The following is a 55,964-nucleotide window of genomic DNA, read 5'->3' as shown; positions in this document are numbered from 1 at the left end:
GCTGGCGAGATCGACGCTCACCGCCGCATCGGGGAGCGCGCTTTCGCCCTGCTGGCCGGCACGGGCATCGGCTTATACGACGGCTTCTTCGGCCCCGGCACGGGGACCTTCTTCGCCATCGCCTTCGTCTCGCTTCTGGGATTCAACCTGCGCAAGGCCACCGCCCACACGAAGGTGCTGAACTTCACCAGCAACATCGCCGCCCTGCTGTTCTTCCTGATGGGCGGCCACATCCTGTGGGCGGCCGGCCTGCTGATGGGGGTCGGGCAGTATCTGGGGGCGCAGCTCGGCGCCCACATGGTCATCCGCAACGGGGCTGCCATCGTGCGGCCGATGCTGGTCGTCGCGTCGCTCGCCATCACGGCGAAGCTGGTGTGGACGGACGAGCAAGGCTACGTCCGCGCCGCCGTTGCCTACGTCTTCGGCCTGTTCACCTGAGCTTGGCCAAGGCGTACCGCCCCCCGAGTCGCCCCCGCAGGTTCTCCCACACGATAATTCCAACAATTCAGCGGTGTGGGGGCGAATCAAAGCCCCCGACTCCTCGCCCTTTTTGACGCCGCCCCCAAGAATGAGTGGCCAACGGCGCCCGCCGTTCAGTCACCGCACGCGCAACAATATTCCGCACCGCAGATCATCTTGCTGCGGAATTCGTATATCCGGCCCTTTCCATTGTCAGGGTCCTACTCTGAGTGGCATAAGCGGACCATGCATCGCCAGCGCGGCGAGGGACTTTACGTTAACGTCAATATGTGTATCATTGCGTTAACAAACGAATTCGGGGAGACGCGTATGCCCAAAAGGAATCACACCACATCCAATCTGAAGGCGCACCTGCTTGCCGCGGTGGCCGTTGCCGCCGTCTCGGCGCCGCTGCCGACGATGGCCGCCGGCTACTTCCTGAAGGAGCAGAGCGCGTCCGGCCAGGGAACGTCTTTCGCCGGTTCGGCCACGAACGCGGCGGGCGACGCCAGCGCCATGTTCTTCAACCCGGCTGCTCTGGGCGTGGTGAACGACAACGAAGTCGTCGGTGTGCTGTCGGGCATCTTCCCGACGTCCCAGACCACCAACGCACGCGGCACGCGCACCGCCCGGCTCGGCGGCAGCACCATTTCCGGGACCGCCAATTCGGACGACATCGGCGTCGATGCGGTGCTTCCGACCGGCTATGCCGCCTACGCGGTCTCGCCCGACGTGAAGCTCGGCCTGTCGATCAACATGCCGTGGGGTCTGTCCACCGACTATCCGGAAAACTGGGTCGGCCGCTATCACGGCATCCATTCCAGCCTCCAGACGCTCAACATCTCCCCGACCGTCGCCTATCAGCTGCTGCCCCAGCTGACCGTCGCCGGCGGCCTGCAGTTCCAGTACACCAAGGCGCGCCTGAGCCAGGCGATCGACTTCGGCTCGGCCCTCGCGGCGGCCGGCGTGGCCGGTGTCGCTCCGGGCTCGCGCGACGGCATCGGCGAGGTGAAGGGCGACAGCTGGGGCTTCGGCTTCACCGCCGGCACCCTCTACGAGCCGGTCAAGGGCACCCGAATCGGCCTGTCCTACCGCTCCTCCGTGTTCCAGGAGCTTGAGGGCGACGCGAAGTTCCAGGGCGTTCCGGCGCCACTGTCGGGCAGCTTCGCCCCGGCGTCGATCAAGGCCAAGCTGACCACCCCGGACATCATCGCCGCCGGCGTCTACCAGGAACTGACCAGCCAGTTCGCGGTGATGGCCGACGTGCAGTGGACCAACTGGTCGCGCTTCAAGGAACTGCGCATCCGCTACTCCAACCCGCTGCGCGGCGATTCGGTGACCGAGGAGCAGTGGAACGACTCCTGGTTCTTCTCGCTCGGCGCCGCCTACAAGGTCACCGACAAGCTGACCCTGCGGGCCGGCGTCGCCTACGACCAGAGCCCGGTGCCCGACGCGTTCCGCACGCCGCGCATTCCGGACTCCGACCGCTACTGGGCGTCCGTCGGCGTGGGCTATCAGATCACCGACAGCATCCGGACGGACCTGGGCTATTCCCACGTCTTCGCCCCGACCGCCAAGGTCAACCTGACCGACCCCGGCACCGGCCCGAACGCCCTGCGCGGCAACCTGACGGCCGACTACAAGGCGCACGTGGACGTCGTCGCGCTCCAGACCAAGATCAGCTTCTGATCGATCGCGTCGGTGCGGCACGGGCGGGCGCTTGCCCGCCCGTGTGCGCATGCTAGGCTTGCTCCCCACAACGACAAAACGGGGAGAGGATCCGCGCATGGCCGACAGCTTCAACGCCTTCGTCATCGAAGACGCCGACGGCAAGCCCAAGGGCGGCTTCAAGCAGCTCAGCCTCGGCGACCTTCCCGACCACGACGTGCTGGTCGAGGTCGCCTACTCCACCCTGAACTACAAGGACGGGCTGGCCGTTTCCGGCAAGGGCCGGATCGCCCGCAAGCTGCCGATGGTCGCCGGCATCGACCTGGCCGGCACGGTGGCCGAATCCCGCTCCCCCGACTGGAAGCCCGGCGACAAGGTGATCGTCAACGGCTGGGGCCTGTCCGAAACGCAATGGGGCGGCTACACCCGGTTCCAGCGCGTGAAGCCCGAGTGGCTGACCCGCCTGCCCGACGTCTTCTCTCCGGAAGAGGCCATGGCCATCGGCACCGCCGGCTACACGGCGGCGCTCTGCGTGGACGCGCTGGAAGACTGGGGCACCATACAACCCGGCGGCAAGGAAGTGGTGGTCACCGGTGCCGCCGGCGGCGTCGGTTCCGTCGCCGTGGCCCTGCTCACCAAGGCCGGCTACCCGGTCACCGCCTCCACCGGCCGCCCCGAAACCCACGAGTATCTGTCCGGACTCGGCGCCACGGCCTTCGTTGACCGCGCCGCCCTTCTGGAAAAGGGACCGCCGCTTCAAAAGGAACGCTGGGCCGGTGCCGTCGATTCGGTCGGCGGGATCACGCTGGTCAACGTCCTGTCGCAGACCGTCTGGGGCGGCGCCGTCGCCGCCTGCGGCCTCGCCGGGGGCGCCGACCTGCCGGGCACGGTCCTGCCGCACATCCTGCGCAGCGTCGCCCTGATCGGCGTCGATTCGGTCGCCGCCCCGGCCGCCCGGCGCGACCGCGCCTGGAAGCGCCTCGCCCGCCACCTCGACAAGGCGCACCTTAAGACGATGTACGAGGTGCAGCCCATGTCGAAGCTGCCGGAACTGGCCGGAAAGATCCTGGCCGGGCAGGTGCGCGGACGCGTGGTGATTGACGTGACGAAGTAGAAAGGACCGTAGGTTGGGTTGTGCGCGCGAAACCCAACACAGCCGGCACTGCGAACCTGTTGGGTTTCGCTTTGCTCAACCCAACCTACGATCTTCCTCGCCTACTGCGAGACTGGCAGCCACAGCACCTCGTCGATGGTCTCGGCACCGCTGCACAGCATGACCAGCCGGTCGAAGCCGAGCGCGATTCCGCTGCTGGCGGGCATGCCGTGCTCCAGCGCGGCGAGGAAGTCCTCGTCCACCGGGAAGCGCTCGCCGTAAAGGCGCTCCTTCAAGGCCATGTCCGCCTCGAATCGGGCGCGCTGGGCGGCGGCGTCGGTCAGTTCGCCGAAGGCGTTGGCGAGTTCAAGGCCGCAGGCGTACAGCTCGAATCGTTCGGCGAGGCGCGGGTCTTCCGGCTTCGGGCGGGACAGGGCCGCCATGCAGACGGGATAGTCGGTCAGCACGCAGGGCACGCCCGCGCCCAGATGCGGCTCGATGCGGTCGAACATCACGCGGAACACGATGTCCTCCCAGCGGTCGCCCGCGTGCGGGTGGACGCCGATGCGCTCCGCCGCCGCCGCCAGGGGGGCGGGGTCCGGGTCGTGGCTGCCGTCGAAGGTGGCGAGCAGGTCGATGCGGGCGTATTCCAGGAAGGCGTCCTGGACGGTCAGCACGCGCCAGGGCTGGAAGGGGTCGCACTCCATGCCCCGGAACGCGAAGCGATGCCGCCCGGCCGCGACGGCCGCCGCCCGCACCAGATCGACGCAATCCTGGATCAGCGTCCCGTACCCCTCCCCCGCCCGGTACCATTCGAGCATGGAGAATTCCGGCGAATGGGTCGCCGACCGCTCCCCGTTCCGGAAGACGTGGGCGATCTGGTAGATGCGCGGCATCCCGGCGACCAGCAGCTTCTTCATCGCGAATTCGGGGCTGGTGTGCAGGTACAGCCGGCGCCGGTCGTCCGGATGCGGCCCCTGGAGGTCAGTCCCGAAGGCCTGGAGATGCGGCTCCATCCCCGGCGAGACCTGAAGGGCCGGGGTGTCCACCTCGACGAAGGCGTTGTCCTCGAAGAATCGGCGCACCGCGCCCAGCACGCGCCCACGCGCCGCCAGATGCGGGCGTCGGCGGTCGAAGCTTTCGGGGGTCCAGGCGGGCGTGGCGGTGAACATGGCGTTTTCCGGATGCGGGGGGAATGATCCTGCTTATCAGAGGACGGGGACCGTCGAAAACGGACAATCCCGTGGTGCCAAGACGGTCACTTTTCTGTTTCAAACGGGGTTCCACGCACAAAGAAGGCGCGTCGGGCCGAAATTGCACCCGCCCGGCGTTGCCTCGGGGCCGGCAAGCTGCTAGGTTCCGCGCCGCCTGTCTCTTGGAAATCACGAGTATGTCATGAAGGTCAACGCCAACACGATGCGTCCCGGCCATGTGCTTGAGCACAACGGGAAGCTCTGGGTCATCACCAAGACCGCCATTGTCCAGCCCGGCAAGGGCGGCGCCTTCATCCAGCTTGAGATGAAGGACGTGCGCACCGGCACCAAGTCGATCGAGCGCTTCCGCACCCAGGAGACGGTCGAGCGCGCCCGCCTGGACGAGCACGAGATGACCTTCCTGTTCGCCGAAGGCGACAGCTTTACCTTCATGGACAAGGAAAGCTACGAGCAGGTCGCCATTCCGGGCGAGATCGTCGGCGACCAGAAGGTGTTCCTCCAGGACGGCATGGAAGTCACCGTGCAGTCCTTCGAAGGCGCGCCGCTCGGCGTCGAGATCCCCGGCAAGGTGACGCTACAGATCGTCGAGGCCGACCCGGTGGTGAAGGGGCAGACCGCCTCGTCCTCCTACAAGCCGGCCAAGCTGGAGAACGGCGTGTCGATCCTGGTGCCGCCGCACATCGACACGGGCACCCGCGTCGTCGTCGACACCCAGACCGGCGAGTACGTCGAGCGCGCCAAGGACTGAGGTCCCGCGTCTTTTTTGCGCACCGGCTCTCGCATCACGCGGGGGCCGGTGTATTCTTTTTCCGGTTTCGCACGAGATAAAGCACGCCCATGGCCACCCGCTCCGCCCTTATCAACGTGATGGTCCGCGCCGCCGAAAAGGCCGCCCGCGGCCTTGTCCGCGACTTCGGCGAGGTCGAACACCTCCAGGTGTCGCGCAAGGGGCCGGCGGACTTCGTCTCCCAGGCCGACATCAAGGCTGAAAAGCTTCTGCGCGAAGAGTTGCAGAAGGCCCGTCCGGACTTCGGTTTCCTGATGGAGGAGACGGGCGCCAGCAAGGGCAGCGACCCGACAGCGCGCTGGATCGTCGATCCGCTGGACGGCACCACCAACTTCCTGCACGGCCTGCCGCACTGGGCAATCTCCATCGCGGCGGAGAAGAACGGCGAGATCGTCGCTGGCGTCGTGTACGAGCCGGTGCACGACCAGTTGTTCTGGGCCGAGAAGGGCCAGGGCGCCTTCCTGAACCACCAGCGCCTGCGCGTGTCCGAACGCCGCAACCTGGGCGACGCGGTGATCGCCACCGGCATGCCCTTCAAGGGCCGGGGCGACCACGCCGGCTTCCTGGTCGAGGCCGAGGCCATCATGAAGGAGGTCGCGGGCATCCGCCGCTTCGGCGCCGCGTCGCTCGACCTCGCCTATGTGGCGGCGGGCCGCTACGACGGCTTCTGGGAGCGCGGGCTCGCCGCCTGGGACGTGGCGGCCGGCCAGTTGCTGGTCACCGAGGCCGGCGGCTTCGTGGGCGAGATCGGCGGCGGCCGCAACCCGGTGTTCGGCGGCTCCGTCCTGGCGGCCAACGCGCATCTGCACCTGCCGCTGGCCAAGATCCTGCGCAGTGTGGCCGACCGCAAGGCCGGCACCGCTCCGGCGGGCTCGGCGGGGGCCTAGGCCTCCCAAGGCCCCGCGTCCAAAGGGGTATTACGGCCGCGCTTTGGTGGGGAAACCCGCCGCGCGGCCCAAAGTGCGTTGTCGCTACGCCGATCGAAGGGCTATGGTACCAACGCTTTTCCGTGTAATTGGAAACTCTGCGCTGGATACCATGGGGATTGTTGGACGCATGAGCCGTTCTCCGAATGCGCCCACTGGGCGGACGGCACTGGTGCGCGTCCTTTCCGTCACCGCCGCCGCCATGGTGGCGCTCGCCGTGACGCCACCCGTCCTTGCCGCCGATACAAAGGCGGAGCCGACGAAACTCGCCCCGGCCAAAGCTGCGCCCGCCAAGGTGGAACCGGCGAAAGCGGCGCCGGCCGCGGAGCCGGTGGCGGAAAAGCTGACGCTGGAGAACGCGCAGCCCCTGCCCATCCCGCCGCCGTCGGGCGTGCAGGCGCCCAACTCGCCGCCGCCGCCGCCGCGCTTCAAGGCGCCCGTCGTGATGACGCCGCCGACGCTGCCGAGCATCGAGATCGGCGCCTCGCCGCCTCCCCCGGCCCCGCCGGCTGGCGCGCCGCCGGTCCAAGCGACGGCAAAGGCCCCGGCGCCGCATCCGCCCGCGCCCGCCCTGACGAGCGGGCCGAAAAAGACGCAGACCGCCGCCGTGCCGGCGCCTCCGCCGCACCCGTCCGTGCCGAAGCTGGGCATGCAGAGCGTCGTCTTCGACGGCTCGGCCACGACTCCTCCGGAATCGGCGGCGCCGTCCATCGCCACCATCATCGAGCGGATGCGCGGGAATGACGCGTTGCGCCTGCAACTGCGCGCCTACGCCAGCGGCACGCCGGAGACGGCGCGCGAGGCCCGGCAGCTGTCGCTCGCCCGCGCGCTGGGCATCCGGGAGCGGCTGGGGGCCGCCGGCATCCCAAGCACCCGCGTGGACATCCGGGCGCTGGGCATCGAGGCCGGCAACGGCCCGCCCGACCGGGTGGAGATGGAATTCCTGAACGAGTGAGTGGACCGACCGCCTGATCTCCCCTCTGGACGAGAGAGCCCATGGCCGCGATCGCCCCGTATCGAACGCTGGAGGAGCCTTCCCCGATGACGCGCCCGGAGCGGTTCCTGACACGGATGATCCTCTTCCTGGTGGTCGTGGGGGGCGTGGCCGCCCTGCTGTTCCCGGCGTTGCGCGCGGCCTTCCTGAACAACCCGGCGCTGAACGGGCTGATCCTGGGCACGCTGCTGGCCGGCATCCTGTTCATCTTCCGCCAAGTCCTGATGCTGCGGCCCGAGGTGGCGTGGCTGGAGCATTTCCAGAACGGCGCCGCCGCCGTAGCTCCTGAGCCGGTTCTGCTCGCCCCCATGGCGCGCATGCTGGGGGAGCGGCGCGGGCGGCTGACCCTGTCGGCGCTGTCCATGCGCTCCCTGCTCGACGGCATCGCCTCGCGGCTGGACGAATCGCGGGAGCTGTCGCGCTACCTGATCGGGCTTCTGATCTTCCTCGGCCTGCTGGGCACCTTCTGGGGCCTGCTGCACACGGTGCAGTCGGTCGGGTCGGTGATCGGCGGGCTATCGGTGAAGGGCGGCGACGTGGGCGCCATGTTCAGCAACCTTCAGCAAGGGCTGGAAGCGCCGCTGACCGGCATGGGCACGGCCTTCAGCTCCTCCCTCTTCGGCTTGGCCGGGTCGCTGGTGCTGGGCTTCCTGGAACTTCAGGCGAGTCAGGCGCACAACCGCTTCTTCCAGGACGTGGAGGACTGGCTGTCCGGCGCGACCCGCCTGTCGAGCGGGGCCGGCGGCAGCCTGGAAACCGGCGACCAGTCGGTCCCCGCCTACCTGCAAGCCCTGCTGGAGCAGACGGCGGAGAACCTCGACTCGCTCCAGCGCACCGTCGCCACGGCCGAGGAGGGTCGGCGCGCCGCCAACAGCAACCTGATGGCGCTGACCGAACGGCTGTCCACCCTGACCGACCACATGCGGGCGGAACAGCAGCTTTTGCTGCGGCTCGGCGAAAGCCAGCTTGAGATGAAGAAGCTGCTGGAGCGGCTGTCTGGCGCGGCCATCGGCGGTCTGGACGAATCGTCCCGCCAGCACCTGCGCAACATGGATATCTACCTCGCCCGCATCGTCGAGGAGTCCAGCACCGGCCGCACCCAGGCGGTGCAGGAGATCCGCAGCGAGATCAAGCTGCTGGCCCGCACCATCGCCGCGCTCGCCGAAGACGCCGAACAGCGCTGAGGTTATTAACCCAGAGGGACCGCCTCCATGGCCAGCATCAGCCGCCGCAACAGCCATCGCGAGGCCAGCGCCTGGCCCGGGTGGGTGGACGCGCTGTCGTCCCTCGTCATGGTGGTCATTTTCCTGCTGATGGTCTTCATCGTCGCCCAGTTTTACATGGCGACGGCGCTGACCGGCCGGGACGAGCAGCTGACCAACCTGAACCGTAAGGTCGCGGAGCTGAACGACCTCCTGTCGCTGGAGCGCGACGCCAACGCCGACCTGCGCGTCAACGTCGCCCAGCTCTCTGCCGAGCTTCAGGGCTCCGTCGCCGCGCGCGACGATATGACGAACCGCCTCTCCTCCCTGCAAGGCGACCTCGACAAGGCGACCCGCGCCGCCGAGGAGTTGCAGCGCACCATCCGCGCCGACAAGGAAACCGTCGAACTGAAGGTCCGCGAGGCCGCCAGCCTGCAAGCCGACCTGAAGGCCCTGCGCGAGGCCCGGCAGAAGCTGGAAGGCGAACTGGCCGAGGCCGCCGCGAACCTCCGCCTGTCGGACGAGCAGCGCCAAGCCCTGCTGGCCCAGCTGGGCGGGGAACGCGACCGCTCCAAGGCGCTGGAATCGCGGCTCGCCGACGCCGGCGAAAAGACGATGCTCGCGCAGAAGGACATCGAACAGCGCGACATCCGCATCAAGGATCTGATGGCCTCGCTGACCGGCGAACAGGGCGAGACGGGCAAGGCCCGCCAGCAGGTGGACGTGCTGAACCAGCAGATCGCCGCGCTGCGCGACCAACTCGCCAGGATCGGCGCGGTGCTGGAGGCGTCGGAGAAGAAGTCGGACGAGCAGAAGATCCAGATCGCCGAACTCGGCTCCCGCCTCAATCAGGCGTTGGCCGCGAAGGTGCAGGACCTCGCCCGCTACCGCTCGGAGTTCTTCGGCCGCGTGCGCGAGGCGCTGGGCAACCGGCCCGACGTGCGCATCGTCGGCGACCGCTTCGTCTTCCAGTCGGAGCTTCTGTTCCCCTCCGGGTCCGCGACGCTGGAAGAGGCCGGCAAGCAGCGTCTGGCCGAACTGGCCCGCACGCTGATGGAAATCGGAAAGAAGATCCCGCCGGACGTGAATTGGGTGCTGCGCGTGGACGGCCACACCGACAACCGCCCCGTCCGCCTGCAATTCGCCTCCAACTGGGAACTGTCGGCGGCACGCGCGATTTCGGTGGTGAAGTTCCTGATCGACCAGGGCATCCCGCCGGAACGTCTGGCCGCCGCCGGTTTCGGCGAGTATCAGCCGCTCGACCCCGGCACCAGCGATGAAGCGCTGGCGCGGAATCGGCGCATTGAGGTGAAGCTCGATCAGCGGTGAGGCGTTTGCCCCCTCCCCGACCCTCCCCCGCTAACGCGGGAGAGGGAGATTAGTCCCCTCCACCGCGAAGCGGGGGAGGGTCAGGGAGGGGGCAACACCTTACTCCGCCGCGACCTTCTCCACCGCTTCCGGCGTCCAGCGCAGGATCGGCTTGCGGGCGGCGGCGGTTTCGTCCAGGCGGCGGCGTGGGGTCAGGCGCGGGGCGCCCTGGAAATACTCCACGTCACCACCCTTGGCCCGCTCCGCCAGAGCGCGCAGCGCGGTGATGAACTGGTCGAGGCCGGCCTTCGACTCCGTCTCGGTCGGCTCGATCAGCAGCGCGCCGTGCACCACCAGCGGGAAGTACATGGTCATCGGGTGGAAGCCCTCGTCGATCAGCGCCTTGGCGATGTCGAGCGTGGTGACCCCGGTGCCCTTCAGGAAGCGGTCGTCGAACAGGCATTCGTGCATGCACGGGCCGTCGAAGGACGGGCTCATCACGTCCTTCAGGCTGGCGAGCACATAGTTCGCGTTCAGCACCGCGTCGCTCGACGCCTGCCACAGGCCATCGGCGCCGTGGCTCAGCATGTAGGAAAGGGCGCGGACGAACATGCCCATCTGGCCGTGGAAGGCCTTCATGCGGCCGAAGGCCGGCCCGTCCCCGGCATGCTCCACCAGACGGAAGGCGCCATCCTTGGACTGCACGACGTAGGGCACCGGCACGTAGGGGGCCAGCGACTCCGCGAAGACCACCGGACCGGAGCCCGGACCGCCGCCGCCGTGCGGGGTGGAGAAGGTCTTGTGCAGGTTGATGTGCATCACGTCGATGCCGAGGTCCGCCGGGCGCACCCGGCCGACGATGGCGTTGAAGTTGGCACCGTCGCAGTAGAAGTAGGCGCCGGCCGCGTGCACGGCCTCGGCGATGGTGATGATGTCCCGCTCGAACAGGCCGCAGGTGTTCGGGTTGGTCAGCATCAGGCCGGCCACGTCGGGGCCGAGCTTCGCCTTCAGCGCGTCCAGATCGACGCGCCCGTCCTCGGTCGCCGGGATGGCCTCGACCGCGTAGCCGCAGGCGGCGGCGGTCGCCGGGTTGGTGCCGTGGGCGCTTTCCGGCACCAGGATCTTGGTGCGGCCGGTGTCACCCTTGGCCTCATGGGCGGAGCGGATCGCCATGATGCCGCACATCTCGCCGTGCGCGCCGGCCGCCGGGGCCAGCGTCACCGCCGCCATGCCGGTCAGCGTGGCGAGCCAGCGGCCCAGCTCCGCCATCAGCTCCAGCGCACCCTGCACGGTGCTTTCCGGCTGGAGCGGGTGCACGTCGGAGAAGCCCGGCAGCCGCGCCATCTTCTCGTTCAGGCGCGGGTTGTGCTTCATCGTGCAGGAGCCCAGCGGGTAGAGCCCGCTGTCGATGGCGTAGTTCTTCTGCGACAGGCGCGTGTAGTGGCGGACCACCTGCGGTTCGGCGAGGCCCGGCAGGCCCACCTTGGCGCGAGGCTTCACGGCGCCCAGGCGAGTCTTGCCCGCGGGAACCTCCGGCAGGTCGACGCCGCAGCGGCCGGGGCTGTCCTGTTCGAAGATCAGCGGTTCTTCGATCTGGAGGCCGCGGTTGCCGGTGACGGTCTGCGGAACGGCGCTGTCGGTGCTCCGAATGTCGGTCGGGCGCCCTTGATTGTTCATCGTCATCACAGAACCTCGGCAAGGGCCTTGGCGAAAGCGTCCATGTCGGACTCGGTGTTCGTCTCGGTGGCGGCCACGATCAGCAGGTCGTCCAGTTCACCCGCGAACAGGCGCGACGCCGGGACGCCGCCGAGGATGCGGCGCTCGGCCAGTTCCTCGACCACCTGGGCGGCGGGCTTGGGCAGCTTCACCGTGAATTCGTTGAAGAAGCTGTCGTTGATGATGTCGACGCCCTTCACGGCCGCCAGCTTGTCGGCCAGCTGAACCGCCTTGGCGTGGTTCAGGCGGGCGAGCTGCGTGAAGCCTTCCTCGCCCAGCAGGCTGAGGTGGATCGAGAAGGCCAGCGCGCACAGGCCGGAGTTGGTGCAGATGTTCGAGGTCGCCTTCTCGCGGCGGATGTGCTGCTCGCGCGTGGAGAGCGTCAGCACGAAGCCGCGGCGGCCGTCGGCGTCCACTGTCTGGCCGCAGAGGCGGCCCGGCATCTGCCGGACCAGCTTTTCCTTCACGGCGAACAGGCCGACATACGGACCGCCGAAGTTCAGCGCGTTGCCCAGCGACTGACCTTCCGCCGCCACGATGTCGGCGCCCATTTCGCCCGGCGGGGTCAGCAGGCCGAGCGACACGGCCTCCGTCACCACGACGATCAGCAGCGCGCCCTTGGCTTGGCACATCTGGCCGAGCGCGGTGTAGTCCCGCACATGGCCGAAGACGTCCGGGTTCTGCACGACGACGCAGGAAGTGTTGTCGTCCACCAGCGCCATCAGATCCTCGCCCCCGTTCGGGGCGGGCGGCATGGCGACCGTCTCGAAGCCGATGAAGCGGGCGTCGGTGGTGGTGGTGTCGCGGTAATGCGGGTGCAGGCCGCCGGACAGAATGGCCTTCTTCCGCCGCGTGACGCGGTTGGCCATCATCACGGCCTCCGCACAGGCGGTGGCGCCGTCGTACATGGAGGCGTTCGCCACATCCATGCCGGTCAGCAGCGAGACCTGGGTCTGGAACTCGAACAGCACCTGCAGCGTGCCCTGGCTCACCTCCGGCTGGTAGGGGGTGTAGGCGGTCAGGAACTCGCCGCGCTGGACCAGATGATCCACCGTCGCCGGGACATGGTGGCGGTAGGCACCGGCGCCCAGGAAGCTCGGCACGCTGCCGGCCGGCAGGTTCTTGCCCGCCATGGCCGACAGGGTGCGCTCGACCTCCAGCTCGCCCATGTGATTGGGCAGCCCCTCGATCGGGCCGGGAAGGCGGGCGGCCTTCGGCACGTCGCGGAACAGATCGTCCACCGATGAGGCGCGGATCGCCGCCAGCATGGACCGCCGGTCGGCCTCGGTCAGGGGCAGATAACGCATGTTACGCCTGTCCTTCCACGAAGGCCTTGTAGGCGGTCTCGTCCATCAGGGCGTCCAGCTCGGCCGGGTTGCTGAGGCGGATCTTGAAGAACCAGCCCTGGGTCTCGGCACCGGCGTTGACCAGCGACGGATCGTCCACGAGCGCCTGGTTGATCTCGGTGACCTCGCCGGAAACCGGGGCGTAGACGTCGCTGGCCGCCTTCACGGATTCGACGACGGCGGCTTCCTTGCCCTGCTGGAGTGTGCGGCCGACGTCCGGCAGCTCCACGAAGACCACGTCGCCGAGCTGGTGCTGGGCGTGGTCGCTGACGCCGACGGTCCCGACATCGCCCTCGACGCGGACCCACTCGTGATCCTTGGTGTACTTGATGGTCATGGCCTTTTCCCCTGAAAGAAGTTCGTAGGTTGGGTTGAGCGGAAGCGAAACCCAACATGGTCGCGATGCGGAGTGCGTTGGGTTTCGCTGCGCTCAACCCAACCTACGGGGCCTTACCCCCGGTAATAACGCTGCGGCACGAAGGGCATGGCGGCGACCTTGGCGGCCAGCGGCTTGCCGCGGACGATGAGCTGCACCGGTGTGTCGAGCGCGGCGTGCGCGCGGTCGACATAGCCCATGGCGACCGGCGCGTTCGCGGTGGGGCCGAAGCCGCCGCTGGTCACCTCGCCGATCTTGTTGCCGCTGGCGTCGCAGATCTCCGTGTGCTCGCGGGCCGGCTGGCGGCCTTCCGGCTGGATGCCGACACGGCGGCGCGGCGCGCCGTTGGCGAGCTGGTCCTTGATGACATCGTAACCGGGGAAGCCCCCCTCCTCGCGGCGGCGCTTGGACAGCGCCCATTCCAGCGCGGCTTCGACGGGCGTGGTCGTCTCGTCGATGTCGTGGCCGTAGAGGCAGAGCCCGGCCTCCAGCCGCAGCGAGTCGCGAGCACCCAGGCCGATGGCCTCGACCTCGTCCTCGGCCAGCAGGGCGCGGGCGATGGTCTCCGCGTCGGCCTTGTCGCAGGAGATCTCGTAGCCGTCCTCGCCCGTGTAGCCGGAGCGGGTGATGATCACCGGAATGCCCTTGAAGGTGGCCGGCAGGTAGCTCATGAACTTCATGGTCGCGGCCTCGGGCACGAAGCGCGCCATCACGCCAGCCGCCGCCGGACCCTGCAGCGCCATCAGCGCGAGGTCGTCCAGCAGTTCCACCTCGGCCTTGCCCTTCAGGCGTTCGCGCAGATGGGCGACGTCATGATCCTTGCGGGCGGCGTTGACGACCAGGAACAGGTGGTCACCGGCGTTGGTGACCATCAGGTCGTCCAGGATGCCGCCCTGCTCGTTCAGGAACAGCGTGTAGCGCATGCGCCCGCGCGCCAGCCCCTTGATGTCGCCGGGAACCAGCGACTCGAGCGCCGCCGCCGGGTCGTCGCCGGTCAGCCGCACCTGCCCCATGTGCGACACGTCGAACAGGCCGGCCTTGTCGCGGGTGTGCTGGTGCTCCTTCAGGATGCCCAGCGGGTACTGCACCGGCATGTCGTAGCCGGCGAAGGGCACCATGCGGCCCTTCAGCTCCAGATGGAGGCCATGGAGAGGGGTGGTCTTCAGGTTCTCGGGCGCCTCGGTCACGCGGGTCCTCCGACATAGGGGCACAACCCCGCGCCAGGATTGGCGCGAGTCCTGCCCCCTCTGTCCTGGACCTGAGAGATTCACCGGCGGGGTTGGGTCCCGAACACCGGCTTACTCCTTCGGTGAGACCGGGCCTCCGTCCCCGTCGGGACAGGAGCCGTCGAAACGGCGCGGCCAAGGCTGCTTTCCAGAGTCGCCTTATCCCCTTGCGGTCCTTTTGCCTGAGAGTTTCCGGGGCGGTTGCTCCTTCGGCGCCACCGGCCGGCGAACCGGTCGGCGATCTCTCCCGCGAGGGATCATCGGCATATGACGAACACACTACCGACATGCCCCGGAATGTCAATCGGGGCTTCAGGGCTGAACGTGTTGGGCCGCCGCTCCCGGACGGAAGCGACTCGGCATCGGAAAAGGCAAAGTCCGGCACCGGACCGTCAACTAGGATTATTTTCTGCTTCTGCGGATTTTTTTCTCCCATTAACACGAAAAGGCGAATATTCCTATTAACGCGAGCAGCGAGGACCGGATGCACGGTTCGCGCTCACAAACTTCCCATTTCCAATCGGAGCAGACGCATGTCCGTTCAGACCTTCAACCCCACCGACCTGCCGCAGAGCACCGCCAACTGGGCCGTCGCCCAGCGCATCGTCGGCCCCTTCGCCCCGCACGCGCAGGTGTCGCCCGACCTGACCATCATGCTCGACCCCGGCTATCTGCTGAACGGCACCACCCTGACCGAGGTGAAGGCGCAGGTCGTCGGCCCCTTCGCTCCGCCGGCCTCGGGCTTCCGCATCGACCGCGTGGTGGTGGACCGTTCGACGGGCGCGGCGAGCGTCGTCGCCGGCACGGCAAACAGCCTGACCCCGCCGGCGATTCCGGCGGGCAAGTTGCCGGTGGCGCGGGTGTTCGTGGAGAGCACCGCGCAGGCCATCGACAACAACTCCATCGTGGATGAGCGGGCGCTGTTCGACATGACCCCCGACAGCACGCCGGTGATCTCACGCGCAACTCTTGGCGACGTGGACCAGACAGGCATCCCCTCGCAAACGAACACGAAGATCAATTTGGGAACCGCTGAAATCAACGTCGGCAGCGGTTTCGATACCGCATCGAAGCGGTTTAAACCATCGGTTTCCGGCCATTACTCGATCTCGGCGCAGATCTGCCTGCTGACCGCCAGCAACACCGATATGCGGGCCATTCTCTACAAGAACGGCTCCACGACGGCCACCGGCGGTGAATCGACATCCACGGGGGCAGTGGGCTTCGCCACGGTGACCGATATCATCTACCTGAACGGCAGCACCGACTACGTTGAGCTTTACGCCAGCCAGTCCACCGGCAATTCCCTGACGGCGTCGGGCGGCCGCAACGCGACCTATCTGGTGGCGAGCCGCATCGGCTGAGTCACACCATTCAATACCAAGGGCGCCCAATCGGGCGCCCTTTTTTTACACTCACTGCTTCAACTGCGCGCGGTTGAAGGCCAACTGGTCCGGCGTCAGCTGGAAGCCCAGGAAAATCTTCCAATCCTTCGCGTTCACGTACTTGGGCAGAGGGATCTTCGGCGCCAGCTCCTCGCGGCTGCCGGAGCGCACCTTGCCGGGCTCGAAGGCGACGGTCGTCTCGAACTCGGACTTGGCGCTCGGCGTCTCCTCGCCAGGCTTGGCGACGGCGACGAAATAGCGGTAGGTCGCCTGATTGCCCTGCAGGGCCGGTCCGCGCTCCGCCACCAGGAAGAGGTTCACGTTCACGGTCACGCCGTTGTCGGTGTAGTCGCAGCCGCCGTTGAAATCGGCCAGCGCCGCGCGCGACGTGATGTCCGTCAGGTCGCGGCCGCCGCTGCGGAACTGGGTCACCTCCGACAGGTCGCGGACGATGGCCACCTTCGGGCAGGCCAGGGCCGCTTCCGTCGGGTTCGATCCGCCGAGGCCGAGGCTGGAGCAGCCGGACAGCAGCAGCGCGGCCGGGGCCATCACACCCAAAGACAACAGCGCGGACGCCAGCGGGCTTTTCCGGGCGGGGGTTCCTATATTACGGTCGCGGCGGCGGTCCATCGGTCTGGCCTAACGGTTGGATTGGTGCAACGGCCCGCGACTTTAGAGAAGCGGCAGGGCCGGCACAAGGCTGCGCCGTGGCGGCAACGAACCCTTTCGGCACCCTTTTTCAGGCATCGGAACAGCGGCATGACCAAGACGCCCCTCACCATCCTGCTCGCGGCCCCCCGCGGCTTCTGCGCCGGTGTGGACCGCGCGATCCAGATCGTCGAGGTGGCGCTTGAGAGGTTCGGCGCGCCGGTCTACGTTCGGCACGAGATCGTGCACAACCGCTTCGTCGTGCAGAGCCTGGAAGCCAAGGGCGCCGTCTTCGTGGACGAGCTGGATCAGGTGCCGGACGGCGTGCCCGTCGTCTTCTCCGCCCACGGCGTGCCGAAGTCGGTGCCCGAGGCGGCCGAGCAGCGCGGCCTTTTCTACCTCGACGCCACCTGCCCGCTGGTCAGCAAGGTGCACCGCGAGGCGGAGCGCCATTTCAACGAAGGGCGCCAGATCGTCCTGATCGGCCACGCCGGCCACCCGGAGGTGATCGGCACCATGGGCCAGCTGCCCGAAGGCGCCGTCGTACTGGTGGAGACGGTGGAGGATGTGGCGACGCTGGAGGTCGAGGATCCGAACAACCTCGCCTACGCCACCCAGACCACCCTGTCGGTGGACGAGACGACCAGCATCGTTGCCGCCCTGCGGGAGCGCTTCCCGGCCATCGGCGGCCCGAAGAAGGAAGACATCTGCTACGCCACCACCAACCGGCAGCAGGCGGTGAAGGCCATCGCGCCGAAGGTGGACGCGCTGCTGGTGCTGGGTGCGCCCAACTCCTCCAACTCCAAGCGGCTGGTGGAGGTGGCGAAGACCCATGGCTGCACGCGCGCCCAGCTCGTCCAGCGCGCGTCGGACATCGACTGGACGGCGCTGGAGGGCATCGGGCGGCTGGGCATCACCGCCGGCGCCTCCGCGCCCGAGGTGCTGGTGGAGGAGGTCATCGACGCCGCCCGCGCCCGCTTCGCCGTGACGGTGGAAGAACTGCGCACCGCCTTCGAGGACATCACCTTCAAGCTGCCCAAGGCCCTGCTGGACACCGATATCGCACTCCGCACGAAGGAAGAGGCGTGATCCGGCGGACCGTCATTGACCCGCACCGCCATTGACCGGCGTCCCGAATCCCGGTAAGGCGCTGGTCCCATGGCCGTTTACACCGAAGTTTCCGACGAAGACCTGAACGCCTTCATCGCCCAGTACGATCTGGGCGGCGTTCTGTCGTGCAAGGGCATCGCCGAGGGGGTGGAGAATTCCAACTACCTCCTCGTCACGGAGCGCGGCCCCTACATCCTCACGCTCTACGAAAAGCGCACGAAGCGCGAGGATCTGCCCTTCTTCCTGGGGCTGATGGAGCATCTGGCCGACAAGGGCATCGCCTGCCCGCTGCCGGTGCAGGGCCGCGACGGGCAGCCTCTGCGCGAACTGTGCGGCCGGCCGGCGGTGATCGTCACCTTTCTGGCCGGCATGTGGCCCCGCCGCATCACGCCGCACCACTGCGCCGAGCTGGGCACCGCGCTGGCGCGCCTGCACCTCGCCGTTGCCGACTTCCGCATGGTGCGGCCGAACGCCCTGTCGCTCGCCGGCTGGAAGGACCTGTTCGAAAAGTGCGCCCCGCGCGCCGACGAGGTCGGCCGCGACCTGCGCGCCACGCTGGAAAAGGAACTGGCGGCGCTGGAGGCCAACTGGCCCGGCGCCTTGCCCTCCGGCGTCATCCACGCCGACCTGTTCCCGGACAACGTCTTCTTCCGCGGAAACGAGCTGTCGGGCCTGATCGACTTCTACTTCGCCTGCAACGACTTCCTGGCCTACGACATCGCCATCTGCGTGAACGCGTGGTGCTTCGAGGTGGACGGGTCGTTCAACGCCACCAAGGCGCGGCTGCTGCTGACCAGCTATCAGAAGGTCCGCCCCCTGTCGCGGGACGAGCTGTCCGCCCTGCCCTGGCTGTGCCGCGGCAGCGCGATGCGCTTCCTGCTGACCCGGCTCTACGACTGGCTGAACCACCCGCCGGGCGCCTTCGTGCGGCCCAAGGACCCGTTGGAATATCTGCGCAAGCTGCGCTTCCACCAGACCGTCAAGGGGCTGGGCGACTACTGCCTGGACGATGGCGGTTCTTACGAAGTCTGACACCATGAACGACGACAAACAGGTCGTTGAAGGCGCCCCGAAGGCCGTGGACATCTTCACCGACGGGGCGTGCAGCGGCAACCCCGGCCCCGGCGGCTGGGGGGCCATCCTGCGCTACGGCACGGTGGAAAAGGAGCTGTATGGCGGCGAGCCCGCCACCACCAACAACCGCATGGAGCTGATGGCCGCCATCCAGGCGCTGGAAGCGCTGAAGCGGCCGATGAAGGTGCGGCTCTACACCGACAGCGAATATGTGAAGAACGGCATCACCCAGTGGATCCACGGCTGGAAGGCCAAGGGCTGGAAGACCGCCGACAAGAAGCCGGTGAAGAACGAGGACCTGTGGCGCCGGCTCGACGCCGCCAAGCAGCAGCACGACATCGAGTTTCACTGGGTGCGCGGCCACGCCGGCCACCCGGAGAACGAGCGCGCCGACGCGCTCGCCCGCCAGGGGGTCGCCGACGTCCGGCAGGCCGGACGCGGCGCTTAACCGTCGCTGATCGGGCGCGTTACAGGGCGCCCAGCACCGCCTCGGCCGAGGACACCTCGAACTGGCCGGGCTTCTCCACCGCGAGGTGGGTGACCTTGCCGTCCTTGGCGACGAGCGCAAAGCGCTGGCCGCGCGTGCCGAGCCCGTAGCCCGAACCGTCCATCGTCAGGCCCAGCGCCTGGGTGAAGGTGGCGTTGCCGTCGGGCAGCATGGTGACCTTGCCGGCGGCGCTGTTCTTCTCGCCCCAGGCCCGCATCACGAAGGGGTCGTTGACGGCGAGGCAGACGACGTTGTCCACGCCTTTGGCCTTCAGCGCGTCGGCCTGCTGGACGAAGCCCGGCAGGTGCTTGGCGGAGCAGGTCGGGGTGAAGGCGCCGGGCACGGAGAAGAGGACCACCGTCTTGCCCTTGAAGATCTCGTCGGTGGTGATGTCCTGCATGCCGTTGTCGGTCAGGTGCTTCAGGGTGACCGACGGGATGGTATCGCCCACTTGGATGGTCATGTCTCGTTCCCTCTCGTTTTTAGATTTGCTCTAAACCACAGACTTAGCTTTTGGCCGCAGCCCCGGCAAGGCCGTCGCGACCGCCGCGCGCCCGGCCGCGCGCCCGGTCGAGCGCCTCCAGAACGGCGCCTTCGCTCAACAGTTCCGGCAAGGCGATGCCCTCCGGCGCGCCGGGGCCGTAGACGATGTTGAAGGGGATGCCGTAGCGGCCATGGCTGGCGAGATAACGCGCGATGCCGTCGTCCGGCTTGGTCCAGTCGGCGCGCATGGCGACGACCGTCGGCGCCTCAAGCCGCTTCACGGCCTCGCCCCGGTTCAGAACCAGCTTCTTGTTGGCTTGGCAGGTGATGCACCAGTCCGCCGTCACGTCCACGAAGACGGTGCGCCCGGCGGCGACATGGTCCCGGATGGCGGCCTCGTCGAAGGGGACCCAGCGCGTCGCCGCCTCGCCCACCGCCGGCGCGGCGCCCGCCGAGGGGCCGAAGGCGGCCGGAACCGCGAAGGCGACCAGCGCGAGCAACCCCGCCAGCGCCGGCCCGGCCCAGCGGCTCGGCGGCGCCAGACGGCGGCCCAGCCACAAGGCGACCACCAGCCCGCCCATCAGCACCGCGACGGCCAGTGCCGCCACCTCCCCCACCTGGGCGACCAGCACCGACAGCAGCCACGCGGCGGTCAGCCCCAGCGCGCCGCCCAGCACCCGGCGCAGCACCACCATCCAGCGCCCCGGCCTGGGCAGGCGCCGCGCGACGCGCGGGAAGGCCGCGACCAGCAGGTAAGGCAAGGACAGCCCGACGCCCAGAGCGGCGAAGATGGCGAAGACCTCCGCCGGACCGCTCGCCAGCGCGAAACCCACAGCCGTGCCGAGGAAAGGCGCCGAGCAGGGAGTCGCCAGCAGCGTGGCGAAGGCGCCCGTCGCGAATTGCCCGCCCAGGCCATGCCCCTCCTTTCCGCCCAGCCGGTCGGCCAGGGCGCGCGGCAGCGGCACCTCGAACAGCCCCCACAGGTTGGCGGCGAACAGCGTCACCAGCACGACCATGAAGACGAGGAACAGGGGCTGCTGGAACTGGATGCCCCAGCCGACCGCACCGCCGGCTCCCTTCACCGCCACCAGCGCCCCGGCCAGCGCCAGGAACGACACCAGAATGCCCGCTGCCGAGGCCAGGAAGCCGGCGCGCACGGCCGCCGGCGCGCGTCCGCCATGCTGCACGATGGACAGCAGCTTCAGCGACAGCACCGGCAGCACGCAAGGCATCAGGTTCAGGATCAACCCGCCGAGCAGCGCCACGCCCAGCATGGCGAGCAGGCCCTTCCCGCCCGCTGGAGCAAGGCCGCCCGCGGCGAGACCGGCCGTGGCGGTGGCCTTCGCTTCCATGGACCGTTCGCCGTCCACCAGGGTCAGCGTCATCGCCCGGCCGGCGAGGTTCAGGCCCGGCGTGGGATCGGTGGCGTCGACCCGCAGGCGGACTCGCCGGTCGTTGTCGGAGAAGTTGCGCTTGGGCGCGGAGAAGGTGACGGGCGGATCGGTCTCCACGAACAGGTCCGGGGCGATCATCGGCTCGCGGGACGTGACCTCGACCTCCAGCGCCGTGCCTTCGGCGCGCACGCTGGCGACCGAGAGGCCCGAGGCGCGGCCGTCGCCCGGCACCTGGGACTGGGCGCGGGCGATGTCGTTGGCGGACGGCCCCGGCCCGGCCGGGCCGGCGGGAATGAACAGGGCGAGCTTCACCGTTTCCGGCACACAGATGGTCGTGCAGACCAGCAGCTCCGCCGACAGCGACAGGTCCAGGGGCTTGCCGGACTCGGTGGGTACGGCGGAGATCGGGAAGGTCACCTCGGTATCGTAGCCGGCCGTCTCGAACCCCAGGACCGTGAAGCGGTGCGGCGCCGGGTAGGCCATCTCCGCCGCCTTCAGGTTGCCGGACCCGCTCCAGTCCAGACGAGGCGCGAAGCCCGCGTCGCCCGGCGAGCGCCAGTAGGTCTTCCACCCCGGCTCCAGCCGCAGTTCCAGCCCCAGCGGCACCGCCGCCAGATCGCCAATTCCCTGAACGGATGAGACGAGGCGCGCCTCCACCGGGCCGGACTTGGTCCATGCGCCCTGGGCCTGGGATTGGCTCTGGGTCCCCGGCTCCGCCCTACCCGATCCGGGTACGGCCAAGGCAAGGACGGCGAGCAGGAGCGGGACAAACCTTTTCATCGCACCGACTGTTCTCATATCAAGTAGCGATACGGCCGCCGGCCGAAGCTATATTGGATGGCAAAGCTTGGCCCGTGCTGTCACACTCGGGCGAAGACGGCTGCGGGCTCCGGCCCCGGACACAAGGATAACCGCCCATGCCGCACCTGACCAAGTCCTCGGATTACCTGACCGGCCAGTTGCTGATCGCCATGCCCGGCATGATGGATCCACGTTTCCAGCGCACCGTCATCTATATGTGCGCTCACAACGAGGATGGCGCCATGGGCCTCGTCGTGAATCGCCTGTTCGGGTCCATCACCTTCGAAGATTTGCTGGAGCAGCTTGAGATCGACGTCAAGCAGCCGATCACCAACATGCCCGTGCATTACGGCGGACCGGTTGAATCCGGGCGCGGCTTCGTGCTGCATTCGACCGACTATGTGCGCGAAGGCACGCTGATGGTGGACGACGAGGTGGCGCTGACCGCGACCATCGACATCCTGCGCGCCATTTCCGAAGACCGCGGCCCCCGCCGCAACATCCTTCTGCTGGGCTATGCCGGCTGGGGTCCCGGGCAGCTCGACGCGGAGATCCAGGCCAACGGCTGGCTGAACGTCCCCTGCGACGAGTCGCTTCTGTTCGACCCCGACCTGGAAACGAAGTGGGAGCGCTCCATCGCCAAGCTCGGCGTCAGCCTGTCCATGCTGTCGGGCGAAGCCGGGCACGCGTAACCCCGCTGTACGCGATCGCCTTCCGGTGGTATCCTACAATGGTACGCACCCCGAGCCCGTGATGGCGAGCCCGTGATGGACCCCGAACTCAAGACGCTGCTGACCGTTCTGCTGGACAAGGTCGAGCGGGTGGAGGCTACGATGCCGACGCTCGCCACCAAGGCCGATATTGCGCGTCTGGAAGGCGAAATCGAGCTGGTGAAGGATGACCTGCGCGCGGTCAAGGTCGATCTGAATGGCGTGAAGGTCGATCTGAATGGCGTGAAGGACGACCTGAACAATGTGAAGGGCGATCTGAGTCAGATGAAGGGCGACCTGAGCCAGATGAAAGGCGACCTGAACAGGGTGAAGGACGAGCAGGTTCAGATGAAGGAAATGCTCGGCGTGATCCGTCTGCGCGAAATCGGTCGGCTCGACGGACGGATCGACCAGCTTGCCCAAGTGGTGACACTGGGCGGAAAACCCGCCGCGGAATAGACGGCGGATTTTCCGAGACCGAACGGGATTTACGCGCGCTTGGTGGCGAGCGCCAGGGCGAGGCCGCGGGCCTCCATCAGTTCACCGCACCGCTCGACCAGCGTCTCATCGGTGTAGACCGCCCAGCCGCTTTGGAAGCCGGCCGGCTCATACTGCAGGGAGACGCGGCGTCCGGCGTGCTCCAGCGCGTAGCGGTGGGAATTTTCTTTCGTCCAGGTGGGCTTCGGCGACATATCCGCCTCTTTCGCTGCGTACGACATAGCGAAAGACTGAGCCGATCCGGTTAAACGGCGGTTAAGCCAACAATTTCTCTGGCCTGCAAAAAGGAGTTGTCACGCCCTCCTTCGCGCAGCCGCCCTATCCGCGCCATTCCTCGCGCAGGATGGCGTACAGCACATGGTCGCGCCATGCGCCGTCGATGCGCAGGTAGCCGCGCGCGTAGCCTTCGTGCGTGAAGCCCACCTTTTCCAGCAGGCCCCGGCTGGCGGCGTTGGTCGGCAGGCAGGCGGCCTCGACCCGGTGCAGGCCCAGTTGCCCGAAGGCGAAGTCCAGCACGAGCTGCGTCGCGCCGGAGATGTAGCCGTTGCGCGCATACGGCCGCCCGACCCAGTAGCCGAGCGTCGCCATCTGCGCCACCCCCCGCCGCACGTTGGTCAGGCCCAGCCCGCCCACCAGCGTGTCGCCGGCGCGGTCGTAGACGAGGAAGCTGTAGCCCTGGTCGTCGCGCCACTCCTGCGCCTGCCGGCGCAGCCGGCGGCCGAAGGCGGCGCGCGTCAGGGCGTCCACCGGCCAGGTCGGCTCCCACGGGGTGAGGAAATCGCGGGAGCTGGCCCGCAGGTCGGCCCATTCGCGCCAGTCGCGCGGCAGCGGCGGCCGGATGTAGCATTTCGGACCGTCGAGCCGCACCGCCGGCGGACTGATCAGGCCACTGCCCAGCAGGCGGATCATGCCGGCCTTCCCTTACTGCAGCCGAGCGACAATCCGGTCATACTCTTCCAGCCGGGCGATGGGGCCGAGCGCGGCGATGGTGGGGCGGCTCTCGCGCAGGCGCTTGGCGGCACGGACCACGGCGTCGCGGTCCACGGCGCCGATCTTCTCCACGATCTCGTCGACCGGGACCGGCCGGTTGTAGACCAGAAGCTGCTGGCCGAGCTGTTCGCACCGCGACATGGTGCTTTCCAGCGCCATCAGCGTGCCGGCGCGGAGCTGCGCGGCGGCGCGGGCGACCTCGTCCTCGGTGACGTCCTCGGCGACCTTCATCAGCTCCTCGCAGACCACGGGAACCAGTTCCGTCACCTCCTCCTCGCCGGTGCCGGCGTAGACGCCGAACAGGCCGCCGTCGCGGTAGGCGCCGGAGAAGGTGTAGATGGAATAGACCAGCCCGCGCTTCTCCCGCACCTCCTGGAACAGGCGGGACGACATGCCGCCGCCCAGCAGCGTCGACAGGACCGAGTGGGCGTAATAGTCCGGGTCGTGCACCCCCACCCCGTCGAAGCCGAGGACGAGGTGCATCTGCTCCAGGTCGCGCGCCTCGCGGTAGTCGCCGCCGGTGTAGAGTGCGGTCTCCGCCTCCGGCACCGGCCGGCTGGACAGCTTGCCGAAGGACTTCAGCGCCATCTCCACCAGCCGGTCGTGGTCGAGCCGCCCGGCCGCGGCCAGAACGACGCCGGGCGCGCCGTAGTGCCCGTCGATGTACTCGACCAGCGCGGAGCGCGACAGGGATCCCACGATGTCGGCGGAGCCCAGCACGGGCCGCCCCAGCGCCTGCCCCGGATAGGCGGTCGCCTGGAAATGGTCGAAGATGATGTCGTCAGGCGTGTCGGCGGCCTGCCCGATCTCCTGCAGCACCACCGTCCGCTCGCGCGCCAGTTCCTCCTCGTCCAGGGTGGAGTGCTGGAGCATGTCGGCGATCAGGTCCAGCGCGAGGTTCGTGTCCTCGTGCAGGACCTTGGCGTAGTAGGCGGTCTGCTCCCGCGTCGTGTAGGCGTTGAGCTGGCCGCCGACATTCTCGATCTCCTCGGAGATGCGGAAGGCCGAGCGGCGCTGGGTGCCCTTGAACAGCATGTGCTCGACGAGATGGGCGACGCCGTTGACGCTGGCCTGCTCGTTCCGTGTTCCCACGCCGACCCAGCAGCCGAGCGACACCGACTGCACGTCGGGCATGGTGTCGGTCGCGACGCGCAGCCCGTTCGGCAGCGTGGTCACACGGATGGTCATGCAGCCTCCTTGGCGGCGCGGGCGCGCGCGACGACGAACTCCTGCACGGCGGCCAGTTCGTTGGGCAGCTCGGACAGGCGCTCTTCGCGCACATACAGGTCGGACAGGCGCGGCGGCAGGTCCGGCCGGTGGCCGGTCGCCTTTTCCACCGCGTCGGGGAACTTGGCGGGATGGGCGGTCGCCAGGATGACCGTGGCGACGTCGGACGGGAGCTTGGCGGCCTTGGCCGAGGCCACACCCACCGCCGTGTGCGGATCGAGCAGGTAACCGCAGCCCTTCCACACGTCCTCGATGGTCGCCATCGTGCCGGCCTCGTCCACGCGGTGGCCCTGGAAGACGGCCAGGGCGTCGGCGAGCTGCGCGTCGGTCACGGCGAACTTGCCCTCCGTCCGGAAGCGGTTCATCGACGCGGTGACGGCGGCGCCGTCGCGGCCCAGCATGTCGAACAGCAGCCGTTCGAAGTTGGAGGAGATCTGGATGTCCATGCTGGGGCTCAATGTGGGAACGACCGGAGCCGCCGACATGGTGCCGCTGGCAAAAAAGCGCGCCAGGATGTCGTTGGAGTTGGAGCCCACCACCAGCTTCTCGATCGGCAGGCCCATCGCCCGCGCGCCGTAGGCGGCGTAGACGTTGCCGAAATTGCCGGTCGGCACGGTGAAGGCCACCTTGCGGTCCGGCGCGCCCAGCGCCACCGCCGCCGTGAAGTAATAGACGATCTGGGCCATGATGCGCGCCCAGTTGATGGAGTTCACCGCCGACAGGCCCATCCGGTCGCGGAAGGCCACGTCGTTGAACATGGCCTTCACCAGATCCTGGCAGTCGTCGAAGGTGCCGTGCAGCGCGATGTTGTGCACGTTGTCGGACAGCACGCTGGTCATCTGCCGGCGCTGCACCTCCGACGTGCGGCCCTTCGGGTGCAGGATGAAGATGTCCACGTTCTGGCGGTCGCGGCAGGCCTCGATGGCGGCCGAACCGGTGTCGCCGGAGGTGGCGCCGACGATGGTCACGCGCTCCCCGCGCTTGGCCAGCACATGGTCGAACAGGCGGCCGAGCAGTTGCAGCGCCACGTCCTTGAAGGCCAGCGTCGGACCGTGGAACAGCTCCAGCACCCAATTGCTCTGGTCGAGCTGCACCAGCGGAGTCACCGCGGCGTGGTCGAAGGTGGCGTAGGCGTCCTTGACGATGGCGCGGAACTCGTCCTCGGCGATGGCGCCGCCCAGGAAGGGCAGCATCACGCGCACGGCGATCTCGCTGTAGGGCAGCCCGCGCATCGCGCGGATGTCGTCCTTGGAGAACTGCGGCCAGCTCTGCGGCACATACAGGCCACCGTCACGCGCCAGACCGGCCAGGAGGACATCTTCGAAACCCAGGACCGGGGCCTGACCCCGCGTGCTGACGTACTGCACCGCACACACTCCGACGCTTTTTGGAGCCGGCGCTGACGAGAGAGCCGACAACCGTTGCGAAAGGGGCATAGTTAGCCGCTGCCCCCCATCCGCGCAAGCGGCTGCTGGCCCCCAAGACGGCGACCCCGGGGCGGCAACAAGGAGAGGGACCGGCAGCGTGGCTGCCGGCCCCCTCCCCGTCTCGGCTTTTCGGACCGCGAGCCGTTGGGCTTAATAGCCGCTGGCGACGTCGTGGTGCCCGTGCGTCGGATCGTACGGCAGGGCGAAGTCCTGCGGCAGGCCCAGATGCTGCACGTCGACCGTCGCCAGGGCGTGCGCCGCGTCCGTCGTCGCCAGGGCGGCGTTCGTCGTGGCGGACTGCGCCTGGGCCACGGAGTGCGACCATACATTGTCGGCGCCATGGCCACCGACCTGATGGACGTCCGCCGACAGGGACTGGGCAGAGGCCGGCGCCCAGGGGCCCTTGCCCTCGCTGCCGCCGCCGGCATACAGCGCGGCCTTGATGGCGTTCATCTTGGTCTGGTCGACCGTCTGCCAGTCGTCCTTCAGGATGCCGCCGGTGTCGCCGGAGTTCGGGTTCCAGGACCAGTAGGTCCAGCTGGCGCCCTGCTGGCCCGCGGCGAGGTCGCTCTTGCCGTCGCCGTTGTAGTCGCCGTTCAGGTACTGGACCAGCTTGCCCATGTAGGCCTTGTCCGCGGCGGTGTCCAGCTTGCCGCCGAACTCGCCCACCAGCACCGGCGTCTTGTTGTCCTTCAGCGCCCAGCCCCAGTTGTCGGTGTACTGCTGCGGCAGGTTGTTCGGGTATTTCGGGTCATGGAACCACTGCTGGTCCGCGACCGACGGGCCATAGGAATGGACCGAGTAGACGAGCTTGTCCGGCGTGTCGAAGTGGATCGGACGATCCTTGGCGCCGGCCAGATTGCCGCCCCACCAATCCCATTTGCCGTCCTGGACCTCGACGCCCTCGACCATCAGCAGCCAGTCCTTGTTCACGGACTGGATGGCGTTGCCGATGCGCTCCGCGGCCCAGGCCCAGTCGGTGGCCTTGTCGCCGCCGCCCCAGGTCGCGCCGGCGTGCGGCTCGTTGTGCAGGTCGGCACCGATCACGGTGTCGTTGCCCTTGTACCGGTCCGCCAGCATCTTCCAGTTTTCGATCATCTTCGACTCCGGGTACTTGTCGTCGTACCACAGGCCGTTCTCGTTGGCGGACGCACCGTCGCTGGAGCGATGGTGGTCGAGGATGACCTTCATGCCGATGCGGCCGGCGTAGTCGATGACCTTGTCCATGACCTCCAGCGGGGTCTTGTTCTCAAGGTCGGGGTTCTTCGACGTGTCGATGCCCGTCGCGCGGTCCGCGTCGAGCATCGCGTCGCTCCACGGCAGGCGGATGGTGTTGAAGCCCAGGCTCTTCATCTGGTCCATCATCCCCCAGTAACCGCGCATGTCCATGCCGTTGGGGTTGAAGACGAAGCCTTCGCCGCCGAACCAGTTCACACCGGTCAGCTTGACGTTCTGGCCCGACGAATCGACGATCTGGTTGCCATCCGTGTGCAGGAAGCCCTTGGCGATGCTCATTGTTTAAAGCTCGTTGTCCGTTCGCGTTGACCCGGAGGCTGGGCTTTTATGGTTAATGAAACATTGCCAATCGCGCCAAACATTTGCCGCATTTGAACGAGCTTGTGACCAAATCCGGACGGGGAGTTTTCGCCCTTACGATCGCCGATCGAAAGAAACGCCAGAGTTTTCGCGGATTTGATCGGCTTTTCGCGGGACGGCGGATGGGCCTGGAACCGGCGCTGCGGTCAGCGCAGGCGTGTTAGCGGTCAGCCTTTTGCGCAGGTCCCGAAACGAAGAAAAATCAGCGGCCTAGTCCATGCGCGCCGCTGCCCGACCCCCGCGCGGCGTCAATCGGGGGTGGAAAGGCGATGGTCGCCACCAGCCCCGTGGGACCATTCTCGAAGGTCGCAGCACCGCCCAACTGCTGGGACAGAAGCTTGACCAGACGCAGGCCCAGCCCCTTGGACTTGTCCGGCTGGGCTGGCAGTCCGAGCCCGTTGTCCGCCACGACCAGCCGCATCGGGTCGCCCGGCTGGAAAGCGATGCGGATGACGACGTCGTCCCGAACGGCGCCCACATGCTTGACCGCGTTCATCACCAGTTCAACGACAACCTGTGACAGGGGTGTCGCGCTGTCCGCCGTCAGTTCGATCCCGTCGGGGCAGTCCAGGTGCAGCACGGGCGGAATTCCGTTCCGGGTCGCCACTGACCGCGCGACATCCTCCATCAGCACCCGCAGGTGCGCCCCGAAATCCACGCTCGTGAAGCTGGCCGACTTGTAGAGCGCCTCATGAATGCGGCCGACGGTCTGGACCCGCTGCTCCGCGTCCAGCAGCGCCGTGCGCGCCTGTTCCAGGCTTTGCGAGCGGGCCTGGATCTGCAGCAGCGCCGCGACCGAGGCGATGCTGTTCTTGATGCGGTGATGGCTTTCCGTCACCAGCGTTTCGCGCTGGATCAGCGATTGGCGCAGGCTTTCCTCGGCCAGCTTGATCTGGGTGATGTCCAGGTCGGTCCCGACGAGCCGCCGGCAGCGCCCGGCCTCGTCATGATAGGCCCGCGCCCGCGTGCGCACCCAGCGGAAGTGGCCGTCCGCATGGCGCAGGCGCCAGTCCACTTCATAGTCTTCGCACATGGTGGTGGCCCGCTCGACCAGCGTGTCGAACAGCGGCCGGTCGTCGGGATGAACTATGGCCCGGAATTCCAGGAAGGTCGGCGCCCCCAGCGCCGGGTCGCGTCCGACGATGGCGCACATCCGTTCGCACCAGATGATCTTCTGGGCGGCCGCGTCGAACTCCCAGAACCCCAGCCCGGCGATGTCCTTGGCCTCCTGAAGCCGGTTTCGGCTGTAGTGGAGGGCTTCCTGCGTGTTCTTCCGTTCGGTCTCGTCGCGGGTGACGCCGACCAGATACTCGCCCACGCCCGGCGGGCCGGCGACCCAGCGTCCCTGAACGTGCATCCAGCGAAGGGCGCCGTCCCCGCGCCGGATCCGGAATTCGGTGCTGAAGGTTTCCCTTCGGCCCGCCATCCGTTTGCAATCCTCCAGGGCGCGCTCTCGATCATCCGGATGGATCATCGAATGGGCGATGTCCAGATTGATGGGCGCGTCATCCGCCAGACCGTGAATTTTGCGGAAAGCGCCGGCAACCTCGAACCGGCCGCTTTGAGGGAAGCTGCGCCACGCCCCGACCTCGGCGCATTCCAGGGCGAATTCCTTCCAGCCCTCGTCATCGCCGGCATGGAATGCAGCGGCATCAACGCCCGAATGATACGCGTCCATCCCCCGCCCCTCATGCTTTGCCCTGGCGGCATTGCCTTCGCGACGGCCATTCCCATGCACGCTGGGAGTATTAAGACGCCGCGATTTCAGGATTTACCCACAATGCCGGCGTCACGAGCAGCCGAACGGCGCCGATAGTAAAAGTCATACAGTTTAGTGTCTACTTAAACTTCCTAGCTACTTCCTTCCTATTACAGGATGTGCACGAACAATTTTTCACCCCTTTCGATCACGCGCCCAAATAGCGGGCTTCCAGGTGCCGCTTGAACACCGACGCGTCGAGCGGGCGGCCCGTGGCGGCGGTCAGCAGATCGTCGCCGGAGGCGGGAAGGCATCCCGTCCCGTGCACGTTCCGCCGCAGCCACGCGACCAGCGGGCCAAGGTCGCCGCGCGTCAGCGCCGGCTTGATCGCCGCGTCCGCCCGCGTCGCCGCGTCGAAGAGTTGCGCGGCGGTCATGGCGCCCAGCGTGTAGCTCGGGAAATAGCCCCAGCCGCCGGACGGCCAGTGGATGTCCTGAAGACAGCCCAGCCGGTCGTCGGGCGGAACCACGCCGAGCAGCTGCCGCATGCCGTCGTTCCAGGCCCCCGGCAAATCCTCCAGCGCCAGATCGCCGGCCACCAGCGCCCTCTCCAGCCGGTAGCGCAGGATGACATGCGCCGGGTAGGTCACCTCGTCGGCGTCCACGCGAATGAAGCCGCGCTCCACCCGCGTGTAATGCCGACGCAGGTTGTCCGGCTCCCAGGCCGGGCCGGCGCCGCCGAAGGCCTCCCGCGCCACCGGTCCGAGGTAGGACAGGAACTCCGGCGAGCGGCAGGCCTGCATCTCGACGATCAGCGATTGGCTTTCGTGCACGGCCATGCCGCGCGCCTGTCCAACCGGCTGGTGGATCCAGGCGCGCGGACGACCCTGCTCGTAGAGGGCGTGGCCGGTCTCGTGCATCACGCCCATCAGGGCCTTGGTGAAGTCGGCCTCGTCGTAGCGGGTGGTGATGCGCACGTCGTCGGTGGCGCCGCCGCAGAAGGGGTGCAGCGAGACGTCCAGCCGGCCGCGCCCGAAGTCGAAGCCGGCCTGCCGCATCAGCCGCTCACCCAGCGCCTTCTGCGCCTCCACCGGGAACGGCCCCTCGGGGCGGATCGACGCGGGCTCGCGGGCCTGCTTCTCCAGCACCCGTTCGATCAGGCCGGGCAGGAAGCCGGCGAGATCGTCGAACAGCGCGTCGATGCGCTCGGCGCGGGCGCCCGGATCATGCTCGTCCAGCATGGCGTCGTAGGCGCTGAGACCCAGGGCCGCCCCCTTCGCCTCGCCGCACTCGCGGACGCGGCGCAGCACCTCCGTCAGGGAGGGCAGCAGCATGGCGTAGTCGCTCTCCGCCCGCGCGGTGCGCCAGATCATGTCGCAGGCGGAGATGGCCTTGCTGGTCGCCTCCACAAGGTCCGCCGGGACGGCGGTGGCCTGCCGGTGGCTGCGCCGCATCTCCCGCAGGTTGGCCTTTTGCCACGGGTCGAGGTTGCCGTCGGCCTCCGCCTCGTCCAGCCAGTCGGCGACGCGCGGGTCGGTTTCCAGCTCGTGCGCCAGCACCGTCAGGGTCGCCGTCTGCTCCGCGCGCGCGTCGTTGGAGCCTTCGGGCATCATGGTCTGGGTGTCCCAACCGAGGATGCCGAGCGCGTCCCCGATGGCGGCGATGCGGGCGAAGCGGCGTTCCAGTTCCTGATATGCGGTCATTCGGAGGCTCTTATTCGGACCGGTCGACCCGGCGGCGTTGCGACAGGACGAAGATGACGGCCAAGGTCGCGGCAAGGCTATACCATGTGATCGCGTATTGCAGATGGTTGTTGGGAAGCTCGACCTGCGGCCGGATGCCGTTGAGCAGGATGCCGGAGCGCGCCGGATCCGGCAGCGCCTCCACGACCACCGGCGCCACCCGGCCCAGCCCGACCGACGCGCCCATGGCCGGCGGGTCCAGGCGCATCCAGGCGTCGGCGCCGGGCCGGTTGTCCGGCTGGAGCCACCCGGCGGGCTGCGGCAGTCGGACGAGCCCGGTGACGGTCACCGGCCCCTCGACGCGGCTGTCCGGGCGGGTGGCGGGGTCGCGCCTGTCCATATCGCGCTTGTCCATCGGGACGAAGCCGCGGTTCACCAGCACCACGCCGCCGCCATCGGCGCGCTCCAGCGGGGTCAGCACCTCGTAGCCCACCTGCCCCTGGTGCGGCCGGGCGACGATGCGCAATTCCTTGTCGTTCAGGAAGCGGCCGGCGACCGTCACCGGCCGGAATTCGAAGTCCGCGGGATCGGGCAGAACCGCCGGCAGGGGGACGGGGGCGGCGTGCAGGCGCTGCTCCACCTTGTGGATCAGCTCTTCCTTCCAGTGCAGCCGCTGCATCTGCCACGTGCCGAGCGCCAGCATCGCCAGCACCGCCGGCACGGTGATCAGCACCGCCCACAGCGACGGGCGGAAGCGGCGCGGGGCGGCGGCGGCCGTCATGGTCACGCGTTCGGATCCTCAAGCTCGTTGCGCCGGTGGCGGTATTGCAGCGCCACGACATAGGCCTTCGCCGGGCGCAGCATGCCCAGCGCCAGCCCCAGGATGACGATGCTCCAGACGATGGTGTGCAGCCACAGCGGCCAGTCCACCGTCATCGACACCCACAGCGCGACCGGGACGACCAGGAAGCCCAGGATGAAGATCAGGAACACCGCCGGCCCGTCGCCGCTGTCCTGCCGCGCGAGGTTCAGCCCGCAGACCGCGCAGCGCTCGTTGACGGTGAGGAAGCCCTTGAACAGCTTCCCCCGCCCGCAGCGCGGACAGGCGCAGCGCAAGCCCGCGGTCATCGGCGAGACGTTCGGATGATAGGTGCTCAAGCCCCGCACCCTCCATTCCCCCTCGCCCGCCTCCGGCGGGAGAGGGAGGGGCCCATGCGAAGCGTGGGAGGGTGAGGGCAAGGTTCTTCCGAAAAATCAAGGAAAGTGGATCGAAGATTCCCGGACAGACCTTGCCCTCACCCTCCCGCTTCGCGGGTCCCTCCCTCTCCCAGCGGGGCTGGGAGAGGGGCTGTTGCTATCAATGATGTCCGCCGCCGTGCGAGCCCCACCAGTAGACCGACACGAACAGGAACAGCCAGACCACGTCGACGAAGTGCCAGTACCAGGCCGCCGCTTCAAAACCGAAATGGCTCTGCGGGGTGAAGTGGCCCTTCAGCGTGCGCATCCAGCAGACGAACAGGAAGATCGTGCCGACGATCACATGGAAGCCGTGGAAGCCCGTCGCCATGAAGAAGGTGGACGGGTAGATGCCTTCCTTGAAGCCGAAGGCGGCGTGGCTGTACTCCCACCCCTGGAAGAAGGTGAACATCACGCCCAGCAGCACCGTCAGGCCCAGCGCCTTGGCGGCGTCGCGGTTGTTGCCCTCGATGATGGAATGGTGCGCCCAGGTGACGGTGACGCCCGACAGCAGCAGGATCATCGTCATCATCAGCGGCAGGTGGAAGGTCTCCAGCGGCTCGATGTTCGGCGGCGGCCAGACGCCCTGCGGGTTCTCCGCGAAGATCTTCGGGAACAGGGCCGCGTCGTAGAAGGCCCAGAAGAAGGCCGCGAAGAACATCACCTCCGACGCGATGAACAGCGACATGCCATAGCGCAGTCCGATCTTCACCACCGGCGTGTGCGCCTTCTCGCGCACCGCTTCCTTGATGACGTCGCGCCACCAGCCGAACATGACGCCCAGCACGGACGCGAAGCCCAGGATCGCCAGCAGCTTGGTGCCGCCGTGCATGTAGATGACCATGCCCACCGCCAGCAGGCCGCCGGCGAAGGCGCCCAGCAGCGGCCAGGGGCTCGGCTTCACCAGATGGTAGGGATGCGGAATACCCTCCCCCGCGCCGTGCGCGGAGGCGGGTGGATGCGGCATGTGCGCGTGCGTGATGTCGGCCATCTCTTTTCCAGCCCCGAATTGGTTTTAGCCCGAATTGGTTTTAATTCGTCGCGGTCGCGCGCGGCGCCGCCGTTTGCGTCTTGCCCTGCTGGCTCTGATTGGCGTGCTGCGCCAGAACCTGGCTTTCGTCCTTGGCCCGGAAGAAGGTGTAGGAGAGCGTGATGGTGGTCACGTCCTCCATGTTCGGATCGTCGGCCAGCGCCGGATCCACGAAGAAGGCCACGGGCATGTCCACCGCCTGCCCCGGTTCCAGAACCTGCTCGTCGAAGCAGAAGCACTGGATCTTGTTGAAGTAGATCCCGGCCTTGTCCGGCGTGACGTTGTAGACGGCGGTGCCGACGGTGGGCTTGGCGGCGCGGCTCTCCGCCCGGTAGTTCGCCAGCCCCGTCTCGCCCAGCTTCACCTTCACCTCGCGCTGCTCCGGCCGGAAGCTCCAGGGCAACGCGTCGTTCACGTCCGAGTTGAAGCGGATGGTGACCGTGCGGTCGACCACCTTGGTCGGGGCCGCCTTCGCCCGCTGCGTGGTGCCGCCGAAGCCGGTCACCTGACAGAACAGCGAGTAGAGCGGCGCCGACGCGAAGGCCAGCCCGACCATCCCCGCGACGAGACCGAAGAGCGCGATCCCGATCAGGCTGTTCCGGCGGCGGATCTTGTCGTCCATCGCGGCCCCTCCTTCCGTCTAGTGGCCGCTCATGCGGACCAGGGTCACGACGTAGAACAGCACCACGAGCGCCAGCAGCGCCGCCAGCACCGCATAGTTGCGCCCGCGCAGCCTGCGGCGGCGCTCCGTCTCCACGCTCTCATCGTTCATCTTAGCCATGGCGGTCATGCCCCACCTCCGGCAACGAGATGCTCGCCCACCAGCAGGGCGAACAGCAGGAACAGGTAGAGGATCGAGAAGCCGAACATCTGCTTGGCCGGCTTGTCGTCGGTCGCGCGCAGCACCCGCAGGGCGCTCAGCACGAACAGGGCGCCCAGCACGCTCGACCCGGCGAGGTAGGCAAGCCCACCGATCCCCACGAAGTACGGCGCCGCCGCCACCGGCAGAAGCACCAGCGTGTAGAGCAGCATCTGCCGCTTGGTCGCCTCCGGCCCCGCCACGACCGGCATCATCGGCACTCCGGCGCGCGCGTAGTCGCCGTTGCGGAACAGCGCCAGCGCCCAGAAGTGCGGCGGCGTCCACAGGAAGATCAGCAGGAACAGCAGGATGGAGGGCAGTTCCACCCCGCCCGTCACCGCCGCCCAGCCGATCATCGGCGGGAAGGCGCCGGCGGCCCCGCCGATCACGATGTTCTGCGGCGTCCGGCGCTTCAGCCACATCGTGTAGACGACGATGTAGAAGCCGATGGTCAGCGCCAGCAGGGCGGACGCCACCCAGTTGACCGCCAGCCCCATCACGACGATGGAGGCCGCGGCCAGGACGACGCCGAAGGCCAGCGCGTTCTCCGGCTCCACCCGTCCCGACGGGATCGGGCGCTTGGCGGTGCGGGACATCACCGCGTCGATGTCGCGGTCGTACCACATGTTGATGGCGCCCGACGCGCCCGCCCCGACCGCGATGCACAGCACCGCCACCGCCTCCAGCACCGGGTGCAGGTGGCCCGGCGCCACCACGATGCCGGCCAGCCCCGTGAACACCACCAGCGACATCACCCGCGGCTTCAGCAGCTCGATGTAATCGCCCGCCGTTGCGTCGGAGACCCGTTCAAGGCTCAGGTCCGTCATTCTTGTTTCCCTCCCGCCGGCCGGGGAAACGGTGGGTCCCCCGGCGGCCAGCGTTCACGTCATGCCAGTCGCGTCACAGTCGTCACTTCACCCGCGGCAGCGTCTCGAAGGCGTGGAACGGCGGGGGCGAGCTGACGGTCCATTCCAGGGTGCCGGCGTGCGTACCCCAATAGGCCGCGTCCACCCGCTCGCCGCTGCGCAGCGTCCTGATCGCGATCCACACGAACAACAGCGTGGAGGCGAAAGAGATGTAGGCGCCGATGGAGGAAACCATGTTCCATCCGGCAAAGGCGTCCGGATAATCCGGGATACGCCGCGGCATGCCGGCCAGCCCCAGGAAGTGCTGCGGGAAGAAGATCAGGTTCACGCCGATGAAGGTCGTCCAGAAGTGGACCTTGCCCCAGAATTCCGGGTACTGCCGGCCCGACATCTTGCCGATCCAGTAGTACCAGCCGGCGAAGATCGAGAAGACCGCGCCCAGCGACAGCACGTAATGGAAGTGCGCGACGACGTAGTAGGTGTCGTGCAGCACGATGTCCATGCCGCCGTTGGCCAGCACCACGCCGGTCACGCCGCCGACCGTGAACAGGAAGATGAAGCCCAGCGCCCACAGCATCGGCGTCTTGAACTCGATCGACCCGCCCCACATCGTGGCGATCCAGGAGAAGATCTTCACGCCCGTCGGCACCGCGATGATCATGGTCGCGGCGGTGAAGTAGGCCTTGGTGTTCACGTCCAGGCCGACCGTGTACATGTGGTGCGCCCACACCACGAAGCCGACCACGCCGATGGCGACCATCGCGTAGGCCATGCCCAGATACCCGAACACCGGCTTGCGCGAGAAGGTCGAGACGATGTGGCTGATGATGCCGAAGGCCGGCAGGATCATGATGTAGACTTCGGGGTGGCCGAAGAACCAGAACAGGTGCTGGAACAGGATCGGGTCGCCGCCGCCCTCCGGGTTGAAGAAGGCCGTGCCGAAGTTGCGGTCGGTCAGCAACATGGTGATGGCGCCGCCCAGCACCGGAACGGCCAGCAGCAGCAGGAAGGCCGTCACCAGCATCGCCCAGACGAACAGCGGCATCTTGTGCAGCGTCATGCCCGGCGCGCGCATGTTGAAGATGGTCGTGATGAAGTTCACGGCACCCAGGATCGACGACGCGCCCGCCAGATGCAGCGCGAAGATCGCCATGTCCACCGACGGGCCGGAATGGCCGAGCGGCGAGGACAGCGGCGGGTAGATCGTCCAGCCCGTGCCGGCACCCTGCCCCACGAAGGCGGAGCCCAGCAGAAGCAGGAAGGCCGGCACCAGCAGCCAGAAGCTGATGTTGTTCATGCGCGGGAAGGCCATGTCGGGCGACCCGATCATGAGCGGCACGAACCAGTTGCCGAAGCCGCCGATCAGCGCCGGCATGACCACGAAGAACACCATGATCAGGCCGTGCGCCGTGATCAACACGTTCCAGACCTGCCCGTCGGCCACGATCTGCATGCCCGGCGCCTGAAGCTCCATGCGCATGATGACGGAGAACAGGCCGCCGATCAGCCCGGCGACGACCGAGAAGATCAGGTAGAGCGTTCCGATGTCCTTGTGGTTGGTGGAGTAGAACCAGCGGTGGACGAAGCCCGGCACGTGGTGGTCGTGCCCGTGGGCGTGCCCGTGCGCCTCCCCCGGATTGGCGTTTGCCATGTCTCTAACCCTCTCTCAAACCCTCGCGTCGGCGGAATGGTTTTTCTTTTCGATCAATGCTCTTCGATCACTGGCCGATCTGGGCCACGTCGCTCTTGTCGGGCTTGCCGTAGGCGACCTTGGCCTTGGCGACCCACTCGGCGAACTTCTCCTTGGAGACGGCCTCGACCGCGATCGGCATGAAGCCATGGTTGACGCCGCAAATCTCGGAGCACTGGCCGTAGTAGACGCCTTCCTTCTCGATCTTCACCCAGGTCTCGTTGGCGCGGCCGGGAACGGCGTCCTTCTTCACGCCGAAGGACGGCACCGCCCAGGAATGGATCACGTCGCCGCCCGTCACCAGGACGCGCACGGTGGTGCCCACCGGCAGGACGACGCGGTTGTCCACCTCAAGCAGGCGCTTCTGCCCCGGCTTCAGGTCGGCTTCCTGGATCATGTAGCTGGAGAAGGCGATGTTGCCGTGGTCCGGGTATTCGTAGTCCCAGTACCACTGCCGCCCGGTGACCTTGATGGTCATCTCCGCTTCCGGCGTCCGTTCGGCCTGGTAGAGCAGCTTGAAGGACGGCACCGCGATGACGATCAGGATGATGACCGGGATCACGGTCCAGGCCACTTCCAGGACCGTGTGGTGTGACGTCTTGCTGGGCGTGGGGTTCTTCTTCTCGTTGAACCGCACCATCACCAGGACCAGCAGCGCCAGCACGAACAGCACGATGCCGACGATGATGACGGTCAGCAGGCTGTGGAAGGAATCCATGGCGTGCTTGACCGGCGTGACCGCTTCCTGAAGCCCCATTTGCCAGGGGTGGGGTTCGGCGACGGCGCTTCCGGAAAAACCGCACAATGATGCAATCGCCGCCAGGACGGCGGCGTTCAGGGTCTGCGTTTTCATCCCCAACCCTCTCGTTGGCCGCAAGCCCTTGGCGCGCGGCCGCGGTTTACCCTACCCGCCGGCCTTTGCCGCCGCCCCTGATTGATGTGGTCCCGTGCCTCGCGGCCGGTCCACGGCGGGCGTTTCGACGAAAGCCGGTTCTTGCAGGGCGCGTGCCGTTCATGCGCGGCACTTGCCTGCACCGTAAGCTTAACCCTGCATCGCGCTTGGGAACAAGTCAGCCCCCTTTACACAAAGGACATAGGCGCGGCGCTGGTTTGGAGCTTTCGATAGGCTGAAAGTTGAGCGTCGGAATGGGATGAAAACTGCGACATCCTGTCGCAGTTTGTTTACGACGCAAATTGTCCAGGCAAAACAAGACCGTAGGTTGGGTTGAACGAAAGCGAAACCCAACGTCCGTCGCACGGCGAACCTGTTGGGTTTCGCTTTCGCTCAACCCAACCTACGACCAAATTCGTAAGCAGCCCAAAGGCTTACGATCAATGCTCACCGGCGTGCTCGCCAGTGATTACCTTTCGGATGCGGCGCACGCCGGACCAGACGAAGGCGATGATGATGGGGATCATCAGCCCGACGATCAGGTCCGGATCGACCTTCATCCCGAAGCCCTTCATCCCCTTGGCCGCGTAGCCGACGATGCCGACGAGGTAGTAGCTGATCGCCACCACCGACAGCCCTTCCACCGTCTCCTGAAGGCGAAGCTGAAGCTGCGCCCGCTTGTCCATGGAGTGCAGCAGCTCGGCGTTCTGCCCCTCCACGGCGATCTCGACGCGAGTGCGCAGCAGATTGCTGGCGCGGGCCACGCGCTGCGACAGGGCGTCCAGGCGCGACTGCACCGCCTCGCAGGTGCGGATGGCCGGGGCGAGGCGGCGCTCCATGAACTCGCCGACCGTGGGCAGCCCCTCGATGCGGATCTCCCGCAATTCCTCGATTCGCTTTTCCACCAGCTTGTAGTAGGCGCGCGCCGCACCGAACCGGTAGGCCGTCTCCGCCGAGATCTGCTCGGTCTGGGCGGCCAGCAGCGTCAGCCGGTCCAGCAGCTCGCGCTCGTCGTCCAGGCCACGCAGCTTGGCGATGCTGGCGGTCAGGTCGGCGAGGTCGGACTCGATGGGGGCGATGCGCGGCAGCACCCCGCGCGCCACCGGCAGCGCCAGCAGCGCCATCACCCGGTAGGTCTCGATCTCCATCAGCCGCTGCACGACGCGCCCGGCCTGATTGGGCGTCATCGAATGGTCGGCGATCAGCATCCGCGAGAAGCCGTCGCCATGAATGCGGAAATCCGTCCAGGCCGTGGCCGCGCGGCCCGAAATGCGCGTCCCGATGTAGCCCTGCGACCCGAACATGGCCGACAGCATGCTGGCGGACGGCTCCGGCGCGTCGGCGTCCAGAACGGCGATATGGATGCCCACCATCAACTCGCCCGGCAGCCCGGCCAGCCATTCCCGGGGCACGGCGTTCAGCGCCGGGTCGATGAAGGGGTCCACCAGCGTGCCGGGGGTGGTCGCGCTCGGCCGGAAGACGGTCCAGGTGGAGAACTCCGTGTGCCGCTCCCACTTCAGGCGGAAGCTGCCGAAGGAGCCGCTGTAGTGCGTCGCGCCCGCTGGCGGACGCGGCACGCCGGCCCAGTCGCACAGCTTCTCCAGATGCCGCCGGTCCTCCTCCCCCGCCCCCTCGCCGGAGAGCATGGCGAGCATCGTGCCGCGCACCGGGGCGGTCAGCACCTCCGGCGGGCGGGTGTGCACCTCGTTGGTCAGCACGACGCGCAGGGCGTGGTCCTTCAGCGGGCGGGCGGCCTGTTCCGCGGTGCGTCCCAGCGCGACGGCGTCATCGGTCATGGCGGCACCCTTCCCCTCTGCTAAAGGACGACGAGCCTTGCCGGACGCACCGGCCGTCGCCACACTATAAGTCCGATCTTAGACCACATCCGGGGTGTGGGCGCGAGAGCCCCCGCATCCATAAGCCCTCCTACAAAAGACGCATAGCCCGGAGTCTCCATGAGCGCGCTCGCCACCACCGACGATCTGTTCTTCAATCGCGCCGGCCTGGACCGTTCCCGCGTCGAGGGGATTGTCGCCGAAGCCCTGCGCGGCGCCGACGACGGCGAGCTGTATCTGGAGTACGCGCAGAGCGAATCGCTCGGCTGGGACGACGGCAAGCTGAAGTCGGCCAGCTTCGACACCACCCAGGGCTTCGGCCTGCGCGCCATCGCGGACGAGGCGACGGGCTTCGCCCACGCCTCCAGCCTGTCGGAAGACGCCATCCGCCGCGCCGCAGCCACGGTGCGCGCCGTGCAGGCCGGCCACGCCGGCACGGTGGCGGAGCCGCCGCCGGGCACCAACCGCGCGCTCTACATCCCCGACAACCCCCTGCCCTTCGTCCCCTTCGAGCAGAAGGTGAAGCTGCTGGCGGAGATCGACGCCTACGCCCGCGCCAAGGACCCGCGCGTGCGGCAGGTCTCCTGCTCGATCAGCGGGGAGTGGCAGGCCGTGCAGATCATCCGCGCCGACGGCGTGCGCGTGGCCGACCTGCGCCCGCTGGTCCGCCTGAACGTCTCCGTCGTGGTGGCGGACGGCGACCGGATGGAGACCGGCGGCCACGGCGGCGGCGGCCGCGTGACCTACGAGCACTACATGCAGCCCGACACTTGGCGTGCCTTTGTGGACGAGGCGCTGCGTTCGGCGCTGGTCAACCTGTCCTCCGTCCCGGCCCCGGCGGGTGAGATGACGGTCGTGCTGGGCAACGGCTGGCCGGGCATTCTGCTGCACGAAGCCATTGGCCACGGGCTGGAGGGCGACTTCAACCGCAAGAAGACCTCCGCCTTCGCCGGGCTGATGGGCCAGCGCATCGCCGCGCCGGGCGTGACCATCGTGGACGACGGCACCATCGAGAACAGCCGCGGCTCCATCACCGTGGACGACGAGGGCACCCCCGGCCAGTGCACCACGCTGATCGAGGACGGCATCCTCGTCGGCTACATGCAGGACCGCATGAACGCCCGCCTGATGGGCATGCGCCCGACCGGCAACGGCCGCCGCCAGAGCTTCGCCTACCACCCGATGCCGCGCATGACCAACACGGTGATGCGGCCCGGCCCCTACGCGCCGGAAGAGATCATCAAGTCGGTGAAGAAGGGCCTCTACGCCAAGAACTTCGGCGGCGGGCAGGTGGACATCACCAACGGCAAGTTCGTCTTCTCCGCCAACGAGGCCTACCTGATCGAGGACGGCAAGCTCGGCCCGGCGGTGAAGGGCGCCACCCTGATCGGCAACGGCCCGGACAGCCTGACCCGCGTGTCGATGATCGGCAACGACACGAAGCTCGACCCCGGCGTCGGCACCTGCGGCAAGGACGGCCAGGGCGTGCCGGTGGGCGTCGGCCAGCCGACCCTCCGTCTGGATGGATTGACCGTGGGCGGCACCGCTGCCTAACTGGGGCGGCTTTCGGATTTTCGATCGGAGGGAACCGGTGTCCACGCTCGCGATGGTTTCGACCTTCTGCCCCGACCGGGTCGGCCTTGTCTCGGCCGTCACCAGCCACCTGTTCGAGCTGGGCGTGAACCTGCGCGACGCCACCTTCGCCGTGATGGGCACGGGCGCCGAGTTCTCCGCCGTCTGCGAACTGCCGGGCGGCGTTTCGGTGGAGGAGGTGCAGGCCGGCCTCTCCTCCCTGCCGGAACTGGCGGGCGCCCAGATCAAGGTCACGCCCTTCCAGTTCGATCCCAATCCGGGTCCGCAGGCGCGCATCACCCATTGGGTGGAGGTGTCCGGCGGCGACCAGCCCGGCCTGATCGCCCGCATGTCGGAGATCTTCACCCAGTTCCAGGCGAACATCGTCCGGCTGGACGCCCAGACCCTGCCGGACCACGAAGGCGGCCGCTACACCATCCGCTTCGCCGTGTCCCTCCCGCCGGAACGCGCGAACACCTGCCTGTCCGCCGTCGCCAACACCGCCGAAACCATGGGCCTGACCTGCGAGACAGAACAGGTCTGAGCGTCGCGTAAGCCCCCTCGCCCGCCGGAGGCGGGCGAGGGGGCTTAACCGCGCTTGACGCGTTGGCGGACTCTCCGCCAGTAATTGCGCTTTCCGCGCACTTATCGAGGACGCCATGGCCGGCAACAGCTTCGGGACGCTTTTCCGCTTCACCACCTGGGGCGAAAGCCATGGGCCGGCCATCGGGGTGGTCGTCGACGGCTGCCCGTCGCTGCTGGACCTCAGCGAGGCGGACATCCAGCCCTGGCTGGACAAGCGCCGGCCCGGTCAGTCGAAATACACGACCCAGCGGCAGGAGCCGGATCAGGTCAAAATCCTGTCCGGCGTATTCGATGGCAAGACCACCGGCACCCCGATCTCGCTGATGATCGAGAACACGGACCAGCGGTCCAAGGACTACAGCGAGATCGCGTCCAAGTTCCGGCCGGGCCACGCCGACTACACCTATTGGAAGAAGTACGGCATCCGCGACTACCGCGGCGGCGGACGGTCCTCGGCGCGCGAGACGGCCTGCCGCGTGGCGGCTGGCGCCGTCGCTCGCAAGGTTCTCGGCAATGGGATCACGGTGCGCGGCGCGCTGGTGCAGATCGGCCCGCACAAGGTGGACCGCAGCCGCTGGGATTGGAGCGAGGTCGACAACAACCCTTTCTTCTGCCCCGACGCGACGGCGGCGGCGCAGTGGGCCGAGTATCTGGATGGCATCCGCAAGAGCGGCTCCTCCATCGGCGCGGTGGTCGAACTGGTGGCCTCCGGCGTGCCGGTCGGGCTGGGCGACCCGCTCTACGACAAGCTGGACGGCGACCTCGCCCGCGCCATGATGACCATCAATGCGGTCAAGGGCGTGGAGATCGGCAACGGCTTCGAGGCCGCCACCCTGACCGGCGAGCAGAACGCCGACGAGATGCGCGCCGGCCCGAATGGCGAGCCGGAATTCCTGTCCAATCAGGCCGGCGGCATCCTGGGCGGCATCTCCACGGGACAGGACATCGTGGTGCGCTTCGCGGTGAAGCCGACCAGTTCCATCCTCACCCCGCGCCAGACCGTGGACCTGGAGGGCAAGGAGACGGACATCCTGACCAAGGGCCGCCACGACCCCTGCGTCGGCATCCGCGCCGTCCCGGTGGGCGAGGCGATGATGGCCTGCGTGCTGGCCGACCATCTGCTGCGCCTGCGCGCCTACACGCATGGGTAATCAACCCCTCCCACCGAAAGGGGAAATCCTGTAACGTTCGAATACCAAAGGGATTTGAACGGGACCGGATGCGATGTCGCGGGTGTGGCGCGTTGGGCTGATGGTGATGGGTGCGGTGCTGGCGGGCGCGGCTGTGGACGGGTCCCCGGCCTCCGCGCAGTCCCCGTCCCCGCCCTTTCAGGAATTCTCGGAAACCTTCAAGGACTGGAAGCTCTACTGTCAGGTGTGGAGCGCGTCGCGGCGCCTGGAATGTGAACTGGGCTCGCGCACGGGCAGCGACCGCAACTCGCGCATCGTGTGGCTGCGGTCCAGCGAACGCTGGATGGAGGGGCTGCGTTTCCGCCTGGACGTGGCGGGCACCGACCTGAACAAGCCCCTGCGCGTCTGGGTGGACAACTCCGTCTTCCGTCCGGAATTCCCCTGCAAACCCTTCGCCTTCGAGTCGAACACCTGCGCGGTGCCGGACCCCGGCACGAACCAGAAACTGGTCGAGAAAATGATGGGCGGCAAGGAAGTGTCCGCCGTCGGCAGTTCCCCCACCGGCACCAAGTCGGAAGTCCGCTTCTCGCTGAGCGGTTTCAAGGCGGCGGTCGAGCGCATGGAACAGCTTCGCCGCGAGGCCGGCGGGGCCTGGATGTAGGCGCCGGGCCTGGGGGGGCGGCCCCCCCCCAAGGGGGGGGGGGGGGGGGGGGGGGGGGGGGGGGGGGNGGGTCTTGGATGTGGGCGCCGGGCCTGCCCCCTCCCTCCGCCAGGGGCGTGGGAGGGGGCAGGCGGTGCGGCGTTACTGCGTGCCCGCGGTGTTGGGCAGCGAGCGACGGGTCATCGGTTCACCCATGCCGCTGTCGTCGGGCGACATGGTCTTGTAGTCCCGCGACTGCTGGTTCGTCATCGGATAGGGCTGCGTCTTGGACGTGCCCGACGAATAGGGCGACGCGCCGGACGCGCCCGAACCGGCGCGGTTCGGATTCGTCAGGGATTCCCGCGTCGGCGACTGGCCCATGCCGGACTCGTCCGGCGAAATCGTGCGGTTCTGCATGCCGCCTTCGCGCAGCATCGTGCCGCCCGGCGTGGTGGTGCTGCCCGACGTGGTGGCGCTGGGCACGCTGCTGCTGCCGCTCATGCCATAGCCGGACGGGCCGCTCGATTCAGACGAACAGGCGGCAAGCAGCGCCATGGCGGACGCCGCGGCAATGATCGAATAACGCATGGTTGGTCTCCGCTCCCGAATTTTTCGAGGCACCGCTCCGCAAGGCGGGCGGCGTGTGCAATCCCCCTCGATAACGGAACGCGGTTGGGAGAGTTCCAATCGGATGTGCGATCCAACCTATGCGTGATTCGGACCTACGCGGGGTCCGATTCTCCTTCGGACTTGGCGTATTTCTTCTTGGCCTGATCCAGCGACGCGAGCAGTTGTTTTCCGGTAACCCCGCCGTCGCCGCTGATGCGGGCGTTCATCACCGCTTTGATGGCGTCCACATGGGCCTTGATCAGCAGATGTTCGTTCGCCGTCACGGCCGTGAAGGCACCTTGGGTTGCCTCGTAGAGCGATTTGGCGACCTGCGTGATCAGCGGATAGCCGAAGATGCCGCCCTGCCCGCGCATCTCGTGGGCCGAGCGGTTGATCTGCACCATCAGCGCCGGGACGGCCGCCGGTTCCGCCCGCAGCCGTTCGACGCGGCGGGCCATCTCCTCCACCTCCCCGGCGATCCAGGTGGCGTAGTCGCCGGCGCGGCTCTGGATTTCCGCGTCGGCGGCGGCCAGCACGTCGGCCGGCAGGACCGGCACCGGATCCTTGGGCGCAATGCCGATCTTGGCGCCAAGCCGGTTCGGCAGGTCGAAATAGACCACCGGGTACCGGTCGATGCCCGTTGCCTTGGACTTGCTGTGGACGACCAGGATCTCGCTCGGGCTGGTCATGCGGCAGTCCATGGCCACCGGCCGCTCCGTCCGGCGGCGGTCCGGCCCGAAGAAGCCCTTGGCCAGCACGAACCGGCGCGGCCGCGCGATGGCGGTCATCAGGCGGCTGGCGATGGTCCCGGACGAAAAAGGCTTGGCGATGAAGTCGTTGGCGCCCAGATCGCGCGCCTGCTCCACATACTGGCGGTCGGCCGCACCCGACAGCATCAGCACGGGAAGGAAGCGGTCGGGCGACTTCGGGCTGCAGCGCACCCAGCGCAGCAGCATCAGACCGTCCACCTCCGGCATCACGAGGTCGGAGATGATCAGATCGACCGGCGCCGTGCCCGGCGGCAGGGAAGCCCGCCGTTCCTCAAGGAAGCGAATCGCATCGGCCCCGCTGCCTTCCGCATGCACCGTGCCGACCCCGATGGTCCGCAGGGTGGCGGTCAGCACGTTGCGGATGAAGGCGCTGTCCTCGACCACGAGAACGGAGAGAAGGTCGAGCTTCGGCCCGCCCTTGCCGTTCAAATCGTTCATTACCCCAACCATTGCACTGCATTCGGGGCAATTCTTTGCACGCCGGGATGCGCCTTGGCGAGCGCGAACTTCCAGCTCGGCCGTTGGTCAGGGCTTTGCGCCGGGCGCGGGCGCGGCTAGGCTGGCGGCCAAACAATCGAAACTTACCGGAGGAACGCAAGGATGCCGCAGCCCGATCACGTCATGGCCCTGCCCGTGCCCGAGACCCCGGACCTCGACCCGGAGATGGCCGCGCTGTTCGACAAGTGCGTGGAGAAGCTGGGCTTCGTGCCCAACGTGCTGCGCGCCTACAGCGCCCGCCCGAAGAAGCTGCGCAACTTCGCCATGCTCTACAACGAGCTGATGCTGGGGGAGAGCGGCCTGTCCAAGCTGGAGCGGGAGATGATCGCCGTGGTCGTGTCCTCGGCGAACCACTGCTACTACTGCCTCGTCGCCCACGGACAGGCGGTGCGCAAGCTGTCCGGCGACCCGGAACTGGGCGAGATGCTGGTGATGAACTACCGCGCGGCCCCGCTGGAGCCGCGCCAGCGCGCCATGCTCGACTTCGCCTGGAAACTGACCAAGGAACCCTGGACGGTGGGCGAGCCCGACCGGCAGGCCCTGCGCGACGTCGGCTTCAGCGAGGCTGACATCTTCGACATCGCCGACACGGCCGGCTTCTACAATATGTCGAATCGCGTGGCCACGGCGGTCGATATGCTGCCGAACCGCGAATACCACAAGCTTGACCGTTGAGGTAGGCTGAGTCCCTGCGCACGCCTGCCCACCAACCGCCGGAGCCGCCGGGATGTTGAGGTTCATCGTCCGCCTGTTCGCGTTCATCGGCTTTCTCGTCGTGGCCGCCATCGTCGCGTCGGTGGTGCTGGTCACGCGGCACGAGCCGACCCTGCCGGACACCATCGTGCTGGAGCTGGACCTGAAGGGCTCGCTGACCGAGGCGGCCGGCGGCCGGCTGGGCGGCTTCCTGGGGCACGAGAAGACGTTGCGGGAGGTGCTGGACGCGCTGGAGCGCGGGCGGCGCGACCCGCGCGTCAAGGGCGTGCTGGCGAACTTCGGCGGCGGGGGCGACGGCGCCGGCTTTGCCCAGGCGCAGGAGCTGCGCACGGCCATCGAGCGTTTCCGCGCCTCCGGCCGCTTCGCCATCGCCTTCGCCGAGGCCTATGGCGAGAGCGGATCCGGCAACCGCTCCTACCTGCTGGCGAGCGCCTTCGACGAGGTGTGGATGCAGCCGCTGGGGATGCTCGGCCTGACCGGCCTGTCGGCGCAGATCCCCTTCGCGCGCGGCGCGCTCGACAAGCTCGACATCCAGCCGCAGCTCATGCAGCGGGAGGAGTACAAGAGCTTCGCCGACACCTTCACCAAGACCGACTTCACCCCCGCCCACCGCGAGATGATCGAGTCGCTGCTGGGCGACCTGACCAACCAGGTGGTGGACGGCGTGGCGAAGAGCCGCCGGCTCGCCCCCGCCGCCGTGCGCGCGGCCATGGACAAGGCCCCGCTGCTCGACAAGGAGGCGCTGGACGCCAAGCTGATCGACCGGCTGGGCTACGCCGACGAGGCCAGGGCGGAGGCCCTGCGCCGCGCCGGTGGACCCGCCGACGCCGACATGGTGGAGCCTGCCGACTATCTGCGTGTCGCCGGCCCGGCCTACGGCAGCGGTCCGGTCATCGCGCTCATCCACGCGTCCGGCACCATCACCAGCGGCAAGAGCGACAAGCCCGGCATCGGCGAGGTCACCGCCGGGGCGGAGACCATCGTCCAGGCCATCGAGGACGCGGCGGACGATCCCGACGTGAAGGCCATCCTGTTCCGCATCGACAGCGGCGGCGGCGGGGTCACCGCGTCGGAGACGATCCGCCGCGCCCTGTCCAGGGCACGCGAGTCGGGCAAGCCGGTGATCGCGAGCATGGGCGACACCGCAGCCTCCGGCGGCTACTGGATCGCGCTTGCCGCCGACCGCATCGTCGCCTCACCGGGCACGATCACCGGCTCCATCGGCGTGGTCGCCGGCAAGATGTCGGTGAACGCGCTTTCCGAACGGCTGGGCGTGCATTGGGGCATCGTCGACACCGGCCGAAACGCCGGCATGTGGTCGCCGGTGCGCCCCTTCTCCCCCACCGGCGAGGAGCGGCTGACCGCCCTGATCGACGCCAGCTACGCCACCTTCCTGAACCGCGTTGCCGAGGCGCGGCACCTCACCCCCGACCAGGCCCACGCCGCCGCCAAGGGGCGCGTCTGGTCCGGCGCGCAGGCGCGCGATCTTGGCTTGGTCGACGACCTCGGCGGGGTGGACGCGGCGCTTACATTGGCGAAGGTGGAGGCGAAGCTGGAACGCGACGCTCCCGTCACCCTGGAGCCCTTCCCGAAGCCGAAGTCGGTGTTCCAGGAAATCCGCGACCTTGCGTCGGGCAAGGGCGATCTGGTGGAGGCGGCGGCGATGCTGGCCGAACTGCGGCCGCTGCTGGGGCAGCTCGCCCCGTTCGTCAGGGCCGCCCGCACCGGCGAGGTGCAGGCGCGGATGCCGCCGATGATCCTCGGACATTGATTCTGGGACAGTAAACACCAACCGGGCGGGGTCCGACATGTCCTTCAGCTTCATCCACACCGCAGCGATGCTGTTTGGACTGTCCAATCAGCCCGCCTACATTCCGCAAAGGCCGCCGGAACGCGCGGCCGCGCCCCCGGCTGTGTCGGAAGCCATGACGGCGGCGATCCCCGCCCCCGCCCCGCTCCCGGCTGCCCCGCCGCAACCGCCAGCGGCCGGCATCGCGGCGCCTGCGGGCGGATTCCCAGGTGGATTCGTCGTGCACCTCGCGTCCTACCGGAGCGAAGCCGCCGCACAGAGGGGATGGGCGGAATTGCGCGCGCACGCGCCGGACTTGGCGAAGGTGGAGCCCCGCTTCCTGCCGACCGTCCTTCCCGACAAGGGCCAATGGGTCCGTGTCGCCGCTGGGCCGTTCGCCAGCCGGGCCGACGCGGCCGGCTTCTGCGCGTCGCTGAAGGGACGGGTCGATTATTGCCGGCCGCTGGAAATGCCGCCGGGAACGGGCGGGCATCCGGTTCGTTGAAAAGGGGCCGGTGAAAGAAACAAAGCCCCTCCCCGCCAAAGGGCGGGAAGGGGCGGAAGCGATGGTCAATGACGTGTGGAAAGGTTCGCCGAACAGAGCAAGAGGAAGGAGTTGGCGCCAGATCGGCCGTCGCCTTCCAGGTAGCTCTGGAAGCCCGGCGAACAGATCAGCCGCGCGATCTCATCCTTGGAAAAAACCGGCAAAAAGGGGTTGTTCGCCAACTCCTCATAGGCAGCCCTCGCCATCAATCTGAGTTTAGGCGGAATCGCCGCGATATATCGGTCGAGAGCACATTCGTCCTCACGCTCCATCTGGCGCACTCCTTTCCCACACGTCCAATGATTAGGGGCTACAGAATAAAGATTGCGCAAAGGGCCAACCCCGTAAAGCGTCAAGACGCCACGAAGTAGCAAATCCTGCACAGTGTTGTGTCGGCACCACAGTATACGTTTTGGGTAAGCAGCCGGATGAAGGCCTATACTTCCGGCAATGTCACAGAAATCTTTCAGGTAGAAAGCCCACTGAATCGAGGCCTGCCCATTGAGCGTTTCACGCGTTCCCTCAGCGGCACGTCCACACAGCGAATGCCAATTCGTTTGATACGCAAACATTCTGTTGCAACGGCATTCCACCCGAAATTCCCGCACTATATTACCTAAGACCTACACATTAAGGTGAGGCCCTGGCACTTGAATCATCTGAAGATAAGCGTTTTCTTGTTTCCTCGATGACAAAATGCGCCCCGGTTTTATCTTGGTTGACCAAGAAATCTTGTCGCGATATAGGCACGCAACCCTTTGTGGCGAAACCGTTACGGACAGGGGGGGCTTTCCAAGGCTGGTGGATGGGATTATGTCGTTCGATAAGGCGACCGTCAGCTTTGCCACCTATTGAAGACACAACTCACGGACGCACCGTGCACATCGACGATGACGTCGCCGCCAGCGACCACATGACCGACACTGCGAAGGCCGAAGACCACGATCATCCCGACCCTGCGACGGGCGGGGAGCGCGGCTGCTGCATCGTCGGCATCGGCGCGTCGGCCGGCGGGTTGGAAGCCCTGCAGCGCTTCTTCGACAACGTGCCGGGTGACAGCGACCTTGCCTATGTGGTCATCCAGCACCTGTCGCCGGTGCACAAGAGCCTGATGGTCGATCTTCTCGGCAAGCACACGACCATGGCGGTCGTGCAGGCCGCCGACGGCATGCCGGTGGAACGGAACACCGTCTATCTGCTGCCGCCGGCCAAGCACCTGTCCATCGACGAGGGGCGGCTGCGCCTGACCGCCAAGGACGCCGGCAACGGCATGAGCCTGCCCATCGACATCTTCTTCACCGCGCTGGCCCAGGACCAGGGGCCGCTGGCGCTGGGCGTCGTCCTCTCGGGCACCGGGTCGGATGGCACGCGCGGCCTGCTCGCCATCAAGTCGGCGGGCGGCTTCACCGCCGTGCAGGATCCGGAAACAGCCCAGTTCGACGGCATGCCGCGCAGTGCGCTCGCCACCGGTCAGGTGGACGCCACCCTGTCCCCGGACAAGCTGCCGGCCGCCCTGATCGCGCACGCGCAACGGACGCTGACCCGCAACCCGAAGGCCGCGCGCCCACGCGGAAGGGGCGGTGACGGGGTCAGCGACCCGCTGGGTCAGATCGTGGCGGCCATCCGGTCGGTCACCGGTGTCGATTTCTCCCACTACAAGCTGGCCACCCTGCTGCGCCGGATCGAGCGGCGGATGCACGCCGCCGGGCTGGACGCGATGGAGGACTACGCGGCCCTGCTGCGCCGGAACAACGCCGAAACGGTCAACCTCTACAAAGAGATGCTGATCGGCGTCACCCGCTTCTTCCGCGACGAGGCCGCCTTCGCGGCGCTGGCCGACAAGGTTGTCCCCGCCCTGCTGTCGAACCGCAGCCGTAACGACATGGTCCGCGTCTGGGTCTGCGGCTGCGCCACGGGCGAGGAGGCCTACTCCATCGCCATCCTGTTCGCCGAGGCGCAGGAACGGCTGGGCCGCACGTTCGACGTCAAGATCTTCGCCACCGACATCGACCAGGACAGCATTGAGGTCGCCAGCCTGGGCGAGTACCCGCGCTCCATCGCCGAGGACGTGTCGCAGGAACGTCTGGCCCGCTTTTTCACCCAACGCGGCGACAAGTATGTGGTGGCGCGCGACATCCGCCGAATGGTGGTGTTCGCCGTCCACAACATCATGCGCGACCCGCCCTTCACCAAGATCGACCTGGTCAGCTGCCGCAACCTGCTGATCTACATGGACGCGCCGCTCCAGCGGAAGGTGCTGAGCCTGTTCCAGTACGCGTTGCGCCAGAACGGCTTCCTGTTCCTGGGCACCAGCGAGACGCTGGGCGAGCTGTCCACCGATTTCAACGCGCTGGACAGCCGCAACAAGGTCTTCCAGAGCCTGCGCGCCGGGACGCACCGCCTGTCGCGCCTGTTGGTGCCGACCGTGGCGGCCCCGCTGGCCCGCCATACCGACGACGCCGTGGGCCACGCCCAGGAGGAAGGGGCCGCCATCGACGAGGCCATCGGCACGTTGATGAAGGCCTATGTGCCGCCCTGCCTGCTGGTCAACGACCAGATGAACATCATGCACGTCTTCGGCGACGCCTCGGCCATCCTGAAGGTGCCGGCTGGCGAGGCGACCCTGAACGCGCTGAAGCTGCTGCCCTCCTCCGTGTCCATGGTGGTCGGCACGGCGCTCACCCGCGCCTTCCGCTCCGGCGAGGAGTTCGCGCTGTCCAGCATCCCGGTGAAGGACCGGGAAGGCCTGCCGGCCATCAGCCTGCGCGTGAAGCCCTTCGTGGTGCGCAAGACCGGGCGGCGCTTCGCGCTGGTTCTGCTGGACCCGGCGAGCCCGATGCTTCCGGTGCCCGATTCCAACTTCGACTTCGACGCCGACGCCGCCGAGCGCATCCAGGGGCTGGAGCAGGAATTGCTGTCGCGCGGCGAGAACCTGCAGGCCACCATCGAGGAGCTGGAGACCGCCAACGAGGAACTCCAGGCCACGAACGAAGAGCTTCTCGCCTCCAACGAAGAGCTGCAAAGCACCAACGAGGAACTTCAGTCGGTCAATGAGGAGCTGTACTCCGTCAACGCCGAGTATCAGGCGAAGGTGGAGGAGCTGACCGAGGTCACCAACGACCTGGACAACCTGTTGCGCTCCACCGAGATCGGCACCGTCTTCCTCGACGACGGCATGGTGATCCGGCGTTTCACCCCGGCGGCGGCGCGCTTCATCAACATCATCCCGCGCGACGTCGGGCGGTCGATCACGCATCTGTCGACCAACCTCGATTATCCGGACTTCCTGGCGGACATCAACGCGGTGTTCGCGTCCCACACCCCCATCGAGCGCCACGTCCAGGTGCGCGCCGAGCGCTGGATCCAGACGCGCATCCTCCCCTATCTGACCGACAAGAACCAGGTCGCGGGGGTCGTCGTCACCTTCGTGGACGTCACCGCCGCCAAGGAGGCGGAACAGCGGCTCCAGACGGTGATCAACAGCCTGCCGGAGCATGTCGCGGTCATCGACGCCCAGGGCATCATCACCATGGTCAACGCCGCCTGGCGGAGCTTCGGCGCCAACAACGGCGTGCCCGCGCTGGAACGCTGCGGACCGGGCACCAACTATCTTGAGGTGTGCACCACCCAGGAGGGGAGCGAGGGCGAGGAGATCGCCCGCGCCGTGAACGATGGGCTTCGCCAAATCCTGGCCGGCGAGATCGGCCACTTCACCATTGAATATCCCTGCCACTCCGCCATGGAGGAGCGCTGGTTCATGATGCACGCCTGCCGTCTGAACGAACCCTCCGGCGGAGCGGTCGTGAGCCACATCAACATCACCAACCGCAAGCAGATGGAACTGCGCCTCAGCGCCCGTCCGGCGGCATCGAACAGCAAGGGCAAAGGCGGCGGAGGGGCGGCGTGACCGACCTGCTGAACGACCGCCTGCGCCGGCGCGCCGAGCAGGCGCTCAATTCCGGCGGCTTCGAGGGGGCCGAGATCTCGGCCACCACCCTGAAGGAGGTGGTGCACGAGCTGTACGTCCATCAGGCCGAACTGGAAATCCAGAACGAGGAACTGCGCACCGCCCAACAGGCGCTGGAAGCCTCGCGCATCGAATATCTGCAGCTGTTCCAGTCGGTCCCGCTGGCCTGCTTCACCGTCAACGCCGCCGGCATCGTCTGCGAGGCCAACGCCGCGGCGGAGCGGCAGTTTGGCATGCCCATGCGCCGCCTGAAGGGCCGGCCGCTGACCCTTCTGGTGGAATCGCTGGACCACGGGCGCCTGTTCACCGCGCTGAACCGCCTGCGCGAAACCGGGCAATGGACGCGCCAGGAATATGTCCTCGTCGGCGCGCGCGGCCCCATCGACGGGCTGACCGACGCGCGGATCGTGAACCTGGAGGACGGCGACAAGGGAGACATCCTGTTGACCGTCACCGACGTGACCGAGCGCAACGCCTGGGTCCGCGAGGTGCAGCAGGCCCGCGAGGAGGCGGAGCGCGCCCGCGCCGCCTACCACCACATCCTCCAGGCGGTTGCCGACGGCATCTTCGGCCTGGACGTGGACGGCGCCATCAGCTTCGTGAACGCGGCAGCCCAGGACATGACGGGCTTCGATGCGGCTGAGCTGGTCGGGCGGCGCTTTTCCTCCCTGTTCGACGGGGCCGAGGCCGACGGCCTGGAGGCCAAGCGCGCGGTGATGCTGGCGCTGGCCGACGGGCAGGTCCGGAAGGCCGCCGAGGGCCGCCTGTCCCGCCGCGACGGCTCAGCCTTCGTGGCGGAGCTGACCATCTCCCCCATCGTCGAGCACGGCCAGATCACCGGCGCCGTGGTGGCGGTCCGCGACGTGACCGCCCGCCGCGCCACCGAGGAGGCCCTGGCCGTCAGCGAGCGGCGGCACCGCACGCTGGTCCAGTCGCTGGACGAAGGGCTGGTGATGCGCTCCACCGACGGCACGGTGCAGGTCGCCAACGCCATGGCGGAGCGGTTGATGGCCGGCCCGGCCGGTGTCCTTCTCGACCCGCGCGCCAAGCCCTTCAACACGCGCACGCTCGGTGACCGGGCGACCACGGCCGGCGGCCGGCGCTTCATCGGAACCGACGGCGCGCGCCTGACCGGGCTGCCGCCCACGGCCCAGGCGGCAGACAGCGGCAAGCCGGTCGTCGAGCAGATCGTCGGCATCGCGCAGGGCGACGGCGCCGCCGCGTCCACGCGCTGGCTGCGCGTGTCCAGCCACCCGGTGCTGGCCCCCGGCGGCGCGGTGGAGGCGGTGGTCACCAGCGTCACCGACATCTCGGCCATCAAGTCGATGGAGCGCGACCTGAACGTCGCGCTGGACGCCAAGGAACGCTTCATGGCGGCGGCCAGCCACGACCTGCGCCAGCCCGCCCAGGCGCTGATGCTGCTGAGCGGCCTGCTGCTGAAGGAACCGATGCAGGAGGAGGCGCGGCGGATTGCCAGCCAGCTGCGCGACACGGTCACGTCGCTGGGCGGGCTGCTCGACTGCCTGCTGGACATCTCGAAGCTGGAGGCCGGGCTCATCACCCCCAGCCTCGGCGCGGTGGACGTCGGCACCATCATGGAACGCCTGCATGGGGAGTTCGCGACGGTCGCGGCCTCCTCCAACCTCGTGCTGCGGACGGTGCCGGCGCACCTCGGCCTGCGCACCGATGGGGCGCTGCTGGAGCGCGTGCTGCGCAACCTGCTGACCAACGCGATCCGCTACACCCACCAGGGCCGCGTCCTGTTCGGCGTGCGCCGCCGCGGCCGGACCCTGCGGATCGAGGTCTGGGACACCGGCATCGGCATCGCCGAGAACCAGATCGACCGCATCTTCCAGGACTTCTATCAGGTCGGCAACGCCGCCCGCGACCGGCGGGAGGGGCTGGGCATGGGGCTCAGCATCGCCAAGCGGCTGGTCCACATGCTGGGCGGCAGCATCGACGTGACCTCCCGCCTCGGCCAGGGATCCTGCTTCGCCGTCACCCTGCCGATGGAAGCCGGAGCCCAGCCCCGGCCGGGTGCCGCGGCCGCGACGGAGGACGATGCGGACGGCGCGGTCGACGGCAACGGGGCCGAAGTCCTGTTGGTGGAGGACGATGCGGTGATCCGCATGGCCCTGGCCCTGATGCTGGAGGGTTGGGGCTACCGCGTCACCGACGCGGGTTCGGTGGCGGAGGCGCTGGAGCTGATGGACGGCGATTGGGAGCCCGCCCTCGTGCTCACCGACTACCGGCTGCCGGACGGCGGGACCGGGCTGATGCTGATGGACACGCTGCGCCGCCGGTTGGGCCGTGACATGCCGGGCGTGCTGTTGACCGGCGACACCTCCTCCGACCGGCTGCGCGAAGCGGCCGGCGCCCAATGCGCCCTGCTGCACAAGCCGATCCAGCCGCAAGACCTGCACCGCGTCGTCCGCGAAAGCCTGCGCAATGGCCGTTCGGAGGCTCCGGCGGAGGCTTGATCGCTTACGGCCGCTCCAGATCCATGCGTGTGGCCTCCTTCAGGTGGCCCAGGCGCTCCTCCGCCTCGTCGCGGGCGTAGGGGCCTTCCACGTCCATGCCGAAGCTGACGTAGAACCCATCGGCCTGGGTGATGTGGGTGCCGATGGGCAGATATTCGTCGGTCGGTTCGTCGTTGCCGACGATCGCGCCGTTCCGGATCTCCACGATATGCGCCATGACGCGAAGCCCCCGCCTCGGATGGATGGTGCCATTCGCGATCAACGGGCGGCTTGACGGGATGGTTCCTTCAATGTCCCTGCTTCAGCCCGGCCCCTGCTTCAGCCGGTTCGCTGTGTCAGCCGGTCCAGCCGCAGGCGATGCCGCCCGTCGCTGAGCCGCCGCGCCGTCGCCAGCGTCGCCGTCAGCACGCCGAGCCCCGTCGCGCCCGAGATCAGGAACATGATCAGGATCTGGTACTTCACCGCTTCCGTCGGATCGACGCCGGACAGGATCTGACCGGTCATCATACCCGGCAGCGACACTAGCCCCGTCGCGGCCATGCCGTTGACGGTCGGCATCAACCCGGTGCGCAGCGCGTGGCGCAGCACCGGCCGCAGCGCCGTCCAGCGCGTGCAGCCCAGCGCGAGCTGCGCCTCGATGGCCGCCCGCTCCCGCACCGCCGACGCGGTCAGGGTGTTGAGGGCGAGGCTGACCCCGCTCATCGCGTTGCCCAGCACCATGCCGAGCAGCGGG

General features: G+C 67.9%; 52 protein-coding genes and 1 riboswitch (2 of these 53 cut by a window edge). Of the genes, 23 read left to right on the top strand and 29 right to left on the bottom strand.

Annotated elements, in window-relative coordinates:
- From ACSVC7_RS05220 to ACSVC7_RS05210, 3 genes are all read left to right on the top strand, one after another.
- On the top strand, positions 1-438 hold the 3' portion of the coding sequence (locus ACSVC7_RS05220) for a TSUP family transporter (protein ID WP_448203365.1). The gene continues 369 nt to the left of window position 1, outside the view; the window shows 438 of its 807 coding nt (coding positions 370-807); its start codon lies off the left edge, out of view; it ends in the stop codon at positions 436-438.
- A 351-nt stretch (positions 439-789) separates the two neighbouring features.
- Positions 790-2,148 (top strand): OmpP1/FadL family transporter, encoded by a 1,359-nt coding sequence (locus ACSVC7_RS05215; RefSeq protein ID WP_448203364.1) that lies wholly within the window; start codon positions 790-792, stop codon positions 2,146-2,148.
- 97 nt (positions 2,149-2,245) lie between these two features.
- Positions 2,246-3,241 (top strand): MDR family oxidoreductase, encoded by a 996-nt coding sequence (locus tag ACSVC7_RS05210; protein ID WP_448203363.1) that lies wholly within the window; start codon positions 2,246-2,248, stop codon positions 3,239-3,241.
- 101 nt (positions 3,242-3,342) lie between these two features.
- On the opposite strand, the gene epmA is transcribed toward ACSVC7_RS05210, so the two are convergent.
- Complete coding sequence (gene epmA, locus ACSVC7_RS05205) at positions 3,343-4,392, bottom strand: EF-P lysine aminoacylase EpmA (RefSeq protein ID WP_448203362.1); 1,050 nt, start codon at positions 4,390-4,392, stop codon at positions 3,343-3,345.
- 223 nt (positions 4,393-4,615) lie between these two features.
- Between epmA and efp the strand changes: the two genes are divergently transcribed.
- From efp to ACSVC7_RS05180, 5 genes are all read left to right on the top strand, one after another.
- The gene (efp, locus tag ACSVC7_RS05200) at positions 4,616-5,182 is read left to right on the top strand and encodes an elongation factor P (protein WP_448203361.1); all 567 of its coding nucleotides are present in this window, start codon (positions 4,616-4,618) and stop codon (positions 5,180-5,182) included.
- An 89-nt stretch (positions 5,183-5,271) separates the two neighbouring features.
- A complete protein-coding gene (locus ACSVC7_RS05195) occupies positions 5,272-6,108 on the top strand; it encodes an inositol monophosphatase family protein (RefSeq protein ID WP_448203360.1) in 837 nt (278 codons plus the stop codon).
- A gap of 169 nt (positions 6,109-6,277) precedes the next feature.
- Positions 6,278-7,102 carry an OmpA family protein gene (locus ACSVC7_RS05190; protein WP_483508037.1) on the top strand — a complete coding sequence of 275 codons (825 nt, stop codon included), beginning with the start codon at positions 6,278-6,280 and terminating at the stop codon, positions 7,100-7,102.
- A gap of 41 nt (positions 7,103-7,143) precedes the next feature.
- Positions 7,144-8,325, top strand: a complete 1,182-nt coding sequence (locus ACSVC7_RS05185) for a flagellar motor protein MotA (RefSeq protein ID WP_448203358.1) — start codon at positions 7,144-7,146, stop codon at positions 8,323-8,325.
- A 27-nt stretch (positions 8,326-8,352) separates the two neighbouring features.
- Positions 8,353-9,672 carry a peptidoglycan -binding protein gene (locus ACSVC7_RS05180; protein ID WP_448203357.1) on the top strand — a complete coding sequence of 440 codons (1,320 nt, stop codon included), beginning with the start codon at positions 8,353-8,355 and terminating at the stop codon, positions 9,670-9,672.
- Between the two features lie 99 nt (positions 9,673-9,771).
- Here the strand turns inward: ACSVC7_RS05180 and gcvPB are convergent, their stop codons facing one another.
- From gcvPB to gcvT, 4 genes are all read right to left on the bottom strand, one after another.
- A complete protein-coding gene (gene gcvPB / locus ACSVC7_RS05175; RefSeq protein ID WP_448203356.1) occupies positions 9,772-11,334 on the bottom strand; it encodes an aminomethyl-transferring glycine dehydrogenase subunit GcvPB in 1,563 nt (520 codons plus the stop codon).
- Positions 11,334-12,674, bottom strand: coding sequence for an aminomethyl-transferring glycine dehydrogenase subunit GcvPA (gcvPA, locus tag ACSVC7_RS05170; protein WP_448203355.1), 1,341 nt, complete (start codon positions 12,672-12,674; stop codon positions 11,334-11,336). Before gcvPA ends, gcvPB begins: the two co-directional genes overlap by 1 nt.
- A gap of 1 nt (position 12,675) precedes the next feature.
- Positions 12,676-13,050: a glycine cleavage system protein GcvH gene (gene gcvH / locus ACSVC7_RS05165; protein WP_448203354.1), complete on the bottom strand. Its 375-nt coding sequence runs from the start codon at positions 13,048-13,050 to the stop codon at positions 12,676-12,678.
- A gap of 113 nt (positions 13,051-13,163) precedes the next feature.
- Entirely contained in the window at positions 13,164-14,276 is a 1,113-nt protein-coding gene (gene gcvT, locus ACSVC7_RS05160) for a glycine cleavage system aminomethyltransferase GcvT (protein WP_448203353.1), read from the bottom strand.
- A gap of 199 nt (positions 14,277-14,475) precedes the next feature.
- A riboswitch (glycine riboswitch) is annotated at positions 14,476-14,575 on the bottom strand.
- A gap of 273 nt (positions 14,576-14,848) precedes the next feature.
- Here gcvT and ACSVC7_RS05155 point away from each other — a divergent pair.
- Positions 14,849-15,679, top strand: coding sequence for a hypothetical protein (locus ACSVC7_RS05155; RefSeq protein WP_448203352.1), 831 nt, complete (start codon positions 14,849-14,851; stop codon positions 15,677-15,679).
- 51 nt (positions 15,680-15,730) lie between these two features.
- Here ACSVC7_RS05155 and ACSVC7_RS05150 read toward each other — a convergent pair whose 3' ends face one another.
- Positions 15,731-16,249 carry a hypothetical protein gene (locus tag ACSVC7_RS05150; protein ID WP_448203351.1) on the bottom strand — a complete coding sequence of 173 codons (519 nt, stop codon included), beginning with the start codon at positions 16,247-16,249 and terminating at the stop codon, positions 15,731-15,733.
- A gap of 210 nt (positions 16,250-16,459) precedes the next feature.
- Here ACSVC7_RS05150 and ispH point away from each other — a divergent pair, with 210 nt between their 5' ends.
- The 3 genes from ispH (at position 16,460) to rnhA (ending at position 18,980) form a co-directional block, all read left to right on the top strand.
- Positions 16,460-17,437 (top strand): 4-hydroxy-3-methylbut-2-enyl diphosphate reductase, encoded by a 978-nt coding sequence (ispH, locus tag ACSVC7_RS05145; protein ID WP_448203350.1) that lies wholly within the window; start codon positions 16,460-16,462, stop codon positions 17,435-17,437.
- A 69-nt stretch (positions 17,438-17,506) separates the two neighbouring features.
- A complete protein-coding gene (locus tag ACSVC7_RS05140) occupies positions 17,507-18,490 on the top strand; it encodes a homoserine kinase (RefSeq protein ID WP_448203349.1) in 984 nt (327 codons plus the stop codon).
- Positions 18,491-18,494: 4 nt separating this feature from the next.
- Positions 18,495-18,980 (top strand): ribonuclease HI, encoded by a 486-nt coding sequence (gene rnhA, locus ACSVC7_RS05135; protein WP_448203348.1) that lies wholly within the window; start codon positions 18,495-18,497, stop codon positions 18,978-18,980.
- Positions 18,981-18,999: 19 nt separating this feature from the next.
- On the opposite strand, the gene ACSVC7_RS05130 is transcribed toward rnhA, so the two are convergent.
- Positions 19,000-19,482 (bottom strand): peroxiredoxin, encoded by a 483-nt coding sequence (locus ACSVC7_RS05130; RefSeq protein ID WP_448203347.1) that lies wholly within the window; start codon positions 19,480-19,482, stop codon positions 19,000-19,002.
- A gap of 43 nt (positions 19,483-19,525) precedes the next feature.
- Positions 19,526-21,676 carry a protein-disulfide reductase DsbD family protein gene (locus tag ACSVC7_RS05125; RefSeq protein WP_448203346.1) on the bottom strand — a complete coding sequence of 717 codons (2,151 nt, stop codon included), beginning with the start codon at positions 21,674-21,676 and terminating at the stop codon, positions 19,526-19,528.
- Between the two features lie 137 nt (positions 21,677-21,813).
- Between ACSVC7_RS05125 and ACSVC7_RS05120 the strand changes: the two genes are divergently transcribed.
- Together ACSVC7_RS05120 and ACSVC7_RS05115 are read left to right on the top strand one after the other, a co-directional pair.
- The gene (locus tag ACSVC7_RS05120; RefSeq protein ID WP_448203345.1) at positions 21,814-22,389 is read left to right on the top strand and encodes a YqgE/AlgH family protein; all 576 of its coding nucleotides are present in this window, start codon (positions 21,814-21,816) and stop codon (positions 22,387-22,389) included.
- A 75-nt stretch (positions 22,390-22,464) separates the two neighbouring features.
- Positions 22,465-22,866 carry a hypothetical protein gene (locus ACSVC7_RS05115; RefSeq protein ID WP_448203344.1) on the top strand — a complete coding sequence of 134 codons (402 nt, stop codon included), beginning with the start codon at positions 22,465-22,467 and terminating at the stop codon, positions 22,864-22,866.
- 29 nt (positions 22,867-22,895) lie between these two features.
- On the opposite strand, the gene ACSVC7_RS05110 is transcribed toward ACSVC7_RS05115, so the two are convergent.
- The 16 genes from ACSVC7_RS05110 to ACSVC7_RS05035 all read right to left on the bottom strand — a co-directional run bounded on the left by ACSVC7_RS05110 (position 22,896) and on the right by ACSVC7_RS05035 (position 39,894).
- Positions 22,896-23,099: a hypothetical protein gene (locus ACSVC7_RS05110; RefSeq protein ID WP_448203343.1), complete on the bottom strand. Its 204-nt coding sequence runs from the start codon at positions 23,097-23,099 to the stop codon at positions 22,896-22,898.
- A gap of 124 nt (positions 23,100-23,223) precedes the next feature.
- Positions 23,224-23,814: a GNAT family N-acetyltransferase gene (locus ACSVC7_RS05105; protein WP_448203342.1), complete on the bottom strand. Its 591-nt coding sequence runs from the start codon at positions 23,812-23,814 to the stop codon at positions 23,224-23,226.
- A gap of 12 nt (positions 23,815-23,826) precedes the next feature.
- Positions 23,827-25,083, bottom strand: a complete 1,257-nt coding sequence (locus ACSVC7_RS05100; protein ID WP_448203341.1) for a M16 family metallopeptidase — start codon at positions 25,081-25,083, stop codon at positions 23,827-23,829.
- Positions 25,080-26,489, bottom strand: coding sequence for a threonine synthase (gene thrC, locus ACSVC7_RS05095; protein WP_448203340.1), 1,410 nt, complete (start codon positions 26,487-26,489; stop codon positions 25,080-25,082). Before thrC ends, ACSVC7_RS05100 begins: the two co-directional genes overlap by 4 nt.
- A gap of 210 nt (positions 26,490-26,699) precedes the next feature.
- The gene (locus ACSVC7_RS05090; protein WP_448203339.1) at positions 26,700-28,064 is read right to left on the bottom strand and encodes a glycoside hydrolase family 5 protein; all 1,365 of its coding nucleotides are present in this window, start codon (positions 28,062-28,064) and stop codon (positions 26,700-26,702) included.
- Positions 28,065-28,347: 283 nt separating this feature from the next.
- A complete protein-coding gene (locus ACSVC7_RS05085) occupies positions 28,348-29,823 on the bottom strand; it encodes a sensor histidine kinase (RefSeq protein WP_448203338.1) in 1,476 nt (491 codons plus the stop codon).
- Positions 29,824-30,052: 229 nt separating this feature from the next.
- On the bottom strand, positions 30,053-31,546 hold the full coding sequence (locus ACSVC7_RS05080) for a carboxypeptidase M32 (protein ID WP_448203337.1): 1,494 nt from the start codon (positions 31,544-31,546) through the stop codon (positions 30,053-30,055).
- 10 nt (positions 31,547-31,556) lie between these two features.
- Positions 31,557-32,306: an SURF1 family protein gene (locus tag ACSVC7_RS05075; protein WP_448203514.1), complete on the bottom strand. Its 750-nt coding sequence runs from the start codon at positions 32,304-32,306 to the stop codon at positions 31,557-31,559.
- 2 nt (positions 32,307-32,308) lie between these two features.
- Positions 32,309-32,683: a DUF983 domain-containing protein gene (locus ACSVC7_RS05070; RefSeq protein WP_448203336.1), complete on the bottom strand. Its 375-nt coding sequence runs from the start codon at positions 32,681-32,683 to the stop codon at positions 32,309-32,311.
- Positions 32,684-32,882: 199 nt separating this feature from the next.
- Positions 32,883-33,752, bottom strand: a complete 870-nt coding sequence (locus ACSVC7_RS05065) for a cytochrome c oxidase subunit 3 (RefSeq protein WP_448203335.1) — start codon at positions 33,750-33,752, stop codon at positions 32,883-32,885.
- Between the two features lie 40 nt (positions 33,753-33,792).
- Positions 33,793-34,413, bottom strand: a complete 621-nt coding sequence (locus ACSVC7_RS05060; protein WP_448203334.1) for a cytochrome c oxidase assembly protein — start codon at positions 34,411-34,413, stop codon at positions 33,793-33,795.
- Positions 34,414-34,431: 18 nt separating this feature from the next.
- Positions 34,432-34,581, bottom strand: coding sequence for a cytochrome c oxidase system small membrane protein (locus tag ACSVC7_RS05055; protein ID WP_448203333.1), 150 nt, complete (start codon positions 34,579-34,581; stop codon positions 34,432-34,434).
- On the bottom strand, positions 34,578-35,477 hold the full coding sequence (gene cyoE / locus ACSVC7_RS05050; RefSeq protein ID WP_448203332.1) for a heme o synthase: 900 nt from the start codon (positions 35,475-35,477) through the stop codon (positions 34,578-34,580). The genes ACSVC7_RS05055 and cyoE overlap by 4 nt, the downstream gene beginning before the upstream one ends.
- An 82-nt stretch (positions 35,478-35,559) precedes the next feature.
- A complete protein-coding gene (ctaD, locus tag ACSVC7_RS05045; protein WP_448203331.1) occupies positions 35,560-37,167 on the bottom strand; it encodes a cytochrome c oxidase subunit I in 1,608 nt (535 codons plus the stop codon).
- 67 nt (positions 37,168-37,234) lie between these two features.
- Positions 37,235-38,059 (bottom strand): cytochrome c oxidase subunit II, encoded by an 825-nt coding sequence (gene coxB, locus ACSVC7_RS05040; protein ID WP_448203330.1) that lies wholly within the window; start codon positions 38,057-38,059, stop codon positions 37,235-37,237.
- 479 nt (positions 38,060-38,538) lie between these two features.
- Positions 38,539-39,894 (bottom strand): DUF3422 family protein, encoded by a 1,356-nt coding sequence (locus ACSVC7_RS05035; protein WP_448203329.1) that lies wholly within the window; start codon positions 39,892-39,894, stop codon positions 38,539-38,541.
- A 159-nt stretch (positions 39,895-40,053) separates the two neighbouring features.
- Here ACSVC7_RS05035 and tldD point away from each other — a divergent pair, with 159 nt between their 5' ends.
- From tldD to ACSVC7_RS05015, 4 genes are all read left to right on the top strand, one after another.
- Positions 40,054-41,487: a metalloprotease TldD gene (tldD, locus tag ACSVC7_RS05030; protein ID WP_448203328.1), complete on the top strand. Its 1,434-nt coding sequence runs from the start codon at positions 40,054-40,056 to the stop codon at positions 41,485-41,487.
- 37 nt (positions 41,488-41,524) lie between these two features.
- Positions 41,525-42,049, top strand: a complete 525-nt coding sequence (locus ACSVC7_RS05025; protein ID WP_448203327.1) for a glycine cleavage system transcriptional repressor — start codon at positions 41,525-41,527, stop codon at positions 42,047-42,049.
- A 115-nt stretch (positions 42,050-42,164) separates the two neighbouring features.
- Positions 42,165-43,241, top strand: a complete 1,077-nt coding sequence (aroC, locus tag ACSVC7_RS05020) for a chorismate synthase (RefSeq protein ID WP_448203326.1) — start codon at positions 42,165-42,167, stop codon at positions 43,239-43,241.
- Positions 43,242-43,314: 73 nt separating this feature from the next.
- Positions 43,315-43,881 carry an invasion associated locus B family protein gene (locus ACSVC7_RS05015; protein ID WP_448203325.1) on the top strand — a complete coding sequence of 189 codons (567 nt, stop codon included), beginning with the start codon at positions 43,315-43,317 and terminating at the stop codon, positions 43,879-43,881.
- 141 nt (positions 43,882-44,022) lie between these two features.
- On the opposite strand, the gene ACSVC7_RS05010 is transcribed toward ACSVC7_RS05015, so the two are convergent.
- Together ACSVC7_RS05010 and ACSVC7_RS05005 are read right to left on the bottom strand one after the other, a co-directional pair.
- Positions 44,023-44,448 (bottom strand): hypothetical protein, encoded by a 426-nt coding sequence (locus tag ACSVC7_RS05010; protein WP_448203324.1) that lies wholly within the window; start codon positions 44,446-44,448, stop codon positions 44,023-44,025.
- Positions 44,449-44,582: 134 nt separating this feature from the next.
- Positions 44,583-45,677, bottom strand: a complete 1,095-nt coding sequence (locus ACSVC7_RS05005) for a response regulator (protein WP_448203323.1) — start codon at positions 45,675-45,677, stop codon at positions 44,583-44,585.
- Between the two features lie 162 nt (positions 45,678-45,839).
- On the opposite strand from ACSVC7_RS05005, the gene ACSVC7_RS05000 reads away from it, so the two are divergent.
- Genes ACSVC7_RS05000 through ACSVC7_RS04990 form a run of 3 tightly spaced genes read left to right on the top strand, consistent with a single transcriptional unit; the run spans position 45,840 to position 48,745 of the window.
- Positions 45,840-46,412, top strand: coding sequence for a peroxidase-related enzyme (locus tag ACSVC7_RS05000; protein WP_448203322.1), 573 nt, complete (start codon positions 45,840-45,842; stop codon positions 46,410-46,412).
- A gap of 52 nt (positions 46,413-46,464) precedes the next feature.
- Complete coding sequence (gene sppA / locus ACSVC7_RS04995) at positions 46,465-48,222, top strand: signal peptide peptidase SppA (RefSeq protein ID WP_448203321.1); 1,758 nt, start codon at positions 46,465-46,467, stop codon at positions 48,220-48,222.
- A 37-nt stretch (positions 48,223-48,259) separates the two neighbouring features.
- Positions 48,260-48,745, top strand: coding sequence for an SPOR domain-containing protein (locus ACSVC7_RS04990; protein WP_448203320.1), 486 nt, complete (start codon positions 48,260-48,262; stop codon positions 48,743-48,745).
- Between the two features lie 65 nt (positions 48,746-48,810).
- Here ACSVC7_RS04990 and ACSVC7_RS04985 read toward each other — a convergent pair whose 3' ends face one another.
- Positions 48,811-49,056: a hypothetical protein gene (locus ACSVC7_RS04985; RefSeq protein ID WP_448203319.1), complete on the bottom strand. Its 246-nt coding sequence runs from the start codon at positions 49,054-49,056 to the stop codon at positions 48,811-48,813.
- A 605-nt stretch (positions 49,057-49,661) separates the two neighbouring features.
- Between ACSVC7_RS04985 and ACSVC7_RS04980 the strand changes: the two genes are divergently transcribed.
- Positions 49,662-52,691 (top strand): chemotaxis protein CheB, encoded by a 3,030-nt coding sequence (locus ACSVC7_RS04980; RefSeq protein ID WP_448203318.1) that lies wholly within the window; start codon positions 49,662-49,664, stop codon positions 52,689-52,691.
- Complete coding sequence (locus ACSVC7_RS04975; RefSeq protein ID WP_448203317.1) at positions 52,688-55,231, top strand: PAS domain-containing sensor histidine kinase; 2,544 nt, start codon at positions 52,688-52,690, stop codon at positions 55,229-55,231. The genes ACSVC7_RS04980 and ACSVC7_RS04975 overlap by 4 nt, the downstream gene beginning before the upstream one ends.
- A 4-nt stretch (positions 55,232-55,235) precedes the next feature.
- Here the strand turns inward: ACSVC7_RS04975 and ACSVC7_RS04970 are convergent, their stop codons facing one another.
- Both ACSVC7_RS04970 and ACSVC7_RS04965 read right to left on the bottom strand, forming a co-directional pair.
- Positions 55,236-55,448, bottom strand: a complete 213-nt coding sequence (locus ACSVC7_RS04970) for a hypothetical protein (protein WP_448203316.1) — start codon at positions 55,446-55,448, stop codon at positions 55,236-55,238.
- A 101-nt stretch (positions 55,449-55,549) separates the two neighbouring features.
- Positions 55,550-55,964, bottom strand: partial view of an ABC transporter permease gene (locus tag ACSVC7_RS04965; RefSeq protein ID WP_448203315.1) — the 3' portion only. The gene runs 389 nt beyond the window's last position; 415 of the gene's 804 nt are visible here — the last part of the coding sequence; the start codon falls outside the window, past its right edge; the stop codon is at positions 55,550-55,552.

The organism is Azospirillum mesophilum (assembly GCF_053470405.2).
The sequence above is the reverse complement of the archived record's forward strand: the minus strand, read 5'-3'. Positions and strand labels throughout refer to the sequence as shown.

What these genes read in the sequence shown, in the direction of transcription:
- ACSVC7_RS05000 (WP_448203322.1), top strand. Translation starts at nt 45,840, where the DNA reads ATGCCGCAGCCCGATCACGTCATGGCCCTGCCCGTGCCCGAGACCCCG.
- ACSVC7_RS05190 (WP_483508037.1), top strand. Translation starts at nt 6,278, where the DNA reads ATGAGCCGTTCTCCGAATGCGCCCACTGGGCGGACGGCACTGGTGCGC.
- tldD (WP_448203328.1), top strand. Translation starts at nt 40,054, where the DNA reads ATGAGCGCGCTCGCCACCACCGACGATCTGTTCTTCAATCGCGCCGGC.
- ACSVC7_RS05150 (WP_448203351.1), bottom strand. Translation starts at nt 16,249, where the DNA reads ATGGCCCCGGCCGCGCTGCTGCTGTCCGGCTGCTCCAGCCTCGGCCTC.
- ACSVC7_RS05120 (WP_448203345.1), top strand. Translation starts at nt 21,814, where the DNA reads ATGCCGCACCTGACCAAGTCCTCGGATTACCTGACCGGCCAGTTGCTG.
- coxB (WP_448203330.1), bottom strand. Translation starts at nt 38,059, where the DNA reads ATGAAAACGCAGACCCTGAACGCCGCCGTCCTGGCGGCGATTGCATCA.
- epmA (WP_448203362.1), bottom strand. Translation starts at nt 4,392, where the DNA reads ATGTTCACCGCCACGCCCGCCTGGACCCCCGAAAGCTTCGACCGCCGA.
- ACSVC7_RS05055 (WP_448203333.1), bottom strand. Translation starts at nt 34,581, where the DNA reads ATGACCGCCATGGCTAAGATGAACGATGAGAGCGTGGAGACGGAGCGC.
- ACSVC7_RS05005 (WP_448203323.1), bottom strand. Translation starts at nt 45,677, where the DNA reads ATGAACGATTTGAACGGCAAGGGCGGGCCGAAGCTCGACCTTCTCTCC.
- ctaD (WP_448203331.1), bottom strand. Translation starts at nt 37,167, where the DNA reads ATGGCAAACGCCAATCCGGGGGAGGCGCACGGGCACGCCCACGGGCAC.
- ACSVC7_RS05100 (WP_448203341.1), bottom strand. Translation starts at nt 25,083, where the DNA reads ATGACCATCCGTGTGACCACGCTGCCGAACGGGCTGCGCGTCGCGACC.
- ACSVC7_RS05060 (WP_448203334.1), bottom strand. Translation starts at nt 34,413, where the DNA reads ATGGACGACAAGATCCGCCGCCGGAACAGCCTGATCGGGATCGCGCTC.
- ACSVC7_RS05130 (WP_448203347.1), bottom strand. Translation starts at nt 19,482, where the DNA reads ATGACCATCCAAGTGGGCGATACCATCCCGTCGGTCACCCTGAAGCAC.
- ACSVC7_RS05015 (WP_448203325.1), top strand. Translation starts at nt 43,315, where the DNA reads ATGTCGCGGGTGTGGCGCGTTGGGCTGATGGTGATGGGTGCGGTGCTG.
- ACSVC7_RS05085 (WP_448203338.1), bottom strand. Translation starts at nt 29,823, where the DNA reads ATGGACGCGTATCATTCGGGCGTTGATGCCGCTGCATTCCATGCCGGC.
- ACSVC7_RS05105 (WP_448203342.1), bottom strand. Translation starts at nt 23,814, where the DNA reads ATGATCCGCCTGCTGGGCAGTGGCCTGATCAGTCCGCCGGCGGTGCGG.
- ACSVC7_RS05185 (WP_448203358.1), top strand. Translation starts at nt 7,144, where the DNA reads ATGGCCGCGATCGCCCCGTATCGAACGCTGGAGGAGCCTTCCCCGATG.
- ACSVC7_RS05180 (WP_448203357.1), top strand. Translation starts at nt 8,353, where the DNA reads ATGGCCAGCATCAGCCGCCGCAACAGCCATCGCGAGGCCAGCGCCTGG.
- aroC (WP_448203326.1), top strand. Translation starts at nt 42,165, where the DNA reads ATGGCCGGCAACAGCTTCGGGACGCTTTTCCGCTTCACCACCTGGGGC.
- rnhA (WP_448203348.1), top strand. Translation starts at nt 18,495, where the DNA reads ATGAACGACGACAAACAGGTCGTTGAAGGCGCCCCGAAGGCCGTGGAC.
- cyoE (WP_448203332.1), bottom strand. Translation starts at nt 35,477, where the DNA reads ATGACGGACCTGAGCCTTGAACGGGTCTCCGACGCAACGGCGGGCGAT.
- ACSVC7_RS05035 (WP_448203329.1), bottom strand. Translation starts at nt 39,894, where the DNA reads ATGACCGATGACGCCGTCGCGCTGGGACGCACCGCGGAACAGGCCGCC.
- ACSVC7_RS05125 (WP_448203346.1), bottom strand. Translation starts at nt 21,676, where the DNA reads ATGAAAAGGTTTGTCCCGCTCCTGCTCGCCGTCCTTGCCTTGGCCGTA.
- ACSVC7_RS05080 (WP_448203337.1), bottom strand. Translation starts at nt 31,546, where the DNA reads ATGACCGCATATCAGGAACTGGAACGCCGCTTCGCCCGCATCGCCGCC.
- efp (WP_448203361.1), top strand. Translation starts at nt 4,616, where the DNA reads ATGAAGGTCAACGCCAACACGATGCGTCCCGGCCATGTGCTTGAGCAC.
- ACSVC7_RS05155 (WP_448203352.1), top strand. Translation starts at nt 14,849, where the DNA reads ATGTCCGTTCAGACCTTCAACCCCACCGACCTGCCGCAGAGCACCGCC.
- ACSVC7_RS05110 (WP_448203343.1), bottom strand. Translation starts at nt 23,099, where the DNA reads ATGTCGCCGAAGCCCACCTGGACGAAAGAAAATTCCCACCGCTACGCG.
- sppA (WP_448203321.1), top strand. Translation starts at nt 46,465, where the DNA reads ATGTTGAGGTTCATCGTCCGCCTGTTCGCGTTCATCGGCTTTCTCGTC.
- ispH (WP_448203350.1), top strand. Translation starts at nt 16,460, where the DNA reads ATGACCAAGACGCCCCTCACCATCCTGCTCGCGGCCCCCCGCGGCTTC.
- ACSVC7_RS04985 (WP_448203319.1), bottom strand. Translation starts at nt 49,056, where the DNA reads ATGGAGCGTGAGGACGAATGTGCTCTCGACCGATATATCGCGGCGATT.
- ACSVC7_RS05090 (WP_448203339.1), bottom strand. Translation starts at nt 28,064, where the DNA reads ATGAGCATCGCCAAGGGCTTCCTGCACACGGATGGCAACCAGATCGTC.
- ACSVC7_RS05140 (WP_448203349.1), top strand. Translation starts at nt 17,507, where the DNA reads ATGGCCGTTTACACCGAAGTTTCCGACGAAGACCTGAACGCCTTCATC.
- ACSVC7_RS04990 (WP_448203320.1), top strand. Translation starts at nt 48,260, where the DNA reads ATGTCCTTCAGCTTCATCCACACCGCAGCGATGCTGTTTGGACTGTCC.
- ACSVC7_RS05065 (WP_448203335.1), bottom strand. Translation starts at nt 33,752, where the DNA reads ATGGCCGACATCACGCACGCGCACATGCCGCATCCACCCGCCTCCGCG.
- ACSVC7_RS04970 (WP_448203316.1), bottom strand. Translation starts at nt 55,448, where the DNA reads ATGGCGCATATCGTGGAGATCCGGAACGGCGCGATCGTCGGCAACGAC.
- ACSVC7_RS05195 (WP_448203360.1), top strand. Translation starts at nt 5,272, where the DNA reads ATGGCCACCCGCTCCGCCCTTATCAACGTGATGGTCCGCGCCGCCGAA.
- gcvPA (WP_448203355.1), bottom strand. Translation starts at nt 12,674, where the DNA reads ATGCGTTATCTGCCCCTGACCGAGGCCGACCGGCGGTCCATGCTGGCG.
- ACSVC7_RS05010 (WP_448203324.1), bottom strand. Translation starts at nt 44,448, where the DNA reads ATGCGTTATTCGATCATTGCCGCGGCGTCCGCCATGGCGCTGCTTGCC.
- gcvH (WP_448203354.1), bottom strand. Translation starts at nt 13,050, where the DNA reads ATGACCATCAAGTACACCAAGGATCACGAGTGGGTCCGCGTCGAGGGC.
- ACSVC7_RS05075 (WP_448203514.1), bottom strand. Translation starts at nt 32,306, where the DNA reads ATGACGGCCGCCGCCGCCCCGCGCCGCTTCCGCCCGTCGCTGTGGGCG.
- ACSVC7_RS05215 (WP_448203364.1), top strand. Translation starts at nt 790, where the DNA reads ATGCCCAAAAGGAATCACACCACATCCAATCTGAAGGCGCACCTGCTT.
- ACSVC7_RS05115 (WP_448203344.1), top strand. Translation starts at nt 22,465, where the DNA reads ATGGACCCCGAACTCAAGACGCTGCTGACCGTTCTGCTGGACAAGGTC.
- gcvPB (WP_448203356.1), bottom strand. Translation starts at nt 11,334, where the DNA reads ATGACGATGAACAATCAAGGGCGCCCGACCGACATTCGGAGCACCGAC.
- ACSVC7_RS05210 (WP_448203363.1), top strand. Translation starts at nt 2,246, where the DNA reads ATGGCCGACAGCTTCAACGCCTTCGTCATCGAAGACGCCGACGGCAAG.